The sequence below is a fragment of the Halomonas sp. KX33721 genome, from assembly GCF_001596805.1.
GTDB classification, from domain to species: Bacteria; Pseudomonadota; Gammaproteobacteria; order Pseudomonadales; family Halomonadaceae; genus Vreelandella; species Vreelandella aquamarina.
Map to the genome: position 1 here is coordinate 1 of NZ_LVIA01000001.1, position 45,580 is coordinate 45,580.

The 45,580-nt window shown below is 53.6% G+C and carries 36 protein-coding genes and 4 pseudogenes; 18 read left to right on the forward strand and 22 right to left on the reverse strand.

The features are described from left to right. The 9 genes and pseudogenes from A3220_RS00005 to A3220_RS00035 form a co-directional block, all read right to left on the reverse strand. A pseudogene (locus tag A3220_RS00005) lies at positions 1-245 on the reverse strand (IS1380 family transposase); the annotation flags it as partial. Positions 246-324: 79 nt separating this feature from the next. Continuing rightward, positions 325-765, reverse strand: coding sequence for a hypothetical protein (locus A3220_RS00010; RefSeq protein WP_062372155.1), 441 nt, complete (start codon positions 763-765; stop codon positions 325-327). Positions 766-1,017: 252 nt separating this feature from the next. Beyond that, positions 1,018-1,311 (reverse strand): annotated as a pseudogene (locus tag A3220_RS16605) (HPP family protein); the annotation flags it as partial. Continuing rightward, a pseudogene (locus tag A3220_RS18205) lies at positions 1,296-1,907 on the reverse strand (IS30 family transposase); the annotation flags it as partial. The pseudogenes A3220_RS18205 and A3220_RS16605, both read right to left, overlap by 16 nt. After that, positions 1,880-2,110, reverse strand: coding sequence for a helix-turn-helix domain-containing protein (locus tag A3220_RS18210; RefSeq protein WP_128082388.1), 231 nt, complete (start codon positions 2,108-2,110; stop codon positions 1,880-1,882). The pseudogene A3220_RS18205 and the gene A3220_RS18210, both read right to left, overlap by 28 nt. 115 nt (positions 2,111-2,225) lie before the next feature. Next, positions 2,226-3,596, reverse strand: coding sequence for an NAD(P)/FAD-dependent oxidoreductase (locus A3220_RS00020; RefSeq protein WP_062372159.1), 1,371 nt, complete (start codon positions 3,594-3,596; stop codon positions 2,226-2,228). A 141-nt stretch (positions 3,597-3,737) separates the two neighbouring features. Next, positions 3,738-4,541 (reverse strand): PAS domain-containing protein, encoded by an 804-nt coding sequence (locus A3220_RS00025; protein WP_062372162.1) that lies wholly within the window; start codon positions 4,539-4,541, stop codon positions 3,738-3,740. Continuing rightward, the gene (locus A3220_RS00030; protein ID WP_062372164.1) at positions 4,538-5,218 is read right to left on the reverse strand and encodes a response regulator; all 681 of its coding nucleotides are present in this window, start codon (positions 5,216-5,218) and stop codon (positions 4,538-4,540) included. Before A3220_RS00030 ends, A3220_RS00025 begins: the two co-directional genes overlap by 4 nt. After that, positions 5,215-6,363: an ATP-binding protein gene (locus A3220_RS00035; RefSeq protein ID WP_062372166.1), complete on the reverse strand. Its 1,149-nt coding sequence runs from the start codon at positions 6,361-6,363 to the stop codon at positions 5,215-5,217. Before A3220_RS00035 ends, A3220_RS00030 begins: the two co-directional genes overlap by 4 nt. Positions 6,364-6,658: 295 nt before the next feature. Here A3220_RS00035 and A3220_RS00040 point away from each other — a divergent pair, with 295 nt between their 5' ends. From A3220_RS00040 to A3220_RS17370, 3 genes are all read left to right on the forward strand, one after another. Further along, complete coding sequence (locus tag A3220_RS00040) at positions 6,659-8,974, forward strand: aminomethyltransferase family protein (RefSeq protein ID WP_062372169.1); 2,316 nt, start codon at positions 6,659-6,661, stop codon at positions 8,972-8,974. Between the two features lie 283 nt (positions 8,975-9,257). Continuing rightward, the gene (locus tag A3220_RS00045) at positions 9,258-10,610 is read left to right on the forward strand and encodes an ammonium transporter (RefSeq protein WP_062372172.1); all 1,353 of its coding nucleotides are present in this window, start codon (positions 9,258-9,260) and stop codon (positions 10,608-10,610) included. An 84-nt stretch (positions 10,611-10,694) separates the two neighbouring features. Further along, a complete protein-coding gene (locus A3220_RS17370; RefSeq protein ID WP_164834365.1) occupies positions 10,695-10,868 on the forward strand; it encodes a hypothetical protein in 174 nt (57 codons plus the stop codon). Positions 10,869-10,952: 84 nt separating this feature from the next. On the opposite strand, the gene A3220_RS00050 is transcribed toward A3220_RS17370, so the two are convergent. Then, positions 10,953-11,486, reverse strand: coding sequence for an XRE family transcriptional regulator (locus tag A3220_RS00050; RefSeq protein ID WP_354702712.1), 534 nt, complete (start codon positions 11,484-11,486; stop codon positions 10,953-10,955). A gap of 926 nt (positions 11,487-12,412) precedes the next feature. Here A3220_RS00050 and A3220_RS00055 point away from each other — a divergent pair. The 4 genes from A3220_RS00055 (at position 12,413) to A3220_RS00070 (ending at position 17,445) form a co-directional block, all read left to right on the forward strand. Beyond that, positions 12,413-13,354, forward strand: a complete 942-nt coding sequence (locus A3220_RS00055; protein WP_062372174.1) for an ABC transporter substrate-binding protein — start codon at positions 12,413-12,415, stop codon at positions 13,352-13,354. Between the two features lie 73 nt (positions 13,355-13,427). After that, complete coding sequence (locus A3220_RS00060; RefSeq protein WP_084812713.1) at positions 13,428-14,507, forward strand: ATP-binding cassette domain-containing protein; 1,080 nt, start codon at positions 13,428-13,430, stop codon at positions 14,505-14,507. Beyond that, entirely contained in the window at positions 14,504-16,465 is a 1,962-nt protein-coding gene (locus tag A3220_RS00065; RefSeq protein WP_084812714.1) for an ABC transporter permease subunit, read from the forward strand. The genes A3220_RS00060 and A3220_RS00065 overlap by 4 nt, the downstream gene beginning before the upstream one ends. 230 nt (positions 16,466-16,695) lie before the next feature. After that, on the forward strand, positions 16,696-17,445 hold the full coding sequence (locus A3220_RS00070; RefSeq protein ID WP_084812715.1) for an IS5 family transposase: 750 nt from the start codon (positions 16,696-16,698) through the stop codon (positions 17,443-17,445). 14 nt (positions 17,446-17,459) lie between these two features. Here the strand turns inward: A3220_RS00070 and A3220_RS00075 are convergent, their stop codons facing one another. The 8 genes from A3220_RS00075 to A3220_RS00110 all read right to left on the reverse strand — a co-directional run bounded on the left by A3220_RS00075 (position 17,460) and on the right by A3220_RS00110 (position 26,649). Continuing rightward, the gene (locus A3220_RS00075) at positions 17,460-18,251 is read right to left on the reverse strand and encodes an IclR family transcriptional regulator (protein ID WP_084812716.1); all 792 of its coding nucleotides are present in this window, start codon (positions 18,249-18,251) and stop codon (positions 17,460-17,462) included. A gap of 85 nt (positions 18,252-18,336) precedes the next feature. Next, positions 18,337-19,053, reverse strand: coding sequence for a hypothetical protein (locus tag A3220_RS00080; protein WP_084812717.1), 717 nt, complete (start codon positions 19,051-19,053; stop codon positions 18,337-18,339). A 3-nt stretch (positions 19,054-19,056) separates the two neighbouring features. Continuing rightward, complete coding sequence (locus tag A3220_RS18105) at positions 19,057-22,005, reverse strand: 2Fe-2S iron-sulfur cluster-binding protein (protein ID WP_217284263.1); 2,949 nt, start codon at positions 22,003-22,005, stop codon at positions 19,057-19,059. Next, positions 22,002-22,298, reverse strand: coding sequence for a sarcosine oxidase subunit delta (locus A3220_RS00090; protein ID WP_062372178.1), 297 nt, complete (start codon positions 22,296-22,298; stop codon positions 22,002-22,004). The genes A3220_RS18105 and A3220_RS00090 overlap by 4 nt, the downstream gene beginning before the upstream one ends. Positions 22,299-22,314: 16 nt before the next feature. Further along, positions 22,315-23,556: an FAD-dependent oxidoreductase gene (locus tag A3220_RS00095; RefSeq protein ID WP_062372180.1), complete on the reverse strand. Its 1,242-nt coding sequence runs from the start codon at positions 23,554-23,556 to the stop codon at positions 22,315-22,317. Positions 23,557-23,578: 22 nt separating this feature from the next. Next, a complete protein-coding gene (folD, locus tag A3220_RS00100) occupies positions 23,579-24,493 on the reverse strand; it encodes a bifunctional methylenetetrahydrofolate dehydrogenase/methenyltetrahydrofolate cyclohydrolase FolD (RefSeq protein WP_062372182.1) in 915 nt (304 codons plus the stop codon). Further along, the gene (purU, locus tag A3220_RS00105; RefSeq protein ID WP_062372185.1) at positions 24,490-25,356 is read right to left on the reverse strand and encodes a formyltetrahydrofolate deformylase; all 867 of its coding nucleotides are present in this window, start codon (positions 25,354-25,356) and stop codon (positions 24,490-24,492) included. Before purU ends, folD begins: the two co-directional genes overlap by 4 nt. Before the next feature lie 159 nt (positions 25,357-25,515). Then, positions 25,516-26,649, reverse strand: a complete 1,134-nt coding sequence (locus A3220_RS00110) for an aminomethyltransferase family protein (protein ID WP_062372188.1) — start codon at positions 26,647-26,649, stop codon at positions 25,516-25,518. 516 nt (positions 26,650-27,165) lie between these two features. Between A3220_RS00110 and glnT the strand changes: the two genes are divergently transcribed. The 11 genes from glnT to A3220_RS00165 all read left to right on the forward strand — a co-directional run bounded on the left by glnT (position 27,166) and on the right by A3220_RS00165 (position 42,486). Further along, positions 27,166-28,500 carry a type III glutamate--ammonia ligase gene (gene glnT / locus A3220_RS00115; protein ID WP_062372191.1) on the forward strand — a complete coding sequence of 445 codons (1,335 nt, stop codon included), beginning with the start codon at positions 27,166-27,168 and terminating at the stop codon, positions 28,498-28,500. 87 nt (positions 28,501-28,587) lie between these two features. Next, positions 28,588-29,505 (forward strand): glutamine amidotransferase family protein, encoded by a 918-nt coding sequence (locus A3220_RS00120; RefSeq protein WP_062372195.1) that lies wholly within the window; start codon positions 28,588-28,590, stop codon positions 29,503-29,505. 3 nt (positions 29,506-29,508) lie between these two features. Beyond that, positions 29,509-31,530 carry a glutamate synthase-related protein gene (locus tag A3220_RS00125; RefSeq protein ID WP_252860381.1) on the forward strand — a complete coding sequence of 674 codons (2,022 nt, stop codon included), beginning with the start codon at positions 29,509-29,511 and terminating at the stop codon, positions 31,528-31,530. A gap of 534 nt (positions 31,531-32,064) precedes the next feature. Next, complete coding sequence (locus A3220_RS00130; RefSeq protein ID WP_128082389.1) at positions 32,065-32,550, forward strand: dimethylamine monooxygenase subunit DmmA family protein; 486 nt, start codon at positions 32,065-32,067, stop codon at positions 32,548-32,550. Beyond that, positions 32,550-33,488 carry a PDR/VanB family oxidoreductase gene (locus tag A3220_RS00135; RefSeq protein ID WP_062372201.1) on the forward strand — a complete coding sequence of 313 codons (939 nt, stop codon included), beginning with the start codon at positions 32,550-32,552 and terminating at the stop codon, positions 33,486-33,488. The genes A3220_RS00130 and A3220_RS00135 overlap by 1 nt, the downstream gene beginning before the upstream one ends. 18 nt (positions 33,489-33,506) lie before the next feature. Next, a complete protein-coding gene (locus A3220_RS00140) occupies positions 33,507-34,451 on the forward strand; it encodes a DUF3445 domain-containing protein (protein ID WP_290123744.1) in 945 nt (314 codons plus the stop codon). A gap of 110 nt (positions 34,452-34,561) precedes the next feature. Next, complete coding sequence (locus tag A3220_RS00145) at positions 34,562-35,893, forward strand: ammonium transporter (RefSeq protein ID WP_062372204.1); 1,332 nt, start codon at positions 34,562-34,564, stop codon at positions 35,891-35,893. 86 nt (positions 35,894-35,979) lie between these two features. Beyond that, positions 35,980-36,318, forward strand: a complete 339-nt coding sequence (locus A3220_RS00150) for a P-II family nitrogen regulator (protein WP_062372207.1) — start codon at positions 35,980-35,982, stop codon at positions 36,316-36,318. 301 nt (positions 36,319-36,619) lie between these two features. Further along, positions 36,620-38,338: an NAD(P)H-dependent oxidoreductase subunit E gene (locus A3220_RS00155; protein WP_062372209.1), complete on the forward strand. Its 1,719-nt coding sequence runs from the start codon at positions 36,620-36,622 to the stop codon at positions 38,336-38,338. A gap of 11 nt (positions 38,339-38,349) precedes the next feature. Next, a complete protein-coding gene (gene fdhF, locus A3220_RS00160; protein ID WP_252860382.1) occupies positions 38,350-41,193 on the forward strand; it encodes a formate dehydrogenase subunit alpha in 2,844 nt (947 codons plus the stop codon). Between the two features lie 279 nt (positions 41,194-41,472). Then, a complete protein-coding gene (locus tag A3220_RS00165) occupies positions 41,473-42,486 on the forward strand; it encodes an IS4 family transposase (protein ID WP_252860386.1) in 1,014 nt (337 codons plus the stop codon). On the opposite strand, the pseudogene A3220_RS17655 reads toward A3220_RS00165, so the two are convergent. From A3220_RS17655 to A3220_RS00180, 4 genes and pseudogenes are all read right to left on the reverse strand, one after another. Continuing rightward, positions 42,407-42,772, reverse strand: a pseudogene (locus tag A3220_RS17655) (transposase); the annotation flags it as partial. The gene A3220_RS00165 and the pseudogene A3220_RS17655 sit on opposite strands and share 80 nt — an antisense overlap. A gap of 630 nt (positions 42,773-43,402) precedes the next feature. Beyond that, complete coding sequence (locus A3220_RS00170; protein ID WP_062372214.1) at positions 43,403-44,356, reverse strand: TraI domain-containing protein; 954 nt, start codon at positions 44,354-44,356, stop codon at positions 43,403-43,405. Further along, a complete protein-coding gene (locus A3220_RS00175) occupies positions 44,343-45,206 on the reverse strand; it encodes a site-specific integrase (RefSeq protein ID WP_252860383.1) in 864 nt (287 codons plus the stop codon). The genes A3220_RS00170 and A3220_RS00175 overlap by 14 nt, the downstream gene beginning before the upstream one ends. Positions 45,207-45,272: 66 nt before the next feature. Further along, positions 45,273-45,580: transposase (locus A3220_RS00180; protein WP_174524454.1), on the reverse strand; the 308-nt coding region annotated here is incomplete at its 5' end.

A 45,580-nucleotide genomic window follows, 5' to 3' on the forward strand; every position in this document is an offset into this window, starting at 1 on the left:
AGGGTCAGCAGTTGTTGGAAGGGCTTGTCGCGGCGGAAGTTCTCGACAGCGTCATAGTCGCTCATGCCCAGACACAGCAGGCCCAGGTAGCTCTTGATCACGTCACTGGTGCGCATGCCCAGCGTGGTGGGGAAGCGGCTGTCGATGCTGTCGACGCCAGCGATCTCGAAGCATTGCCCGATGATGGACAGCCCGGCGTGGCTGGTGAGGGTGCGGCAACTGGCGCGGAACTTTATGTTGGGCATGGCACTGTCTGGGTGAATGGCGATAATGGCTATATTGCCATGCAGGTCAGTGGGTTAGAAGTGCTTCCGGGGGCCGGTCTCACGGATTCAGGAGAAACATATTGCGGCGTTCATCAAGCATTTCAATATTTTCTTTACTTAACCAAGATATATCAAGCGTTTGGTTAAAAAGATCGTTATTAGGAAGAAGTTGTTGAATAATAAATAACGCCAGTGTGCGTGATTTTTCTATGATTTCTTGATTAGTTTTCGAATCTTTAAAAGCGTCTAAAAAGAAAACAGCACCATCTTTATCATAAGGGTTTTCTGTACTGAAAAATATGGTTTTATATTTTATTGCGACACTATATTCTTTTTCAGTAATGCAGTTAAGACTGGCGGCAAGATATTTGATGATTTTTTCAATAGCAGAGTTTTTAATTTTATTTACATCAAATTCACAATAGTTTTCATATACACTTTCGATGGCGCTAGCATTGGGAGCGAGGATAATCACCTGGTTTTCTTTTAATTTTGACACGGTAAATTCACCAAGTTTAACTATATGTATATACAGATAAAACTAGCAGCTGTGTCATGTTTTCAATGGGTTAAATAACCGTGTTTTTTGATGCTATTTCGCTAATTTAGCTTCATGGGTGTCATTTGTGACTGTTGCACTCTGCTCAAGAAGGAAGGGGGAGAGTCACTATAGATCTCGGTCTACTTGAAGGCTTCGTCACCACGCGGCGGTGAGAGAAGTTGCGAAAGCAAGAGAGCGTCACCAGCGTCGTCATGGCATTTGTGCTTGCCAACCCGTATCGCTCCGATTAGCTGTAGTCCTCAACCGTGTCCTCGTGATCGCCCCACTAGTGAGCCAGAGCGTTAATTGCATCACAAAGACAGACAATGACACCGCTAGAGCCATTGCCAAAGTTGATGTGCCAAGCCATTTAAAACAAGCCACCCCAACAGCAGCAGAGAGTACACTTCCAAATAATACGTGACTGGGCTGTGCGAAGGGGCTGTCAGGAGCTGAATAAATCAGCACTGAAGTGGCTCCGAAAGATCCTACAATGAGCAACTGGTGTTCTCGTTTGTCCCACGCTGGCCTGAACAGTAAGGATCACAGAAATACACGGAGGCGCTAACCGCTTTTGCGACCGTCTCGTGGTCTGCAAACTCCGAGCCATTGTCTAGCGTGATCGTCTTCACCGCGCCCCGACGAGGCTTAAGTAAACGGACCATGGCTCTCTGCGTTAGTTCTGCCGTTACCTTTGGCAGACGTGCCGCCAACAAGTAGCCACTTCGTCGCTCTACCAACGTCACTATCCCCGCTTGCTTGTGCCCATAAAGCACCGTGTCGCCTTCCCAGTGACCGATGGTGAGGCGTTTTTCGATAGCAGGTGGCCGATGCTCTATCCCCACACGCTTAGGAATCTTGCCTAGTCCTGCACTTTTGGCATGGGCACGATGTTTACAGCGACGCTTGGGCTGGCGGAGGTGTCGCCACAAATCGCCACCCTTGGCCTTATCGTCCCAGATCAGCGAATAAACCCATTGATGACTAACTCCTATCCCCGTCAACGGCGCCATAAAACCGCTAATCTGCTCTGGACTCCACTCTTCTCTAAGCCTGTCAGCTACGGCATTGATCAGGCTAGGGAGTTGCTTTGTCCACTTCCAGGCGGAGCGGCGTCTCTGATCGCTGTAACGCTGCGCTTGTGCGGGTTCATATCCCTGGCACCCGAATTACGTCTCAGCTCACGGCTCACGGTACTGCTGTGAATGCCAAGCTGTTGAGCAATCTGACGTTGGCTCAATCCTACATCCCTATGGGCAAAAATTTGATATCGTTGTGCCTGGGTCAGTTGTCGGTATCCCATACTCTGCTTCACTTTGGTCGGTAAGGCGGAGAGGGTACCGCTGCTGGCCCTCCTGCCTCTACCGTATGATCCAAAGTGCTGCAGTTATTCTATGAATTCAGGTTACATGGAGCCTTCAAGCTTCCAATGCATCAACCTTATCAGTTTCGGTGGCAAGGTAAGCTTCCAGAGAGTCATCCATGGCATACAACCAGGGGGTGTGATGAGTGGGAGCCATGGTGCCTGTCATCAACGAACGGTAGGAGTGGTCACGGAAAGCCATGATGTTTTCGTGTTTGTGATGCTCCCATTCCAGAAAAGTTTTGTTGACGCCGTCAATATCGAAACTGGGATAGTCGGTTTTGTCGATGAGTGCCTTAACGTAATCACCCTGAAAAACAATCATATCTTCATCGCTTTCGAGGGTTTTTTCTCGTGCTCGCCAAGAGGCACTGTCGTCGCGCATTTCATTCTGGCTCGGCAGAGGGATACGTCCCAAGATAACATCACGTACGAACCAAGCTTGGGCATCAAACATATTGAAAGTGTAAAACTGATCCTGCATGCCCAGATAGAAAAGCTTGGGATTGTGCTCCCAAACGACGCCTTTATAAAGAGTCAGCGGCCACAGGCGGTTGCTAGTCTTTAGGCGTAGTGGCTCGTCAAGGAAGGGAAAGTGATGGAGGTAGCCAGTACACAGGATGATGGCATCAATGTGCTTAGATGAGCCATCCGCAAAATAGGCCATATCGCGATCTACTCGCTTTAGCTGGGGCTTCTCTTGCCAGTTATCGGGCCAGTTGAAGCCCATCGGCCGAGTTCGATAGCTATTGGTGATGCTCCTTGCGCCGTACTTGTAGCACTGTGAGCCAATATCTTCCGCGGAATAGCTACTGCCGACCAACAGAATGTCCTTGTCTTTGAATTCCAGCGCGTCACGAAAGTCATGAGCATGTAGTATGCGTCCGTTAAAATGCTCAAAGCCTTCAAACTCAGGTACGTTGGGGGTGGAGAAATGTCCAGAGGCAACGATGACATGATCAAATTGCTCGTTGCTGATGGTGCCCGTGGTGTGGTCGTGGGCGATGACAGTAAATGTCTCGCTAGCTTCTTCGTAGCTGATTTGGCGTACCGGGCAATTGAAGCGGATGAATTTGCGTACTCCGGCTTTTTCGACGCGGCCTTTGATGTAATCCCAGAGCACAGCACGTGGCGGATAGGAGGCAATCGGACGACCAAAATGCTCTTCAAAGGAGTAATCGGCGAATTCCAGACACTCCTTCGGTCCGTTCGACCACAGATAGCGGTACATGCTGCCATGAACTGGTTCACCGTTTTCGTCGAGTCCGGTACGCCACGTATAATTCCACAGCCCGCCCCAATCGCCTTGCTTCTCGAAGCAGACCAGCTCTGGGGTTTCACTTCCCTTATCATGTGCCGACTGAAAGGCTCGAAGTTGTGCTAGGCCACTTGGGCCGGCGCCGATGATCGCAATACGCTTTTTCATAGCTAGTTTCCTGTAAGTGTCCTAAATGCAGAGAAGTAGTCGTAATGGGCGCGAAAAAATCTTCGCTCACACACTACCAACCTAGAGGATTGATACAGGCAAAAAAATTACTCTGAAAGGGTAGGCCAAAAGGGTTATTCCTTAACATGCCGCGTCGCTGATGTCGGTTTCAAAGGCGATGATGACCCCTTCGACGCCGAGAGCGGCAGCGTTTTGCGAGTACACGCCATGGCCTTTTTCGCTAACGCGACGTAGCCGGCCATCGGCGCATTGGATACGGTAAGCCAGTTCGAAGCTGCGATGCTCGCGCAGGGCATCTTGAACCTGTTCCCAGACCTGGTCGGCGTCCTGTGAGTGGATCATCTCCCCATAGCTGATCAGGGAGTGGTTGAGTAGCGCCTCGGCGGGGTAGCCGGTCAACTCGTGACAGCCGTCACTGACGTACTCCATTGTCCAGTGGCGATTGTTGCGGGCTCGGTAAACCATCACTGGTAGGCCATTGACCAGTTGCGACAGGCTGCGATGGTTGGCTGAGTGAATCTGGTCACGATGAACCTGGGGAGTAATATCGCAAAGGGAGAGACTGACAGGCCATACCGAGCCAATCTCTAGTGATTGAGCGCGCAATTCACACCAGCGTAGTCCATGATCGGCCCCCATCACTCTCAACCATAACGGTTCTGGTCTTTCCTGGCGATTAATCTGGCGGCACAATTGTAGCCAGACGGCTCGGTCGGCGGGGTGAACGTAATCGAGCAGGTGCGGCATTTTTGCACCTTCCTTTTCGCCGATCAGGTGCTGCCAGCTACGGTTGGCGTAGACTATTGCGCTGCTGTCATTCACCACCATTACAGCTTCGTTAAGGCTATCCAGCAGGCGGCAGTAGGGCAGCGTGGCAGCATGGCGTTTTGACCTAAGAGCGAACGGCATCAGTAGGTCGATCATGGTGAATCATCATCAGGTAGCGGGTGAGTATGTACCCAGGCGGCCAGTTCGAGACGTGAGTGCACGTTGAGCTTGCGCAGTAGGTTTTTGACATAGACTTTGACGGTACTGTCGCTGATGCCCAACTTGCGGGCAATGAGCTTATTGCTAAGTCCTCTGGCGATCCACATCAGGGTATGACGTTCACGTTCAGTCAAACCATCCACCCAAGTAGGCGGAACTGATGTAGCATCATCGAGAAGGTTCATTCGGTCTGCACGTAGCCGTTGGGCTAGCATCATGACGACCTCGTCATTCAGCGCGATCTTGCCGGTTAGCAGCGCATCCAGACACTCAAGGATGATGTCCGGATCGGTATCTTTGAGCAGGTAGCCGTCGGCGCCAAGCTGAATGGCTTTAAGTAGATCATTGCTGTCGTCGGAAGCGGTCAACATAACCACCCAGATATCTTCATGCTCGGCCTTGATGCGTTCCAGTAGCGATAGGCCATCGGCGCCTGGCATCTGCAAATCGAGCAGCAATAGTTCGGGCTTCAAGTACTCAAGGTGAAGCAGAAGCTCCTCGGCGCTGCCGAAGGCATCCAGCACATCAAATCGTTGGCTTTCGTTGAGCAATTCCGCTACACCACGCCGAAACAAGGGATGGTCATCGACCACAATAACACGCGTAGGATTCATATCATCTCTCTAGCTACGATCAGTTCGACCCGCGTGCCGCCTCCGGATAGTGGCCCCACATTCAGGTGCCCGTCGATCCTTAAGGCACGCTCGCGCATGATGTCCAGCCCGAAACTAGCCTTGCTGTCATCTCCCTGGACGATACCCCAGCCATTGTCATCGACGCGCACCAGTAAGCCACCTTGGTTCTTGGGCAAAAGCTGGATACGCACGTGGGTGGCGTGGGCATGGCGCACACTGTTGCTGAGGGCTTCACGCACAATCAGCAGCACTTGAATAGCGACCCGCTTGGATAAATATCCGGACTGAGCCCGGTTGTCCAACTCGAACACTAGGCCTGATCGCTGTTCGAACTCCTTCACACTGCGTATTAATTCCAGATTCAGTGAACCATCTTCTAAGGTGACGCGGGCGCTGCTGATCAACTCGCGTGTTTGCCGATAGGTTCGCTGCGTCTGTAAGTGAATGTCAGCCGCCAGCGCATTTAGCTCTGGAGTTGGCTGTCGACAAGCCTTTTCTAGACGCGACGTACGCAGCCTTAGATAACCCAGCTCCTGAGCAATAGTGTCATGTAGCTCGGCGGCGTATTCGCGACGCTCTTTCTCTATGGCCTCTTCGCGTTGCCGCTGGTGCGCTAGACAAATCCGCAACCCGTCCGACAGCGCTCTCCGCAGCGGCTCTAAAGTTAAGGCCAGAGGCTCGTTTCCCCATCGGCCAGGCAGTAATAGCCAAGCCCCGGGAATATCACCTTGTGGCAACAAACGCCTTGCATATATGGGCTGGGGCCAGAAAGGGAGTTGTAGCCATTGCTCAGTCTTGTCGTCCTCGGCGAATAATGGATATTCCACAGCAGATGCCTGCTCCTGTGTGAGGGTAACACCGGGGGGCGTTATTATGGTCAGTTGCGCCTGGGATACTCTTAACGCAAGACATAAGCTTGGTCTGTCGGCGGCAGAATTTCCCGACTTAAGTTGGCCCTGCATCCAACCAAGAATCACTGATAAATCGATCGAAAGATGCTCGCATGCGGCGATGCGTAATGTCAGCTCGTTGAGAGCCTGACTGCTCATAAGTGGCTCAGGCTTCGACGCCTTATCAGGCTGGGCAACCCAACGTTCAATCCAACCACTAAGGCTGATGCCCATCCGCCGCCTCCCGCAATCGATGGCCGCGCCTGGTGCGCGATAGACCTACTACAAGCAGTTTTCATGCCAGTACAGGGTGGCTACTCCTTCGTGATTACCCCTCATGGCCGATTGTGCGCCTCTCTACTGGGAGTAAAGTATTTTTATCAAAAAGAAATTTATTATCGTATGACGGCCGTCAGATGTAGCCATGCACCATATAAGAAGCTAATGGTTACTGCGACGCACCTTAATGAGGCCAGCGTTGGATGAAACCAGAGCTGGGCGCATCGACATTACAACATGAGGTAACCCCATGGAAAGTCGATACATTCCTACTGAGCAGGCGCTGGCATTGCCCTGTCGGCGCTATCGTATCGCTGGCCAGTATGCCCTGCGCCTACAACTATTACCGGGCGAACGCTTGAGCGTAATGACGCAAGACGGTGAGCAAGGCTGTGATTTGCTGGCTCTCGATCAATGCAACCAGGCCGTGACCTCGACGCTGGGTATTGAGATGCAACCGTCGGCAGCGCTGACGCGAAGCCAGCTTGATCAAAGCAATCGTGCCGCCGAGCGCTTGAGCACTCAATTCGATAGTTGGCAGATTGACACCGACTTATTGGAGCAGGGGGGGCATGTGCCTGGTAGCTGGCTTCCTCTGGAGCTTAGTCGGCCTATGGATAGCGAACCGCTTACGCTTGTGATGGTAGCGCCCGGCAAGGATATGACGGTATCCGAGCAGTCGCCAGCGTCCGAGCTGAACGTGACTCACTGGCACCTTCCCAACCATCCACTAGAGCTGCCGGAGCCGCTGGCCGAGCCTATCAATGAGATTCATATTCCCCACAGCAGCGCGCGCACTTACCAGGTTAAGGCGGGCGAGTGGATCCAGATTATCGACGTGGCTGGGAAGCAAAGTTCTGATTTCATCGCTTTCGATAAAGCCGCCCTGGATCAGGGGGAAGAGCTGACGATGGATGCTGCGGCAACACGCACGCTAGCCGGTAGCGTGATGCCACAGCCCGGTCTATTTTCACGTTTCGCTGATCAGAGACTCCAGCCAATGCTGGAGGTGGTTCAGGATACGGTCGGACGTCATGACAGCTTTATGCTGGCCTGCACACCCAAATTTTACGAAGACAGTGGCTATTTTGGCCACATCAGTTGTACCGAGAACTTTAACCGCGAACTGGCAGCCTATAACGTTGCGCCGCGAGCAGGATGGCCGGCCATTAATTTTTTCTTCAATACCTATGTTGAGCCCTGCGGCACCCTATCGGCAGATGAGCCGTGGTCGCGTCCTGGTGACTATGTACTGTTGCGCGCCAAACGCGACCTGGTCTGCGCCTCATCCGCTTGCCCGGATGACATTGATCCAGCCAACGGATGGACGCCCACCGATATACATGTACGGATCTACTCAGCCGAGCATGAATTTCCACGCGCTATTGCTAACCGGATCACCCCAGAGGAATTGCCACGCATGACATTTCAAACCGCTTTTCATCGCCGGACATCAGCACTGACTAAGCGCTTCGTTGAGTATCGCGGCTACTGGTTACCCAGCGAGTTTGAAGGTTGGGGCCGTCGTGCCGAATACTTGGCTTGCCGTGAGCGTGTCGCGGTTATGGATTTGACGCCACTACGTAAGTTTGAAGTCGTTGGGCCGGACGCTGAACGCTTGATGCAATACGCTCTGACCCGCAACGTGCGACGCCTATCGGTGGGTGAAATCGCTTATTCAGCAGCTTGCCATGAAACCGGCGGCATGCTCGACGATGGCACGCTGTTTCGGATGGGCGAGCAAGCCTTTCGCTGGATATGTGGGGATGCTTATAGCGGTACTTGGTTGCGCGAGTTGGCGACCCGCCAGGGGTACCAAGTAAGCGTTCGGGAATCCACCCAACAACTTCATAATCTGGCCATCCAAGGGCCGCACAGCCGTGAGTTGCTTAGCCAGCTGGTGTGGAATGCTGAGACCCAGCCCAGCGTGGCACAGCTCGGTTGGTTCCACTTCATGATCGGACGGCTGGGTGGGGCGGACGGCGTGCCGCTCATGGTATCCAGAACCGGCTACACCGGAGAGCTTGGTTTTGAAGTCTGGTGCCATCCTGACCATGGCGAACGCCTCTGGGATGCGGTCTGGAAAGCTGGGCAACCCTATGGGCTGGCACCTCTTGGCTTAGATGCGCTAGATATGTTGCGCATCGAAGCGGGTCTGGTCTTCGCAGACCATGAATTTTGCCCGGAAACCAATCCTTTCGAGGCAGGTATCGGCTTCACCGTTCCAATGAAAACCAAAGAAGAGGATTTTGTGGGTCGCGAGGCCATGGCGCGGCAGGCTCCCGAAAGCCGTCACAAGCTGATGGGGCTGGTAATCGATAGTACGGAGCTGGTAAGTCATGGCGATCAAATCTTTCATGGGCGCTTCCCGGTTGGGGGGGTGACAAGTGCGACGCAGTCGCCATTGCTAAAACAATCGATTGCTCTTTGCCGTCTGGCGCCAGATTTTGCCAAGCCCGGTACTCCGCTGGAAGTGGGCCGCCTTGATGGTCAGCAGAAACGTTTGCCCGCCGAAGTGGTTGCCTTACCGTTCTATGACAAGGAGCGTACCCGCGTCCGCAGTTGAGCGCTATTGAAGTGCATTGATTGTGTATAACGCATCAATATTAAACCGCGGAACAATGAGAATTTCTGTCATGTTTTTATATTTCAAAAGAGTATTTTAAAACATGGCACTTAACTTCAATAAAACATCACGTTAAAGCGTAACTTTCCTATTCTTTTCCAGGCGTAGATTTTTGGCATATATATTGCCTCTATTTTAAGGAAAGTATCTTTCTTATCAAAAACTAATCTGGTTAGCAAGGACCAGGCTACTTAACTTCACACTTGATTAAGAGGAAAGCAACATGACGACTGATGAACTACAAAGCATCTTCGAGATGCATCAGGCAATGAACATAGAAGTGTTTTACTGGTGGTGTATCGCCATAATGTTCATGATTCACGCAGGCTTCTTATCCTACGAAATAGGTGCCTCACGTACCAAGAATGCGCTGGCGTCGGGAATGAAAAACATCTTAACGCTGGCCTCGGTCATCCCTGCTTTCTATTTTGTCGGCTGGTGGGTCTATAACGCTTTTCCTAATGGTATTATTCCCATTAACGCGTCAGCCGCGCTGCCCTGGAGTGCGAGTATGCGTCCCGATGTCAACGATATGGGGACGGGTATTTTCTTTGCGGCTTTTGCACTTTTTGGGGCCACCACTGGCTCGATTCTCTCCGGGGCAGTCATTGAGCGCATCCGTCTGAGTGCTTTCCTTATTTTGGCAGTGATCCTAGGTGCAGGTGTATGGATCCTCGCGGGGGCTTGGGGTTGGCATCCGGACGGCTGGCTGTTGACCAAATTCGGCTACCACGATGTGGGCGCTGCGGGTGTGGTGCATGCGGTGGCGGGGTTCTTCGCCCTCGGTGTGGTGATGAATCTGGGCGCTAGAATTGGCAAGTATAAGAACGGCAAGCCCCAGGCGATCCCACCACACAACATGCCGATGTCGCTGCTTGGCCTGATGATGATCATCGTCGGCTTCTTCGGCTTTCTCGGCGGCTGTATCATATTCAACACTGGCGACATCGGCTGGACAACTATTTACGGTAACCAGACTAATCTTTCGGCCTTTGCCTTTAACACCGTCATGGGCTTCGCTGGTGGTGTAATCGGTGCTTATCTGGTGTCTCGCGACCCCTTCTGGACCATGTCTGGCGGGCTGGGCGGCATTATCACTGTGGCTGCCGGTTTGGATCTTTACTATCCCGGTTTGGCTTTCGCTCTGGCAGCCAGTGGCGGCGCTTTGATGGCTAAAGTGGGCAATTTTCTTGAAAAGCGTGGCCTGGATGATTCTGTGGGCGCGTTCGCGGTCCATGGCTTTTGCGGTTTCTACGGGGTGGTACTGGTGGGTATTTTTGCGGCAGGATTCGCGAACGTAGACGGTATACCGGATGTTTCCTTCACTGGCCAGTTGATGGGCGCGATTGTCATGGCCTTGACCGGTTTTATTCCTGGCTGGGGCATTTCTTATGCTTTAAAAAAGTTCGACATCCTTCGTGTACCGCCACATGTTGAAGCGCTTGGTTTGGATTTAGTGGAAATATCCGCCAGACCCTATCCTGAGAGTGAACCTGTCAAAAGCAATTCGCCCATCGGTACTCGTTCAGGGTTTAGCACGACTGCCCCCATGGCGAAAAGGCACGATATTAGTTGATACCTCTAACGCTAAATGCAAAAAAGCGTTATTGCGCCAATAAAATAATTAATGCCGAAATACCAAAGCGTTCAGGAGAAAAAAATGGAAACCAATGTCGATGTGCCAAGCGCAGTCAACTACCTGTTATTTTCCAGCCACCCAATTGCCATCGCGGTTAGCCTGGCAATCGGAATGGGGCTTTGTGTTGTATTAACCGCCAGTATTATTAAGCATGAAAATGCTGCGTTTAAAAAGCACGAATCCACGCAGGAATAATTAGAACCATAAAAAACCGGTGCATTTTGCACCGGTTTTTTATGGCCCAAAAGTCACAACAAATATCGATCGTTTAAGCAACGATTACTCTTGATCCTCATTGCCGTAATGAATAATCGAGAGCAGCTTGATGGGAACTTCTATTAGCTGTTCAGGACCATGCGGCACAGCGGCATCGAAAGCCAGACTATCGCCCTGGTTCATTTCGTAAAAACTTTTGCCATGGCGATAAATTAGCTTCCCTTCGAGCAAGTAGATGAACTCGTGTCCTGCGTGACAAAAGTTCGGGAAGACCTCGCTGGCATCGTCCATGGTAATCAGAAAAGGCTCGTAGCGTTTATTAGGGCCCTGACGGTAGCTGAGAAGCTGATAAGTGTGACCGACTTCGGTACCCGTACGCACTACTTCCATACCCTCGCCGGCTTTTACGTGCTGTGCGCCGCGTCCTCCGACGTCGAAATCGCTAAATAACTTGGATATCGGCAGGTCGATTGCGTTGCAGAGTCGGCTTAGTGTTTCGAGACTGGTCGAGACTTGGGCATTTTCGACCTTACTGATCATACCTTGGCTGAGGTCTGCGATGCGTGCAACATCTGATATTTTGTAGCCTTGCGAAATTCGTTTTTTTTTTCAATGCCCTGGCGATATGCTGTTCAAGGCTGAGGCGGGTGTTCTGTTTATCAGTAGTTATCTTTTCGTTCATAGCATGATGGCTCAAGTTCCGGCAAGCTAGGCGCCAAGTTTGATATGGAAGTAAAACAATACTGATATGAAACCATAAGCGGCAAAGCAAAGCATAGCCGTTTTGCTGCAACCCCGCTGCTTATACATATAGCTAGCCTAGCCGCCCCGCGGATCAACCGCTGTACTTTATCTCTATGGCTACCTTTACTGCACTCATTACAGCCGCGGACTGCACGTATGGCGCAGCGTAATGTTGAGTTCGTGTAGCTGACGGAGCCCCTCACACTAGGTATCAAAACGATTGCCAATTTTCGCAAGCACAATGTCAAAGCGATCTAGATCGTTGTCGCTTGCACCTCCTGTTTTGCAGATGCTTCTTTTCATCGACGAGCCCGCTTACCGATAGGAAAAAGAGCATGTGATTTTCATGAAAAATAAGCAAGTCCAGCGTCATATTACTTATAAAAGTAATAGTGGATTGAGCTATGCACCAGGATTAAAAGGAGGAACTTGGAGTGTTGGTTAATTAATGAAGCGAATTGATGCAATTAACCCTTAATTCAAATATCAATTTTATGATTTACCTACGGGAAAGTTATCTGTCATGCATGATCCATTTTAGATAAAAGCCTATTCAGGATGCACTAAAAAGGTAAATGTAGAATTCATGTTAAATTGGCAAAGGCTTGAAAAGTAATTTTATTCATCAACTTGGCATGATAAATGCTTGGAATGTATTCGTGGATGGTGAGCTTAGGTTTTAAATAAAATCTAACATTCACATATGAATTAAACTAATAAGATGTTTAAAAGCAACATCAAACTACTGAAAATTACTTCCACTTAATTAAAGGGCTAACATGAATAAAGTTAACAATTATCTTATCAGCGTATCTATTGCTACGCTTTCAACTTCAGCCTTCGCGGTCGAGAGCAGCGACCCAATCGTCATCCCCACCCATAACTGGTCCAGCCAAATCGTGATGAGCCATATCGTCGGCGGAATTTACGAAAATATGGGTTATACGGTTGACTACGTCTCGACAGATAGCCAAGCAGTGTATGAGGCCATTCGTCTCGGCGATGCAACCCTTGAGGTAGAAGTTTGGGAGGGTGCATATGGTGTTGCATTCGAAGAGGCCAAATCCAAGGGCGGTATTGTTGATGCAGGGGATCATCCCGCCGTTACTCGCGAAGATTGGTGGTATCCAGCGTATGTAGAAGAACTCTGTCCCGGCCTGCCGGACTGGGAGGCATTGAATGCTTGTGCTGAAGAATTCTCTATGCCGGAAACCGCGCCCAAAGGGCGCTTTCTTGGGGGGCCAGTGGACTGGCTTAAACATGACTCCGAAAGGATTGATGCATTAGGAATGGACTTTGTCGTAATTAATGCTGGATCCGCCGCTGCGCTCTGGGCTGAGTTGTCTGCCGCTGAGAAGCGTGGCCAGCCGATAGTGCTTTTCAACTGGACGCCGAATTTTATAGAGGCACTTTATCCTGGCAGCTTCGTTGAGTTCCCCGAGTACTTTGAGGGCTGTAAAGATGATGCCTCGCTTGGGCCGAACCCGAACGAGACCTATGACTGTGGCAATCCAGCAGATGGTTACCTCAAGAAAGCCGCATGGGATGGCATGGCTGATAAATGGCCTACAGCTTACGAAACTTTAACCAATATCGAATTCAGCAATATACAAATAGCTGAAATGGCCAAGATGGTTGACATCGATGGTATGGAGCCAGAAGAAGCTGCAGTGGCTTGGCTTGAGGATAACGAATCAGTATGGAAGCCGTGGGCCGAATAATCTTAGTGTTGGCTCCCTCTCCTTTCTATATCGGGGTGGAGGGAGCAAATTTTAGGTCTGTTAGGAGCAGCTGATGAATATAGTTGACGCTAAGATTAGACAAAATTCGGGGAAATCTCATGAACGAGGTAGTGACCAGGATACCGTAATTACCTGTCGTAACTTATGGAAAATTTACGGTTCCGATCCAGTTGGCATTATTCGTCATCATAATGGTCACCCTTCGTCCGAAGTATTGAAGGAAAGTGGCCATATTGCCGCTGTCCGTGACGTATCGCTTGACATCAATAGAGGTGAGATTTTAGCAGTTATGGGGCTTTCCGGCTCGGGCAAGTCCACGTTTGTTCGCTGCCTGTCACGCCTTGTCGAACCAACAGCTGGCAGTGTTCAAGTCGAAGGGAAAGAACTCCTTGGTCTGGATGAAAAAGCCTTGATTCGGCTGCGACGTGAGAAAATGGGGATGGTTTTCCAGAATTTTGCCCTGCTACCGCACCGTACAGTGCTTCAAAACGTAACATTCCCGCTAGAAATGCGTGGTACGCCCCAAAATGATCGGCGTAAGAGGGCGCTTGAAGTTATCGATTTGGTCGGGCTTAGCGGGCGGGAGGACTATTTTCCACATGAGCTTTCCGGGGGGCAACAACAGCGCGTAGGAATCGCCCGCAGCCTTGCTATCGAACCAGATATCTGGTTTTTGGATGAGCCTTTCTCGGCTCTAGATCCACTTATAAGGCGTGAGATGCAAGACGAACTTCTTCGTCTACAAGAGATGTTAAGCAAAACGATAGTCTTCATCACACATGATTTTGATGAGGCACTGCGCTTATCGGATCGTATTGCAATTATGTATGAGGGGGCTATCGAACAAGTAGATACGCCCGACAGGATCGTATTAAGTCCCGCGACCGGATACGTTGAGCGTTTTACACGAACGATCGCGAAATCACGCGTCATACGTGCTCGAACCCTGATCGAACCTGGAACAGCTGGAGAAGGCGAGCCAGTTTGCGGAGAGGCAACAATTGCGTCACTCGGCCGACGACTTTGGGAGTCCCCCGCTGCACGAGTTCCTGTTGCTGACATCAATGGTCAAATCATTGGGGCGATGAACCGTGGCCGTGCGTTAGAGTTACTATTTACGGAGGACGTATGACTATTGCCAACACGTCCCCTATCCCTCCTGTGCAAGTAGGGCAAACGAAAGCAGGGCTGGTATTCTTTGGATTAGCTTTCCTTATAGTAATCGCTTCGCCGCAGTTACCCACTAGCCTGTTGCTACCTCCCGATGGAATGGTTTTGCCAATGGCAGATTGGATCAATGCCGCCTTCGTTTTCACACAAGAGGATCTTGGTCTGACAGTGATTACCCGTGCCTTCGCCAGCTTTGTGGCTTGGTTGCTAGATATTTTCGGCAACCTACTTGCTGGTGGGCGTGGTGGCTTGGGTGTGCCAGCGTTGCCTTGGACAGTATTGATGATCACTGGGTTTACACTGGGTTATGGGTTGCGTGACTGGAAACTGGGCGCACTTGCAGGAGGAACTTGTGTCTGGTTAGCAGTGTTCGGCCAGTGGAAGTGGGCAATGGAGACGCTTAGCCTCATTTTCGTCGCAGCGCCTCTATCTGTATCCTTGGGATTCCTTCTAGGCTGGGCGGCTTGGCGTTACATATGGTTTGAGAAGATATTGCAGCCAATAATTAACGTAGCGCAATCCTTGCCACATTTCGCTTATCTCATCCCGGTGGTAGTCTTCTTCGGTGTCGGCGACCATGCCGGAGCCATTGCAACGATAATTTTCGCCACGCCGCCAATGGTCCGCATGACGCTTTTAGGTCTGCGCCGCGTACCTTCAGAAATTATCGAGTCTGGTCATATGAGTGGCGCAACCCGCTGGCAAGTGATGCGTTATGTACGCGTGCCGACGGCACGAGCTGAGATTCTGATTGGGGTTAACCAAGTCATTATGCTGTGCTTCGCCATGGTGGTGATTGCAAGCTTTATCGGCGCTCCAGGGCTCGGCTACAAACTGCTCCAATATCTGCAGGGTCTCAAAATTGGACAAGCGATAGAGCTAGGTATCTCGATCGTGCTAATCGCAGTGACGCTAGACCGGCTATCCCGCGCCTGGGCTGAGAAGCAGCCAGCATATTATCCGCGTAGTACGCCGTGGTGGAAACGCAAGCAACTGTTACTAATTTGGGCTGGGTTGGTCATTGCCGCTTTGTCGGCAGCGCAGCTACATGGCTGGTTGTATGAAATTCCACGGAACCAAGCACTTTCGGCTGCTTTCCTATGGGAGCCAATAGTCGACTGGTTTACCATCGAGGCGTATCCGGTTACATATGCGATCCGCAGTTGGCTGCTGCTCAACGTATTAATCCCCATGCGCGATGTATATCTCGCTGCCCCATGGTCTGCCGTGCTTTTGTTGCTAATGGGTATCGGATGGCGCATAGGTGGCTGGCGCTCTGCTGTAGTCTGCTCCTGTTTTGTCGGTTTTATTGCGCTATCCGGTTGGTGGGAGCGGGCCATGATCACCGCTTATATGGTCACCTTCGCAGTAGGGCTCGCTATCGCTATTAGTTTACCGTTAGGCATCTGGGCCGCGGCCAAGCCAACGCGGGCAAGAAGAATGCTGCTAGCCTGTGATACGTGCCAGACTTTCCCCAGCTTTATTTATCTGATACCAGTAATAATGCTATTTGGTGTCAATGATGTCTCGGCCATTGGTGCGGTCATTATCTACGCTGCGATACCTATGTTGCGGTATACCATTGAGGGCCTAATCAACGTACCCGAGAACTTGCGTGAGGCGGTTGATATGGCAGGAGCTACGCGTTGGCAGCGCTTGTGGTCTATGGAGCTGCCTATAGCTCTGCCGCACTTGTTGATTGGATTGAATCAGACCGTTATGTTCTCATTATTCATGGTGATTATTGCAGCCTTTATAGGTACCCAAGACTTGGGGCAGGAAATGATGCGCGCACTTTCTTCTAATGATGTTGGTAAAGGCTTAGTGTTGGGGCTTTGTGTCGCCTTCATGGGGTTAATGGTGGATCACCTCATTATGACCTGGTCGACTAAACGTAAGCGGATCTTGGGCTTGGGCTAAGATCAGTGTTAGGAAGTCGGCGATCGTCTGGTTGTCCAGAAAGGCTCCGGAAGCCATACCATGGTGGTGCTGGACAATGCCAATATCTATCTCTCGGTTCACTTTCAGTTCAAACTGAGGGGAGTAGCATATAAATTAGGGTCTGTTGACGTTTTGCCAAGGGAAGTTTGGCAGGATAGGGGCAAGCTCGCAGAATAGAGGTTCCGACACCCACAAACGGCGAGCCTGCCATGCCCCGACAAATGCTCACGGATAAACACTGGTCGAAGCTGAGACCTATCCTGCTTCAACTAGGTATCTATGACAAGATCGACCTGCGAACCACTGTGGAAGACATTCTTTACCGAATGCGCAACGGTTGCCAGTGGCGGGATCTGCCCGAGGCATTTGGCCCCTGGAATACGGTTTACAAGCGCTTCAACGCCTGGTCAGCCGCCGGAAAACTGATGGCGGCTTTCCGTGCGCTTGTGGATGACCCCGATGTTGAATGGCTATTCTCCTATGGTGCCTACGTCAAGGCACACCAGGACAGCACAGGGGCTGCCACAGAAGAGGCAGAAGCTGTTGGCAAAAGTCGTGCGGGCAACACCAGCAAAATTCATCTTGCCGTTGATGCTTATGGACTCTCCAATGCTTTCAGGATAACGGGGGGTGAAGTACACGACAGCACAGAGGCCCAGGCGTTGATAGACGACCTGCCGACCAGGGAGGCGCTGATAGCTGACAAGGGCTATGACAGTGAGCGTATCCGTGAGCAGGTCGAAGCAAAGGGCATGCGCCCCGTGATTCCAAGAAAACGCAATTCAAAGAAAGGAAATTACAGTTTAGACAGAGAGTTATATCGCTACCAGCATCTCGTCGAGAATGCGTTTGCCCGATTGAAGCCGTATCGCGCGATAGCGATGTGGTATGACAAACTCAAACGAAACTACAAAAGCATGGTGGCCTTGGCCTGCGGTTTTTTATGGCTACCCATGTGAAAGGTCAACAGGCCCTAGTTTTTAGCCCCCTTGCTAGCATTGCCCAACTCGAAAGAGATTCGCTGCGCAGTGGCCATTAATTGCACCTTGATATCTTTAATATGAGCGTCGCTGTTCATAAGAGCGTCGGGGCCTGAGACATTGATGGCCGCTACAATGCGTCCTTGATAGTCCTTTAGCCCGGTGGCGATGGCGGTTGCATAATCAGAGCGGTGTATGGCCCAGCCTGTAATGCGATCGTTGTTAATCGTCTGTTTCAGTTCGGGGAGCGTGCGGGACGCCGGGGCAGGATAGCCATCCAGGCGGACATGCTGATAAAGGGCATCGAGTTCAGGCTCGCCAAGATCCGTCAGTAGGATTCTGCCCATGGCGCAACTGTGGCAAGCTATGCGCGTACCCACGGGAACATTGACGGAAAGTCGCTGCGACGCAAAGGAGCGGTAGATATACACCGCATCCTGGCCTTCGCGCACACTAAGGTGGCAAGACATCGACACTAAATTGCGCAGAGCACTCAGGTGCGGCATGACGATATCAACGATGTCTCGGCTAGCAAGATAGCTAAAGCCGTGGGAAATGACCTGGGGGCCAAGTTGATAGGTGTTCTTGGCTACTTTGTCTAAGTAGTTCAGCTCGGTCAGGGTTGTCACGATGCGGTAAATGGATGACGTCGTGACCTCCAGCGCATCGGCAAAATCCTGGGTGGTGAGTATCCGATGCTGACTGTCGAAGAGCTCGAGGATTTTAAGGCCTCGATAAAGCGCAGGAACCGTATAGTCGATCTCTTTGCTGGATTGTGTTGCCATAACCGTAATAAGGCCCCTGGCTGAATGGATTTGATTTTTGAGCGACCTAGTAGCTTCTTGCCGCCGCCAGGCCGTTCAGCATGCATTACTCTTGGCGATATCGACGCAGCGCCATGATACTAAGCACTTTCCCCTCGAATTCCTGCATCGCATCAAGAAGAATAGGCCAGAAATAACATGCCGAGGCGCTATCCACCAAGAGATAGAGGCAGGAAAGATCCGCTTGGCTGGCGTTGATAATGATGGCATTGGCCCGCGCGACAGAGGTTTGAGCGACGTGGCCCGGGGCAAACGCTTTAGGTGACAAATCAACGCCGCACAGCTTCGCCATTACATCGCTGGCATGGCGACCGGTCAAGGCAAGCCAAGCGTGCGTATCCTGTCGGGGGAGAAGATAGGCATCAGGCAGACGATGGGCGCGCTCGGCCGCCTGCCACGCTAGCTCATCGCGGCTGATGCGCTCGCCGTCATCGGCAAAGCTGCCCAGCAGCAGATATTCGCTGGCGGATAGCTTGGCTACCAGGCTGCCATCTTCTTGGCGTAGCGCTTGATTGGGCGCAGCGGGTAGCTGGTAGTGGTTCTCGCTGAGTATCGTTGCTGCCTTCTTGCCGCGTAACCCGACCCGTGCTAGCGCGGACAGATCCGTTAACCCGCAAGCGGGCGCGTCCTGTGCTTCATCCTGCTCAGCCTTGATCGCATAGCCGCCCAGGTGTTGCCACCCGGTCGCGTCGGGCTGGTTGGCCTGTTGAAGATGGTAAAGCGGCGTTCGCTTGGCGGTGAGAGTGTCTTCCAGAGTCGCCATGGTTTACATCTCCTGTCGGCTGTTGTTGGCATCGTAGAAAGGCAGCTTGACGACCTCTGCGTTAACTTCATCGCCGCCTTCAACCCGAATGGTGATATGGCTGCCGGGCGTTGCTTTATCGGCGCCAGCGTAAGCCAGGCCGATGATTGCGTCCTGATTGGGCGAGTATTCGCAGGAGGTCACGTTGCCGGTGATATCGCTGCCTTCCAGCACAAGGTGGCCTTCCAGCGGCTTGGCGGAGGTTGCCGGTAACCGGAAGCCGACCAGGCGGCGCTTGGCGGGCTGCTCATCGAGAATATCCACGGCACGGCGGCCGACAAAGAACGGCTTTTTGCGATTGACCGCCCAGCTCATGCCGATCTCGGAAGGGTGGCTCATGCCGTCGGTATCCTGTCCAATGATGACATGGCCTTTTTCAAGGCGTAGCAGCCGCTGGGCTTCGACACCAAAGGGGCGGATACCGAACTCTTCGCCCGCTTTCATCAGCAAGTCCCAGAGGTACTCGCCATAGCGTGACGGAACATGAAGCTCATAGCCCAACTCACCGACGAAACCTACCCGCAACAGGCGCGCTGGCGCTTCACCGGCCTTACCTTCACGCAGCTCCAGGTAGGAGAACGCTTCAGGCGAAAGATCCACCTCGGTGCAGACTTTCTCCAGCACCTTGCGCGATAACGGCCCGGCGACATTCACCGCCGCGTAAGCTGACGTGACATTGGCAATATCCACATCCAGGCGCCACTGGGCATTCCACTGCAGCATGCTCTGATAAACGCGCGCCAAGCCGCTGGTGGTGGCGGTGACGTAAAAGTGATTCTCGCCAAGGCGGCAGGAAACACCGTCATCAACCACGACGCCCTGCTCATTGGCCATGGCCGCATAGCGCGTACGCCCTACCGGCTGTTTGAGAAAGCCGAAGGTGTAGATACGGTTGACGAACTCCACAGCGTCTGGCCCGCGCACCTCGATACCACCCAAGGTGGAAACATCAATCAGGCCGACTTTTTCCCTGACATGGAGCGCCTCTTCCTGCATGCAGCGATCACGATCCAGGTGGCCATTCGTTGCCGAGGGATAAAAGGCCGGGCGTTGCCAATCGCCCGCTGGCATCATCTTGGCGCCGAGTTGAAGATGGCGCTGGTGCAGAGGCGTGACCCGGAAGGGGTCGAAACTGCGCCCGGCCAGGTGGGAAAGGGTTTCAGCAGTGAACGGTGGGCGCGCGGTGGTAACCCCGGTTTCGCTGACGGTGCGGCCCGTGGCGTCGGCGACCAAGCGCGCGGTGGGCAGCGCCGAATGGCGGCCTTGCGAAGGGCCCATGCCGACGGTTGAGAAACGCTTGACTAGCTGCACGTCTCGATAGCCGTGGCGCGTTGCGTTGATGATATCGCGAATTTGCAGATCTTCATCAAAATCGACGAATTCCTTGCCCTTGGGGTGGGCAAAGATGGGCCAGGGAAAGTTTACCTGCTTCGGCGCTCCCGCCAGGGGAGCGGCTTCAGTAGCTGGCAGGTCGAGGCTGTGCAGCGCCTGAGTACCGGCGATGACGCCGTCTTGCAGTACCTGGTCAAGATCGTGCAAGCCGTTGACCGAGCCCGCCACGTACAGGTGCTTGGGCAGGTTTGAGAGGGAAAATTCTGCTACATCATCGTTATAGGTCAGCTTGCCACCCGCCTGACACAACAGCTGATACATCGGCATATAGCCGGCGGTCATGCACAGCAAGTCGCATTCCAGCGTTAGGCTCTCGTCAGCCACCTCGCCGCGGCGGGTGATGCGCCGCACATCAACACCAGTCACGTGGTGCAGGGTATTGTCATGTAGCGCCTCGAATACGGTGTGCTCAACATGCAGCGGAATGCCATGCTGGTTGATCGCTTGGGTAAGGCGGGTGTCGACCGGCTCAGCGCGCATATCCACCAGCGCCGCGACCTCAATGCCCTGTTCGTGCAAGTCGAGAGCTGCTAGGTAGCCATCGTCATTGCCAGTGAGCACGACGGCGCGTTTACCAGGGCGTACCGCGTAATGGCGAATCAGCCGCTGGGCGGCGCTGGTTAGCATGACGCCGGGCAAATCGTTGTTGCGAAAAATCGCCGGTTGATCAAACGCGCCAGCGGCAACGATGCACTCCTGGGCGCGAACCTTGTACATCCGAGTGCCCTGGATCACGGGCAGGAAGTTGTCGGTAAACCAGCCATTGCAGGTGGCTTTGCACAGCACATGAATATTGGCATGCGCTTCAACCGCCGGGATCAGCGCTTCACGTACTTGATCGGCACGCACGCCTGCATCATCAAAGCGGGCGTAGGTTAGCGCGCCACCCAGCTGAGATTGCTGTTCAACTAGCAGCACCTTTGCGCCCCCTTCAGCGGCGGTCAAGGCCGCCTTGAGGCCCGCCGGCCCACTGCCGACCACTACCACATCGGCAAACAGGTAGGCCTTGTCGTGATAGCCACCAGTGACATTAAGGTCGTATCTGCCCAGCCCGGCCTTCTTGCGAATCAGCGACTCCCAGAACTTCCAGACACCTTTAGGCTTATAGAAGGAGCGGTAATAGAAGCCCACTGGCATGAACTTGGAGAACTTGCCCAGCTTCATGTCACTGTCGTGATCCAGGCTGCCGCTGTAGTTCTGGCCAGTGACGGCCAAGCCTTGGCTGAGCGGGTGCGTGTCGGCCAGCACGTTGGGCTCGTCGGGTAGCTGAACCAGCGTATTGGCGTCCTGGCCTGCCATGGTCAGCGGGCCACGGGGCCGGTGATACTTGAAGGAACGCGATAGCAGGTGGCGGCCATTGGCGATCAGCGCGCTGGCTAGCGTGTCACCTTCCACCCCATGGTAATTCGTGCCTTCGAACTGAAAGGTGATCGGCTGCTGGCGATTGATGAGACTGCCCATCGGGGCCGGGAGGCGTGTTGGCATGGTCTGAATAGCGTCAGGTGAGACATGGCGGTTCATGAGCGTTGCTCCTCGACGGCAAACCCTACGCGCTCCTGGAAAATTTCCTGAGGATCAAAGGTGCGCAGAATTTCATCGGTGACGGTGTGCCGCTCGGCAAGAAACCAGTAGCTGGAGGCAACATGCATCCACCACTCAGTGATAACGCCCGCGGTGTTGTCGCTGTAAAAAACGTAGTCTGCCCACTCGCGGTCGCTACAGGTGGTGGGGTTGGGCATGGATTTGAGCTCCCCGCCGTAGATGAATTCGCTGATGTTGCGTGGCCCGTTGAGCGGGCAATGCATGATTTTCATTGTGTTTGCCCTCTCGTTAATGGCTGGCCGCCGTGGCGCCCATTTCATTGACTTGCTGGAAGTTAGCAAAGCGCTCCAGGCGGAACGGTTGAATCAGTTCGGGCACTTTGCCGCCGCTGGCGACCATTTCCGCCATGGTCTTGCCGCAGATGGGCGTTGCTTTGAAACCCCAGGTGCCCCAACCGGCGTCCAGGTAATAGTTCTCGATCGGGCTCTCGCCCATGATCGGGCTGTAGTCGGGGGTCATATCGGTAATCCCGCCCCATTGGCGCATTAGCTTGGCCTTGGCCAAAAACGGAAACATTTCGATACCACTGGCAATCAGGCTTTCCTTCATTTCCAGCGTGGAGCGCGTGTTGTAGAGGGGGTAGGGATCTGACCCACCGCCGAAGACCACTTCGCCGCGGCTGGTCTGCTGAACGTAGCAGTGCAGGGCGGAAGAGCTGACCAGCGGATCCAGAAAAGGCTTCACGGGTTGGGTGACCATTGCCTGCAGTGGATAGCTGATGATGGGTAGCCGGAAACCGGCTTGCTTTGCCAGCACGGAGCTATGGCCAGCAACAGCCTGAACGGCGCAGCCACACTGAACGGTGCCCCGGTTGGTCTCGACAGCGGTGATACGCCCGCCTTCGATGACCAGATTGCGGACTTCCGTCAGCTGATGAATTTCAACGCCGCGCTTGGCGGCTTCCTTGGCATAACCCCAGGCCACGGCGTCGTGGCGAGCCGTGGCACCGTCGCGGTGCCAAAGCCCTGCGAGCACGGGCAAGTGGCCCGGGTCGAGGTTTAGCGAGGGAACCAACTCACGAATCTGCTGGCGGTCAATCATGTCGGTACGCCCACCGAAATGCTTGTTGACCTCGGCCCGCTGGCGGAACGAGCGAACCGTGGCGTCGGTGTGGGCAAGTGTCAGCTGGCCGCGCTCCGAGTACATGACGTTGAAATCGAATTCGTTGGATAGATTCTGGAAAAGTTTGACCGATTCGCTGTAGAACTTGACCCCTTCCGAGGTCAGGTAGTTGGAGCGGATCACGGCGGTGTTACGCGCCGTGTTGCCACCGCCAAGATAGGCTTTCTCAAGCACGGCAACGTTGGTGATGTTGTGATACTTGGCCAGGTAATAAGCGATTGCCAGGCCGTGGCCGCCGCCACCGATGATCACCACATCGTAGGAGGGCTTGAGCTCCTTGGGAGGCGGCAGATCCACATCAACGGGGTAGTCCGATGACAGACCATATTTAAGCAGTCCAAAAGGCACGGTGACGTTCTCCTGTGGGGTATCAGTTAACTACCGGCTGGGCGACTTTATGTTGCTGAAGGCGGGTTGCAGCCACGGTGTTTTGCATTAGATAGGCAATCGTCATCGGGCCGACACCGCCGGGAACCGGAGTAATCGCTTTTGCTACCTGACTGGCGCTAGCGAAGTCGACGTCGCCGACGAGACGTGTCTTACGCTCGCCATCTACCTCCTGTTCAACGCGGTTGATACCCACATCAATCACCACTGCCCCGGGCTTGAGCCAACGGGCGTCAATCATGTTCGGTCGGCCCACCGCAGCGACGACAATATCTGCCTGGCGTGCGATGGCGTCGGCATTCACGCTACGCGAGTGGAGTAGTGTCACCGAGCAATGGGCGTGCAACAGAAGCGATGCCATGGGCTTGCCAACGATATTGGAGCGTCCTACCACCACGGCATGTTTGCCGCTTAGGTCGCCACAGGTTTCCTGCAGCAATCGCAGACAGCCGCTGGGGGTGCAGGGCGTTAGCACATCGCGCCCCTGTACCAGGCCACCCACATTGGCGTGATGAAAGCCGTCGACATCTTTTAGTGGGTCGATGGCCTGAATGATGGCCTCTTCATCGATCGTCGTCGGCAGTGGTAGCTGCACCAGAATGCCGTTGACCTCGGGGTCTTTGTTTAGCGTGTCGATCAATGTGAGCAGCTCGGCCTGGCTTAAGGTGGAGTCAAAACGGTGCTCGAATGAGCGAATGCCCACCGCTTGTGCCTTGCGCATCTTGTTTCTGACGTACACCTGGCTGGCGGGATCCTCGCCAATGAGAACCACGGCTAAGCCAGGGGTAGTGCCTTCAGCAATCAGTTGCCTAACGCTGACGGCGACCTCGGCCAGAACCTGTTCGGCACAGGCCTTGCCATCAATAAGGGCCGCTGTGGATTGGGTCGCTGTGCTCATTGGAAAATCACCGTCTTGTTCTGGTCGAGGAAGACGCGGTGCTCAAGGTGGTACTTAACCGCACGGGAAAGGGCGATGGTTTCGGTGTTGCGGCCAACGGCGACCAGATCCTCGGGCCGGTAGGTATGATCGACGCGCTGAACCTCCTGGTCGATGATGGGCCCTTCATCGAGATCGGGGGTGACGTAGTGGGCCGTGGCGCCGATCAGCTTTACGCCGCGCTCATGGGCCTGATGATACGGCTTGGCACCCTTGAAGCCTGGCAGGAAAGAGTGGTGAATATTAATCGCGCGCCCGGCTAACTTTTGGCATAAATCATCCGACAGAATCTGCATATAACGTGCTAGCACGACCAATTCAGTTTGGGTCTCTTCGATAATGTCCATAATGGCCGCTTCCTGCTGCACCTTGGTCTCCTTGGTAACGGGCAGATAGACGAAGCGAATCCCCTCACGTTCGGCCATAGGACGAAGATCCAGGTGGTTTGAGACGATGGCGGTGATCTCCATGTCTAACTCACCTTTGCCGTGGCGGTACATCAAATCGCTTAGGCAATGATCAAATTTACTCACCATCAACAAGACCCGCATGGGTTGAGAGGTGCTGTGGATCTGCCAGTTCATGTCGAAGGTTTGCGCAATGCCGACAAAGTCGTTGTGCAGCGTAGCGATATTTGGCTTAACGCCTTTATTAAACCGAAACTTTGCGCGCAGGAATAAACGTCCCAGTTCTTCATCATCGTATTGGGCAAGCTCGCTGATATAACAGTTGTTTTCGCTAAGAAACGATGTCACGGCAGAGATGATGCCGGAGGTGGCCGGGCAGGAGACACGGATAATATAACTGCCATCATGATCTTTCATTTTTCTTCCTATATAAAGTGGTTTATTTATATATGGCTTTAAATTACTTTTTTATCCCCAAAAAAACCGAAATTAATGCTTATTTCATATAATAGCTTTATATTTCGGTTTCAGTGAGTGCTTGAGTGAGCGTTCATCAATGTACGTTGATTGCCATGTTCAGTCTTTGGCAACACGCTTGCGCTTTTCAGGATCGTCGAAAGGTAAACTGTGGCTGCTAGCCTTCGCTTGTAAGCTGCCGCGTACCTCTAATGGCGTGCCATGTTCTGCAAAGGGCACGTCAAGGCGTGCTAGTGCCATGGAACGCCCGCTAAGCCGGGAATACATGCCTTCGGTAACGATGCCCACCTGCTTATCATTCGCCCAAATGGTGTCACCAGCCTGAGCCGCTTGCGTAGAATCAATCAGTACACCAAAGATTTTGAAACGCTCCTTGCCCGCTAGCCTGAAGTGCTCGCCTGCGCCGCGAAATTGGGTCTTGTCCTTGGACACAGTGAAGTCCAAGCCCAATTCCCATAGGGTGTCGCCGGCAGGTTGGTCGGGGAAGGGGTATGTCTCGGAGTTATCGGCAGGATAAAACAGTAGGTTACTTTCTACTCGCAGCCAGTCGAGGGTTTCGAAACCACAGGGCACTATGCCCATGGAAGCCCCCTGTTCGAGTATTTCGTCCCAGACAGCGGGCGCGTCCTTAGCCTTGCAGAAAATTTCATAGCCGCGTTCGCCGGTATAGCCGGTGCGTGAAATCATCACGTCAAAGCCGAATAGGCGAGTCTGCAGGTGGTGGAAGTAGCGCAGTTCGCGGATACCCTCTACATGCTTTTCGAGAAAGTCGACGGCCAATGGGCCTTGGAGTGACAGGTCATGAATATCATCGTCAAAGATCAGGCTGACGTTCCGGCCCAGAGCTCCCTGGGTGAGCATTTCGTGGCCCAGCCCAGTACCGTGCACCACCAGGTAAGAATTCGGAGCTAAACAGTAAACAATACAGTCGTCAACGAACTTGCCCGCATCGTTGAGCATGGTGGCATATACGGACTTGCCGGGATAAAGCTTGGATATATCCCGCGTAGTGGCATGGTCTAAAAGCACCTTGGCATGGGGGCCAACGCAATGAATCTTTTTGAGCCCGGATACATCCATTAGTCCAGCTTTGGTGCGAATAGCTTCGTGATGGTCTGCGGTATCCAGCCCGGCGTAGCGAAACGCAGTGCCCATGCCGTTCCAGTCTTCCAGCGTCGCGCCGAGGGCATGGTGTCGCTCGGTGAGCGCTGAAGTGCGCCATAACGTCGTCATATCGGTACTCCTTACAAGTTCAAGTCATTGAGGGCCGTTTTCCCAGCAAGCGGTAGTGCTAATGCAGAAAGCAATTACGCTCACCTTGCTTTCTTTTAGGGAAATATTAATTCCTTTCAGTTAAGCAAAATGCTTGCCACAACCCGATGCCACGACGCAGAGGTGAATTCGCTAATTTTTTTTCATATAAAAAACAAATGCTTAAATTTTGAATTTTTTAAGCAAAAAATAACCGATATGGCGTTAATAATTTCATATGCGATTAAATTGTTTCTATTGGTGCGCTTTTAGGACGGCTTGCACCGTTGGGAAGCAGGAGAACATGGGGAAGCAGACAGACAGAGGCACGTAGAGCGCGCAGCGATAACCGCCAGATAAATATTTATATTCATATAAACAATAGCTTAGTCGTTATTAAGCCACTTTTTGAACAGTGGCGGAAAGATATTGGCATGTTAAGTGCTTTTCTTTTTGGGAAATATAGTTTCTTGAAAGGAATGATTGCGAGGGTAAAACATGTCTCCAGAAGCTGCTGTTGAATTCATCAAGGACAATAATGTCCGCTATCTACTGGCACAGTTCGTTGATATACACGGCGCTGCCAAGACCAAATCGGTGCCAGCTAACTGCTTGATGGATGTTGTCGAGAAGGGGGCGGGATTTGCTGGTTTCGCGGTCTCCGGTCTAGGTATGGAACCACACGGCCCCGATTTTATGGCCCGCGGCGATCTGGCTTCTCTGTCACTTGTGCCTTGGCAGCCGCACTACGCGCGCATGGCTTGCTGTGGCTACGTCAACGATGAGCCGCATCTCCTCGACAGCCGGGTCGTGCTGCTGCGTCAGTTACAGCGTTTAGGCGATAAAGGCTGGACGCTGAATACCGGTTTGGAGCCTGAGTTTTCACTGTTCAAGCGCGGATCCGCTGGCGAACTGTTGCCAGTGGATGTGAGCGATACCCTAGCCAAGCCGTGTTACGACTATAAAGGTCTGTCGCGCTCACGGGAGTTTCTTGAACGGCTAGTAGAAGCACTTCAGTCGGTGGATTTCGATGTGTACCAAATCGACCATGAAGACGCCAATGGCCAGTTCGAGATCAACTACACCTTTAGTGATGCGCTGACCTCCGCTGACCGTTTCACCTTTGTGCGTATGGCCGCCGGTGAGATTGCCAATGAGCTGGGAATGGTGTGCTCTTTTATGCCCAAGCCCCGTGCTGATCGGCCAGGCAACGGTATGCATTTCCATCTCTCGATTGCAGATCAATACGGCAATAATGTCTTTGGTGATGACAGCGACCCGCAGAATCTTGGCCTTTCCTCTACGGCTTATCACTTTCTTGGTGGGCTTCTGCACCATGCACCAGCGTTGTGCGCCTTTGCAGCACCCACCGTTAACTCTTATAAGCGCCTGGTCGCTGGTGGCTCCAACAGCGGTGCGACCTGGGCGCCTGTTTTCATTACCTATGGTGATAACAATCGCTCGGCGATGGTGCGTGTTCCCTATGGTCGGCTGGAGTTTCGGCTACCTGATGCTGGCTGTAATCCTTACTTGGTTCATGCCGCTCTGATTGCTGCCGGCCTGGATGGGATTGACCGTCAACTGGATCCCGGCAAGGCACAAAATATCAACTTATATGAACTGACACCCGACCAGTGCCGCGAACAAAACATCGGTATGTTACCCCAGTCACTCACTGAGGCGATTGACGCCTTGGAAGCAGACTCCGTGCTCCGCGAAGGGCTTGGGGAAGAAATTACCGATGAATTCATCAAAGTTAAGCGTGAAGAGTGGGCTGATTACAGCAGTCAGGTCAGCGATTGGGAAATTCAGCGCTACGCGGAATTCTTTTAATTCTCTATGTGGTTGTATGCACTGATGCACAGGTCTGATTTATACGTACTGATGAAAAGGCATTGATGCATAAGGCGAGGTAATACTATGTGTGGAATAGTCGGGCTTTATTTGAAAAACCCAGTGTTAGAGAGTCGGCTGGGTGAGTTGTTCGAGCCGATGCTCATCGCCATGACGGACCGTGGGCCGGACAGTGCAGGTTTCGCTGTGTATGGCGATGAATATGACGCCGGAGTGAAACTGACGCTGCAAAGCGACGATGCTCATTATGATTGGCAGACACTTGCCGATAAATTGAATGACGCCTTTGGCAGCCTGGACAGCTGGTTTCAGAACGCCAACGTGGCAGTGCTTAAACTAGCCAGCGAAGAGAATAAAGTACTGAGCTGGCTGGTTGAAAATGCGCCGGATGTCAGGGTGATGAGCGCCGGACAAAGTATCGAGATTTTAAAGGGGGTAGGGCTTCCTACCGAGGTGGCTGAGCGTTACAAGCTAAAAAATATGCGGGGCAGCCATGCGATTGGCCACACGCGTATGGCCACCGAAAGCGCTGTCACGCTGCAAGGCAGTCACCCTTTCTCGACCGGAATGGATCTGTGTCTGGTGCATAACGGCTCGCTTTCCAATCACAACCGTCTGCGCGACAAGCTCAAGCGCCAGGGTATTAGCTTTCAGACTGACAACGACTCCGAAGTGGCGGCTGGCTACCTCACATGGCGGATGGCCAAGGGTGAATCCCTGAATCAAGCCCTTAAAAGCGCCCTTAAAGATTTGGATGGCTTCTTTACCTTCACCATTGGTACGCGCGATGGATTTGCCGTCGTACGCGACCCTATCTCCTGCAAACCTGCCGTGATCGCGGAAACCGATGACTACGTGGCGATGGCCTCCGAGTATCGCGCTTTGGCTGATCTGCCAGGCATCAAGGAAGCCAAGGTGTGGGAGCCGGAGCCAGCGAAAGTTTATGTGTGGGAGCGTGACGGTGCAAAGGTGGAGGCCGCCTAGATAATGAAAACTTACGATCTTTCCAATAACAGCCTGCGTGAACTCAACCAAGCGCTGCATGATTCGGTGTTATTGGCCAGCGAGCCAGAGTGGCGGATCACCAACCCGAACGGGGCGCATAATATTGCCTGTGGATTAAATGACGATGTTAGCGTCGATATTGACGGACATGCTGGCTATTACTGCGCGGGAATGAATCAGAAGGCCAGTATCACCGTGCATGGCAACGTTGGCGTCGGCGTTGCCGAGAATATGATGTCCGGCCTGGTGCATGTTAAAGGCGATGCATCCCAATCTGCTGGCGCCACAGCGCAAGGCGGTTTGCTGATTGTGGAGGGTAATGCGTCGGCTCGCTGCGGTATCTCCATGAAGGGTGTCGATATAGTGGTTAAGGGTAATATCGGGCCAATGAGCGCCTTTATGGGGCAATCTGGGTGTCTTGTGGTGTGCGGCGATGCTGGTGAAGCCCTCGGCGACTCGCTTTATGAAGCGCATATCTATGTGAAAGGTGAGGTGACTTCTTTGGGGGCCGATTGCGTCGAAAAAGAGATGCGCCAGGAGCACTTGGACGAATTAAGCGACCTGCTTAAGCGCGCCGATATTGACACTGACCTTCCGCCTTTAAGCGCTACGGGTCTGCACGCCAGTTATATAACTTCAAAGTCGATAACGCCTCGGCCTATTAATCAGGAGCCCGACATGACAGATAAACCTACTAATCCGGCGCTGAGAGAGTCCGCTACTTTTGGTCGAGACGTGATCGCCGAAATCCAGCGCGCCGCCGAAACCGGTATTTATGACATTCGCGGCTGGGGGGCTAAGCGCAAGGTGCCGCATTTTGACGACCTGCTGTTTCTTGGAGCCAGCATGTCGCGCTACCCGCTTGAAGGCTATCGTGAGAAGTGCGGAACCGATGTCACCCTGGGGACTCGCTATGCTAAAAAGCCCATCGTCATCGATACCCCGGTCACCATTGCCGGTATGAGCTTTGGTGCCTTATCGGCACAGGCTAAAGAAGCCCTGGGGCGCGGTGCATCAGAAGTAGGTACTTCAACAACCACTGGCGATGGCGGTATGACCGCAGAAGAGCGTGGCCAGTCATCCAAGTTGGTCTACCAGTACCTGCCTTCTCGTTATGGCATGAATCCCGATGATCTGCGTAAAGCCGATGCGATTGAGGTGGTGCTGGGGCAGGGTGCCAAGCCCGGTGGTGGCGGTATGCTGTTGGGACAGAAAATCTCAGATCGCGTAGCACAGATGCGCAACCTGCCCATGGGGATCGACCAGCGTAGTGCTTGCCGTCATCCCGATTGGACTGGGCCGGACGACCTCGCGATCAAGATTGCGGAGCTGCGTGAGATCACCGATTGGCAGGTGCCTATCTATATTAAAGTGGGTGCCACGCGTACCTATTATGATGTCAAGCTCGCCGTTAAAGCGGGCGCCGATGTGGTGGTGCTCGACGGCATGCAGGGGGGGACGGCAGCCACCCAGGATGTCTTCATCGAACACGTAGGCATCCCCATCATGGCCGCTATTCCTCAAGCTGCTCAGGCACTACAGGAAATGGGCGTGCACCGCGAAGTGCAACTCATTGTATCCGGAGGCATCCGCAATGGCGCTGATGTTGCCAAAGCCATTGCGCTGGGTGCCGATGCCGTGGCAATCGGTACCGCGGCGTTGATCGCCCTGGGCGATAACCACCCACGTTTCGAAGCAGAATACCAAAAGCTGGGTTCAGCGGCTGGCTATTACGATGATTTCCAGGAAGGCAAATGCCCTGCGGGTATTTCCACCCAGGATCCCGAACTAAGTATGCGTCTTGACCCTGTGGCTGCTGGAAAGCGACTAGCCAACTATCTGCGGGTAATAACGCTAGAGGCGCAAACACTAGCAAGAGCCTGCGGAAAATCCCACCTGCATAACTTAGAGCCGGAAGATTTGGTTGCCTTGAATATCGAGGCGGCGGCAATGGCCCGAGTGCCGTTGGCAGGAACCAATTGGGTGCCTGGACAGCAGTTTTAGGTATATAGGGGTTACATATTTCACGACCTCCACCATAACGGTGGAGGGTTCTGGGGCTTAATTAAAAACAGTTCGATGAGTGGGTCAAATCAACGCTCTATTTTGCCTTTTTTTTATTCGCATATAAATAATAAGATTTATAATTTAAAAGCTATTTTATTTCTATTCGGTGGCGCACTAAAAAGCTTCTTACTAACATTAAGCTGCACTTTAAAAGTGCCCTTATAAATTCCATATAAATGCTAAGCTATTTGAAATAAATATAATTTTTATTATTGGCATGAAAAATGCATTGTTTTTAGTAATTAAAATTACCCTTAGACGTCATGTTGATACTTAATTAACGCCATCAGTAAATTCATAGCTTCATATTTAAAATAATCTGTGTCTATTAAGAGGATGGATGCAATGCAATATAACGTTTTTCCTGCTGATAACACGATAAAAAGTAGGCCAGTATATGTGGCGCCAGAATGCCCGGCAACGGCGAATCGCTACATATGTCTGGCACAACCCAGTGCCGTGGGCCTAATCATGGCGCATTTGGCGCCAGTCAATAAGCACCTCACCCCCGTTCACTTGATTGTTTGCACCGACAAGACAAGCGCTGATCAGGGCGCGATAACGCCAGAGCTGGATGACGTGCCGTACCAAACCTGTGGTCGAGATGCCTTGCCAGCTATGTTGGCAGCTCAGTTGAATGAATTGACCTTGGGGTGTCACGTCATTGCGGCTGGCAGCGAAGCGTTTATGTGGGATGTGCATGCCTTGGCAATGGCACAAGGATTACTGGACGCAGAAATAACGCTGCTACCTTCAGAGGACAAACACCGTCGCGTTTTTTGTGCGCATTGTCGTTTCTTGAGCGAGCCCGTCAGGGTGTCGCCTATGCAGTGTCAGGGGTGCGGGCTCACGCTGGAAGTTCGCGATCATTTCTCGCGCCGTCTGGGCGCCTATCTGGGAGTGTGTATCGATGCCGAGGTGCCTGGCGAGGTTCCCAGTGAGGAGGTGTTGGACTAATGAATGACTTGATTCCGGTTCGTGTCGTTGAGGTGGAGCAGATCAGCGCTATTATCAAGCAGTTTGCTTTCGTTAGTGATGAGCAGCCACTACCGCCATTCTCCGCAGGCAGCCACGTAGTTGTGCATATGGAAGGTGAGCAAAAGCGCTTCCGCAACGCCTATTCCCTGATCAGCAATCCGGCTGAAAGTGAGCAATATCGGATCGCCGTGCGATGGCAGGAGTGTTCCCGTGGGGGCTCTCAGTTTATGCACAGCAAGGTTCGCGAAGGTGATCGGTTGTTCATTTCGCCACCCGCCAATATGTTTCTGCCCCATTGGCAAGCACGGCATAACGTATTGATTGCCGGCGGGATTGGCATAACGCCGTTTCTATCTTATGCGTACGAATTTGAGCAACGTCAAACGTCCTTTGAGGTGCATTACGTTTATCGAAACGCCGATACGGGCGCTTATCGTGGGGCATTGAAGGAGCGTCTTGGCGACAGGCTTCACTGTTATTCAGGCTCTCGTCCTGATTTGCATAGCCTGCTCAAACGGCAGCCACTGGGCACCCATGTCTATGTTTGTGGCCCCGAATCAATGATTCAGGCCGTGAAAGAGACAGCGGATGCCCTGGGTTGGTCGCCTCAACGGGTTCATTTTGAAGCCTTCGCTGCGCCACAGCCGGGCAAACCCTTTGTGGCCAAGTTGTCGCGTTCAGGGCAAGAAATCGCTGTGGATGAAAATACCCCACTGCTTGATGCCTTGGAAATGCAGGGTCTGGCAATTCCCAACTCGTGCCGAGGCGGTGTCTGCGGCCAATGCAAAACGGCGGTTCTGGACGGCGATATTGAGCATCGGGATGCGTTTCTCGATGCTCAGGAAAAAGCCAGCCAACGCTGCATCATGCCTTGTGTCTCGCGTTCTGCGAGTGACTACCTGGTACTGGATTTATAAATCAAAGGGGGAAACGCCATGCAACTTGCACCGAGAGATACACAAGCCTTTCGAGGTCAATTTACCTACCGCAATAGTCCGGAGGCCATCCGTCGCTTTCCCTTTCCGTTTCCGGAAGACGACTATATTTACTCGGTCAATACCGAGCCACATACGCTGCCCGGACCTAAGGGCTCCGTCTACGAGCACATGCTCGATATCGATGAACATTATCTTTCCGAGACGGCGGAGAGGGCGATGGTTCTGGAAGAGGATCCTGAACGGTGTCTGGCAATGCCACATATGGATCAGGCCTGCTGGGATCTGCTCGAATTCGTCATGATTCACTACGCCAAGGACTATCCAACGCATTTCGCTTTCACCCAAGTGGGTGATCAATGCGAGTGGGTGAATCGCCCCATGGATATTCATCAGACTTTCGTGATGGGTGACGCAACCACATTACCCATGCCACCCATGGAGTTCATCGGACGGCAGATGCAGGGTGATTTTGCGCTTTTGGATCAGCGCGACGCTGACCTATTTATGGACGCGGGTGTGATCACTTCTCCGGCAGACTGGTCGCTGGCTTTCGATGCTGGGATGAGCTTCAAACAATGGCATGGCCCCGTCCCCTTGGCCCATGAAATGGGTATTTTCGACCGAGTACTCAAGTACCTATGTGCCATCCAGGTAGGCAAACCAATACGACGTTTGAACTGGACGATGACCATCCATCCGCGAATGGACAGTTCACCGGAAACCTATCATCGCTGGGGGGTGGATCGTAATTCCATTACCTCCGAAAACGTTGGTAACGATGTATTTCTGCGCGTCGAATTACAAACCCTTATCCGCATGCCCAGAAGCCATGCTCTGTTCTTTGGCATCCGGACGTATCTGATCAGCATGAATGACCTGAAGACTAACCAGGCCTGGCCAGACGATTGCATCGTGTGCTGGCAAATTTGCCTGAGCAGCTAGTCGATTACAAAGGAATGACACGGTATCGCGACACTGTTGTGGACTGGTTAAGCGAATACGACCGTGAACTACAACCGCAAGCTTAAAAACGACTATTTGGGAGGAAAAATATGAATGAAGTAACGATAGAGCTTAGTTACGCTCTCGACACTTTCTATTTTCTGGTTTGTACCGCCTTTGTGATGTTCATGGCTTGTGGGTTTGCCATGTTGGAATCAGGTCTGGTCAGGTCGAAAAATACCGTCGAGATACTGACCAAAAATGCGATGCTATATTCCGTTGCTTGTCTTGTTTATTTGGTGATTGGCTATAACGTCATGTATCCAGCCAACCCTATAAGTAGTGTGATTCCCGGTCTGGAGTTTATGTTGGGCAGTGATAATACTTTGTCTGATATCTCTGCGGGAGAGGGCGCCCCCTATTACTCTTCCATGGCCGACTTTATTTTTCAGGCGGTATTTGCAGCAGCGACTATGTCGATTGTTTCCGGTGCAATTGCCGAGCGCATGAAGCTATGGCCGTTCCTAGTGTTTGCGGTGTTCATGGTGGGCGTAATTTACCCCGTTAATGGGTTCTGGAAATGGGGTGGTGGTTTCCTTGATGAAATGGGCTTCCAGGATTTTGCCGGTTCCGTAGTTGTGCACATGGCCGGGGGAGCCGCGGCGCTTGCGGCTGTATTGTTGGTCGGTCCACGTAAAGGCCGGTTTGGGCCGAATGGTGAGGTCAGGGCTATTCCGGGTGCCAATCTGCCGATTGCCATGCTAGGCATGTTTATTCTCTGGATGGGCTGGTTCGGGTTCAACGGCGGGTCAATGTTAAAAATTGCCAGCCTGGACGATGCGAATGCTGTGTCACGTATCTTTGTGAATACCAACACTGCGGCAGCGTCGGGCATGGTGGCGGCAGCTCTGCTTTACCGGATTATGTTCGGCAAGACAGATATGACGATGGTAATGAATGGTGCCCTGGCAGGTTTGGTTGCCATAACTGCTGAGCCTCTTCTACCCGAGCCGGGTATGGCAATGCTGATTGGTGCGATTGGCGGGGTTGTCGTTGTGTTCTCGGTGCTGGGGTTTGATCGGCTCAGGATTGATGATCCCGTTGGTGCCATCTCCGTGCACGGCAGTGCGGGAATTTGGGGGATTGTTGCCGTTGTGTTCACTAATCCTGCTGCGACCATGGGAACCCAGCTACTAGGCGCTGCTGTTGTTTTCGCCTGGATGTTCGGGGCAAGTCTCGTCGTGTTATTCATCATCCGTGTTGTGATGGGACTGCGTGTCAGTGAACAGGATGAATTCGAAGGCATGGATGCTCATGAATGTGGCATGCATGCTTATCCCGAATTCGTCTCGAACAATGCGCAAGAATCTGACTCAACAAGGAAACGGGCCAATATAGTTACGGAAGGTTTGCTGGCAGGTCAGAAACCCGTTCAGCGTTGAGAGATTGACCTCGGCCAGGGGCCCAGCCAGCTAACATGGGAACCTGGTTTCTATCGAATTTGGTACTTGAAACTATAGGTGAAATCATGCAAATGATCGCTGCTATCATACAACCCTATATGCTTGAAAATGTCAGAGATGCACTGTCGAAAGTTGGTGTTCAGGGGCTTACTGTAACGGAAGTTAAAGGATTTGGTAGGCAAAAAGGGCATACCGAGCTTTATAGGGGGGCCGAGTATACAGTGGACTTTGTAAATAAAATTAAAATTGAAGTCGGAGTCCGCGATACACAAGTAGACGACGTGATTGATGCTATTCAGAACTCAGCTCATTCTGGACGTGTTGGCGACGGGAAAATATTTGTTTATCCGCTCATCAAAGTAATACGTATACGAAGTGGTGAAACTGATGAGGCGGCACTATAAACCTGTTTAAAAAAGTGTGTTTTTTGCCTTTGCATTACAGAAGATTAACGTAAAAACGGCGTCGGTAGCAGGACAGACGGTATCAACTTCCCGGTATCAACCTCCATTGAAAAATCACCTACCCGGTGCGATGTTGCCATTTTTCTTACTATCGACGTCACACATTTGGATGGGAACAATACGGTTAGAAAAGATAGCGTTTCACCTTGACTATGCAGCTTTGTACTTCGTGATTTATTGATTAACTTAGTGGGATTCAACCCTCAATACCGACGGATGGTAAAACGAAGTGACTGACAGTATGGCTTTGCAGCAACCAACAATATCAAAGCGCTTCCGCGGTAAGCCCCGTGGCCGTGAACTTGATCCCCGTCTGCTTGAGGGGTTACGTGAGCTGCTGGGCGACGAGAGGCAGAACGCCACGCTACGCCGTCGCGACCTGCTGATTGAACACCTGCATGCTATCCAGGACACCCGAGGCCATCTGCTGCTGGCGGAGCTGCGCGCCCTGGCGGCTTACATGAACCTGCCCATGGCAGCCGTTTACGAGACCGCCACTTTCTACGCCCACTTCGATGTTATCCACGACGACCAGCTGCCGCCGCCCGCGGTGACTATCCGCGTTTGTGACTCCCTCACCTGCCAATTGGCCGGTGCCGAGGCGCTTAAGGCACAGCTGGACGCGAACGTGGATATCGAGCAGGTGCGGGTGCTGCGGGCCCCTTGCATGGGCCGCTGCGACACCGCGCCGGTGGCCGAAGTGGGGCACCATCATGTGCTGTTTGCTACTCAAGAGCGCATCGAATCGGTCGTCGAAACAGGCCATTTTCACCCCGCTCCCGTCGATTGGCAGCAACTAGATGGCTATCGCCACGAGGGCGGTTTCGCGCTGCTCCAGGCCTGCCACAGCGGCGAGGTCACAGTGGAAGCGCTGATGGAGGCGATGCAGCAGGCCAATCTGCGCGGCTTGGGCGGTGCGGGCTTTCCCACTTTCAAGAAATGGACGTTCGTGCGCCAGGAAGCAGGGCCCCGCTACTGTGCTATCAACGCCGACGAGGGCGAGCCCGGTACCTTCAAAGACCGCTACTACCTGGAGCGCTCGCCCCACCAGTTTCTGGAGGGGGCCCTGGTCAGCGCCTGGGCGGTAGAGGCCGAGGCGCTGTATATCTATCTGCGCGATGAGTACCCGGCCTTGCATGGCGTGGTGCGCCAGGCGATTGGCGAGCTGGAGGCCGCGGGCCTGGTGGCGCCGGGCTACATTGTGCTGCGCCGTGGCGCTGGCGCCTATATTTGCGGCGAAGAGTCGGCGATGATCGAGTCCCTGGAAGGCAAGCCGGGCAAACCCAGGCACCGCCCGCCGTTTGTGGCCCAAAAGGGGCTCTTTGATCGGCCGACGCTGGTCAATAATGTCGAGACCGTCTATTGGATTCCGATGATCTGGCAGCGCGGCGCGGAGGCTTTTTCAAGCCAAGGCCGCCATGGCCGCGTCGGGCTGCGCAGTTTCTCGGTGTCGGGCCGGGTCAAACAGCCCGGTGTTTATTTGGCGCCTGCGGGCATCACCCTCAACGAACTGATTGACGAGTATGGCGGTGGCATGGCCGATGGTCACCGCTTGGCAGCCTACCTGCCCGGCGGCGCCTCAGGCGGTATTTTGCCCGCAGCCAAGGCCGATATCCCCCTTGACTTCGATACGCTTCAGGCACATGGCTGTTTTATCGGTTCGGCCGCGGTGATCGTGCTTTCTGATCAGGACAATTTGCGCGGGGTCGCGACCAATCTGCTGGCGTTCTTTGCCGATGAATCCTGTGGCCAGTGCACCCCGTGCCGGGTGGGCACGGAAAAAATGCTCACCCTGCTCGAGCGCAATGAATGGGATGCTGGGCTGATGACGCAGCTCTCCCAGGTGATGATCGATGCCTCCATCTGTGGGCTGGGCCAGGCGGCGCCTAACCCGGTGCTGGGGCTGCTCAAGGATTTTCGCGGCGAACTTGCCGCCCAGAACGTTATCGTCAAGGGGTAGGGGAGATGAACATGAGCATGAGCGAACAGACCCTAGGCTCCAGCTTCACGCTAACGCTGGACGGCGTGGAGGTCAGCGCCCACCCCGGTGAAAGTCTCTGGCAGGTGGCCAAGCGCGTCGGCGAGACCATTCCTCACCTGTGTTTTAAGGACACCAGCGGCTATCGCGCCGACGGCAACTGCCGCGCCTGCATGGTGGAAATCGAAGGCGAGCGCACCCTGGCCGCCAGCTGTCTGCGCGAAGCAGCCCCCGGCATGGTGGTTAATAGTGCAAGCTCCGAACGCGCGCACACGGCCCGCAAGATGGTCATGGAGATGCTGCTGGTCGACCAACCGGAGCGGGAGGATAGCCCCGACCGTGCCAGCCATTTCTGGGCCATGGCCGACCAACTGGCTATTGATGCCACGGCGGTGCGCCGCAAGCTACCTCGGCGTGACGAGCGCGAGACGCCCACCGTGCACCATGTGGCTTCCCGGTCGGACAGCCTGGCGCAGGACAGCAGCCACTCTGCCATGCGCGTCAATCTTGACGCCTGCATCGAGTGCAACCTGTGTGTGCGCGCCTGTCGCGAAGTACAGGTTAACGACGTGATCGGTCTGGCGCACCGAGGGGCGGCGTCCAAGATTGTGTTTGATTTCGACGACCCTATGGGGGATAGCACCTGTGTGGCCTGTGGCGAGTGCGTTCAGGCCTGCCCCACCGGTGCGCTGATGCCCGCTACTGTGGTGGATGGCGAAGGGCGAGGTGATTCGTCTGTGGCTGACCGCAAGGTCGACTCGGTGTGCCCCTACTGCGGAGTGGGCTGCCAGCTTACCTACCACATCAAGGATGACGAGATCCTTTATGTGGAAGGCCGCGACGGCCCCTCTAACGAGAACCGCCTGTGCGTAAAAGGCCGCTTTGGCTACGACTATCCGCGTCATCCATCGCGGCTTACCGTGCCGCTGATTCGTCGCGAGGGCGTGGCGAAAGGGCTCGACCCTGACTTCGATCCTGCCCAACCGCTAACGCATTTCCGCGAGGCGAGCTGGGATGAAGCCCTGGAGGTTGCCGCCAGCGGGCTTGTCGACCTTAAAGCGAGCCATGGCCCTGACTCCCTGGCCGGGTTCGGCAGCGCCAAGTGCTCCAATGAAGAGGCGTGGCTGTTCCAGAAGCTGGTGCGTACCGGTTTTGGCTCCAACCACGTGGATCACTGCACGCGTTTGTGCCACGCCAGTTCAGTAGCGGCACTCATGGAGTGCATTGGCTCAGGCTCGGTGACCGCCTCCTTTATGCAGGCCAGCCAAGCTGATGTGGTGATTCTTACCGGCTGCAACCCGGCAGTGAACCACCCGGTGGCGGCCACCTTCTTTAAACAGGCCGCCAAACGTGGCACCAAGATCGTGATTATCGACCCCCGTGGCCAAGCGTTGGATGCCTATGCCCACCTGAGCGTGCGCTTTTCACCGGGCGCTGATGTGGCACTGTTTAACGCCATTCTCAATGTGATCATCACTGAAGAGCTTTATGACACGGCCTATATCACCGAGCATACCGAGGGCTTCGAGGCCCTGAAAACGCACACGGTGGACATGACTCCCGAAGCGATGAGCGGCCTGTGCGGCGTCGAGCCCGAGACCATCCGCGAGGTGGCAAGGCTCTATGCAACCGCCGAACGGGCGATGATTTTCTGGGGCATGGGCATTTCCCAACACACCCACGGCACTGACAACGCCCGCAGCCTTATCTCGCTGGCCTTGGCCTGCGGCCAGACCGGACGCCCCGGCACCGGCCTGCACCCTTTGCGCGGTCAGAACAACGTTCAGGGCGCGTCCGATGCGGGCCTGATTCCCATGGTCATGCCGGACTACCAACCGGTCAGCGATGACCAGGTACGCGCGGCGTTCGAAGAACTGTGGAATGCAAAGTTGGATCCCACGCCGGGTCTCACCGTGGTGGAAATCATGGATGCCATTACCGCAGGCACTATTCGTGGCATGTACATCCAAGGCGAAAACCCGGCGATGTCCGACCCGGATCTGGCCCATGCTCGGGCCGCCCTGGCCAAGCTTGAACATCTGGTGGTACAGGATCTGTTTGTCACCGAGACCGCCCAGTTCGCCGATGTCATCCTGCCTGCCTCTGCCTGGCCGGAGAAGAACGGCACCGTCACCAACACCAACCGTCAGGTACAGATGGGGCGTGCGGCGTTGCCGCTACCGGGTCAAGCCAAGCCGGACTGGTGGATTATTCAGGAGATAGCCAACCGCTTTGGACTGGGTTGGGATTACCAGCACCCGCGGGATGTCTTCGCCGAGATGAAACAAGGCATGGCCTCTCTCGACCATATCTCCTGGGAGCGGCTGGAGCGCGAGCAGTCGGTCACCTATCCCTGCCCGGCGGAGGACGCGCCGGGGCACGACGTGGTCTTCAGCGATGCGTTTCCCACCGCCAGCGGCCGGGCGAAATTCGCGCCCACCCGGCCGCTACCACCGGATGAGCCGGTCGATAACGACTACCCAACGGTGCTGACTACCGGGCGTCAGTTAGAGCATTGGCATACCGGTTCCATGACCCGCCGCGCCAAAGTGCTCGATGAGTTGGAGCCGGAAGCAGTGGCAAGCCTATCGCCCGCTGAGCTTATCCGGCTTGGAATGGCGCCAGGCGATGACCTGACGATCGCCACACGGCGGGGTTCCATCACCCTGAAAGCGAGAGTCGATCCAGGGATGCCTGAGGGGATGGTGTTTGTGCCTTTCTGCTACGGAGAAGCGGCGGCGAATCTACTGACCAACCCGGCGCTGGATCCGTTTGGGAAGATACCGGAGTTCAAGTACGCGGCATGTCTGTTAACGCCTGCTCGGAAGGCCACGTAAAAGCGAGTTATTCATTAAGCTCCTACTGAAAGTCGTAGGGAGAAGAAAGTAGCCCTTGGTCGCTCAATAAAGGGCGTCTTACCTCTGACGGATCCCCACGAAATAAGTAATTAAATCATAGCGATATAATTGAAAAGGCCTGCATGGATCGGCATGGTGTTAATCGCCAAACCAACACTCTGCCAAAGGAGACCCATGCAGGCCCCTCAATTCTTGCATAATCTGCTGACCTCATCACTCCCCGCGATCCATACCAAACGCCTTCAGACACTGCTCGACATGGTGGGTGCGCTGCTGGGGGAGCGCCGCCTGGGCTTGACTGCCTTGGGTCGCGCCTTGCCAGGGCCTGCGGCGACCAAGCACACCATCAAACGGGCCGACCGGCTACTGGGTAACCCTCACCTGCATCAGGAACGACCTCTGTTCTATTGGCTTGTGGCCAGCCTGCTGATGGGCCACAACACACGTCCGCTGATTCTGGTGGGCTGGTCGCCGATCGATGACCGCGGCCGACAGTTTTTACTGCGTGCCGCGATCCCCTTTGCCGGTCGATCGCTGCCCATCTTCGAGAAGGTTCATTACAAGAACGGCGGTTCTTGCTGCGAAGCGTATCTGTTAGCGGCGCTTACCGAGATTTTGCCTCACGACGCCACACCGATTCTGGTCACCGATGCCGGCTTTCGCACTCCCTGGTTCTACGTCAGCCGGGTGCGTAGTCCGGTTCGCTGCCAGTTGCCAGGGCATGAGTGGCAGCCTGTGGCCGATCTGTTTCCACAAGCGACATCGGTACCGCGTGCCGTGGGCGCCGTCCAGATTGCTGAAAGCAACCCGTTCCCCACTCGGATGGTGCTCTACCATCGGCCGCCGCAGGCGCGCAAATATTGCAACAAGCGTGGAAAGGTCTCCCAGGATGGCGCGAGCCGGACGATTGCCCGGCGCCAAAAGGAACCTTGGGTGCTCGTCAGCAATTTGCCGGAACGCTCAACGTTCGCGAAGAAGCTAGTCGCCATCTACCGACAGCGCATGCAGATAGAGGAAGGTTTTCGCGACGTTAAGAGCCCCTTGTTTGGATTGGGCTTCGGGATGCACCAGTCTCGCCAGGGCAAGCGCATTGAAATCCTGCTGCTGATCGCGATGCTGGCCAATGTCGCCCTGATGGCTGCTGGCCTGTCTGTCCGTGACAGCGGTCAACAGCAGCGTTATCGGCAGGCACAATGTCATGGACATTGGCGGCCGTGGTCTCGATGCTGTGAATTAGCCCAAGCTTATCTTTACTGTTTTTCGTGGAACTAGGCGCAGAGATGATCGTGGCATCGACGATGCTTCCTTCGCGCAGCATCAGGCCATTTTTTGCCAGGTACTTGTTCACCTCCTGGAATAACACCTTGCCAAGGCCGTGGCGTTCCAGAAAATGGCGAAATTTGAGAATCGTGGTTTCGTCCGGCAATCGGTCCAGTTGCAAACCGGCGAAGTGGCGCATGGACTCGATCTCGTAGAGGGCGTCTTCCATGGCCGGATCGCTCAGGTTGTAAAACAACTGCATGCAATGGACACGGAGCATGGCAGACAACGGATACGGAGGCCACTAGCAAGCTGTTACGGTAGCTTTTGCATAACGGCAGTCGAAGGTATAGATGGACAACCTAACAGTTCAGCGAGCAGTTTGACGCCATTAGCGAGTTCTAGTCGTAACGCGAAAAAAGCCCCATGAGTTTTCTTTTGCTGCTTGTGGCTTAATACAGATTATCATAAGCGAAGCCGTCAGCATTCATGCTATCGAGATTGCTGGTAAAAACGCAGGTGCGGGATAACTAGATCAATCGGCAAAGTATCAAAAAGTGCTGATGGAATAATGGCTGTTGGCAATTTGGGTGCTGAACCATGTGTTTATATCAGTAACTCACTGGCCGTTGTAAGTCACCGATGTATACTGTGCTGACTCGGGCAAACAGCTACGGTTAACTTTTGAGCAAGGTATGAGTTACTAGTAATTTCAACTGTAGGCGCATAGGTTTAAAGCGCTTGGGTTTCAGTCAGGCTGCTTGATGCCTGAGTGGGTAAATGCTGTGTAGTTGAAAGGGATGCTGCCTTCAAAGAATGATGATCGGTGCAACTGATGTCGCTCTATATGAGCCTACTTCTTTTGCTGATAAATAAAAGCCGCCACGCGTTAGCGTCGGCGGCAGGCTAATGCTTCTACTCTCTAGCGCTATTGTGCCTGCAACATAGGTGTCTCTGGCCGCCAGAAAACGTTTTGCCCAATCCGGCTAAAGCCCCACTGGCTTTTGCTACGAAACGCACGTTGTTGGTTATCTGTCATGGCGCTTTGCCCATCTGCATCACGAATGTAGCGAGCCAGTGTCATGGCTGCTGGCTGGCCGTAACGCGCACCCGGTGAAGCACATGTCCAAATATGGCGTAAGGTCATCGCGATATCGGGTTCATGTTGATCTAAGTAGGCAAGGCCATAGGCACATGCTTCTAGCGTAAATGCATCGTGGCTACAGAGCTTCCAGGCCGCGTTAGGCTTGCCTTTCGAGTCGTAAGTATAGGTCTTGCCAATATCGTGTAACAATCCCGCCACAAAGCACGTTTCCTGCATCAGGCGGGACATAGAGGGCTCGTTAAGACGTAGCATCGCCACGGCATTGTTAGCGACGTTCAACGAATGCTCTAGCAAGCCGCCCGGGTAGGCATGGTGATAATTGACGCTGGCCGGCGCATTCAAAAAAGCTTCAAGACGATCCTTGCGTTCCAGTACCCGCGTCAAAAACACTCGAAGGCATTCTGATTGAAGCGACTGCACGGTCGCGACTAACTTATCGAATACTTCTGGCACCGGGGAGTACACTCGCGGCAACGACTGCAGTGTATTCAACTTGATCACTTCCTCTCGGGTCGCCTTGCGAAACTCATCAAGTAAGAATTGGCCTGACAAACACTTCACTCCGGAAGCGGTAACAAAGTCTAGATGGCCGATGCGCTCCGGTACCGTTGTTTTGCTCAAGTTGAGCATCGCGATGTGGTCCCCCACACAATCGCTTAGCCGCAGCTTTAAGAAGGGTATTTGCGCGTTATCAAACTCAACCACGCGTCCGGTAAGGCGGTAAGTGCCCGTGAAGGTGCGAGACAGATGAGTAGTGACATTATCAAGCCGTTTCATGGCGCTGCTCCTTCTGGGGCTTAGTGGGTGTGGTGTTGCCTAACAAACGCTCAAAGGCTGAGCCATCCATACGGGTGGCATTGGGGACGTAACGCGAATAGACCTTGAACAGCATCTCGGTTGAACTGTGGCCGAGCATTCGCGCCACCCATTCTGGGTTTTCGCCAGAAGCCAAAAAGAGTGTCGCGGCAGTATGGCGTGTTTGATAAGGACGGCGTTTGGTCAGCCCAAGAGACTTGAGCAAGGGATACCACACGCGCTTCGTCACATTATTGTGATCAAGCGGCTGCCCCAATTGATTGCAGAACACGTATTGGCTCATATGCCCAGTGGCGGCGTACTGCGTTTTGAGGGCGTCATACACCTGCCCGAACATGGGTATTTCTCGTTGTGACCCATCGGTCTTGGTATATTCCGTTTCGCCATTAATCAGTGTTTCGCGTACTAAGATCTCTCGCTTAGCAAAATCAACGTTTTTCCACTTCAACCCATCGACTTCACCGGTGCGCATGCCCGTAAAAAAGCGCACGGTGTAATAGTTGCAATAGTCTGGGCGGACCTTGTCAATGATGCGTTGCACCTCGTGTAGCGAAAACGGTTCGATGTGCGTCTTCTGTAGCTTTAACGGCTTGATGTTCTTGTACGGCGTCTCGAAATCGAACCGCTCGGCCGCCTCATCGAGCACCATACGCAAAATGGACATATGGCTGTTGATCGTTTTAGGCGATACCAGCCCTGTGGCACCGCGGCCCTTGCGCTTGGCTAGTTTGGTGCGGAACGCCAGGATGTCCGCCTTGGTGATCTCTCCGATGTGTTTTTTCCCAAATGCAGGCTTAAGTGAGCTATCCAAGATCGAACTCACATTGCGGACGTGAGAGGCGCGCCAGAGTTATTGTCAAATTCTGTGTATGGCCGGTCAGGCGGTAGTCCTGTCTGACTGATCGGTCAAGGGTTCGCCGTCCTTGAACTGGACGTTGTTCACGACCAGCTCCAGCTTGTTGAACCCCTTGATCCGCTTCCAGCGCTTCTGGGCGCTCTGAAGCAGCTTGAAGACCATCGCCAGGGTCGTCGCTCTGGAGCCGCAGTTCCGGCTGCGCTTGCTCCGCAGGCGGACCGTGGCGAAGGTCGACTCGATCGGGTTGGTGGTGCGGATATGCACCCAGTGTTCTGCCGGGTAGTCATAGAACGCTAGCAGCTCCTCCCGATCCTTGGCCAGGCACTCCA

Coding starts and splice junctions, on each gene's coding strand:
- A3220_RS00040 (WP_062372169.1), top strand. CDS start 6,659: ATGGAAAGTCGATACATTCCTACTGAGCAGGCGCTGGCATTGCCCTGT.
- A3220_RS00070 (WP_084812715.1), top strand. CDS start 16,696: ATGCCCCGACAAATGCTCACGGATAAACACTGGTCGAAGCTGAGACCT.
- A3220_RS00090 (WP_062372178.1), bottom strand. CDS start 22,298: ATGAAAATCATGCATTGCCCGCTCAACGGGCCACGCAACATCAGCGAA.
- A3220_RS00165 (WP_252860386.1), top strand. CDS start 41,473: ATGGTGGGTGCGCTGCTGGGGGAGCGCCGCCTGGGCTTGACTGCCTTG.
- A3220_RS00155 (WP_062372209.1), top strand. CDS start 36,620: ATGGCTTTGCAGCAACCAACAATATCAAAGCGCTTCCGCGGTAAGCCC.
- A3220_RS00125 (WP_252860381.1), top strand. CDS start 29,509: ATGAAAACTTACGATCTTTCCAATAACAGCCTGCGTGAACTCAACCAA.
- A3220_RS18105 (WP_217284263.1), bottom strand. CDS start 22,005: ATGAACCGCCATGTCTCACCTGACGCTATTCAGACCATGCCAACACGC.
- A3220_RS00140 (WP_290123744.1), top strand. CDS start 33,507: ATGCAACTTGCACCGAGAGATACACAAGCCTTTCGAGGTCAATTTACC.
- A3220_RS17370 (WP_164834365.1), top strand. CDS start 10,695: ATGGAAACCAATGTCGATGTGCCAAGCGCAGTCAACTACCTGTTATTT.
- A3220_RS00045 (WP_062372172.1), top strand. CDS start 9,258: ATGACGACTGATGAACTACAAAGCATCTTCGAGATGCATCAGGCAATG.
- A3220_RS00065 (WP_084812714.1), top strand. CDS start 14,504: ATGACTATTGCCAACACGTCCCCTATCCCTCCTGTGCAAGTAGGGCAA.
- A3220_RS00030 (WP_062372164.1), bottom strand. CDS start 5,218: ATGAATCCTACGCGTGTTATTGTGGTCGATGACCATCCCTTGTTTCGG.
- fdhF (WP_252860382.1), top strand. CDS start 38,350: ATGAGCATGAGCGAACAGACCCTAGGCTCCAGCTTCACGCTAACGCTG.
- glnT (WP_062372191.1), top strand. CDS start 27,166: ATGTCTCCAGAAGCTGCTGTTGAATTCATCAAGGACAATAATGTCCGC.
- A3220_RS00110 (WP_062372188.1), bottom strand. CDS start 26,649: ATGACGACGTTATGGCGCACTTCAGCGCTCACCGAGCGACACCATGCC.
- A3220_RS00020 (WP_062372159.1), bottom strand. CDS start 3,596: ATGAAAAAGCGTATTGCGATCATCGGCGCCGGCCCAAGTGGCCTAGCA.
- folD (WP_062372182.1), bottom strand. CDS start 24,493: ATGAGCACAGCGACCCAATCCACAGCGGCCCTTATTGATGGCAAGGCC.
- A3220_RS00170 (WP_062372214.1), bottom strand. CDS start 44,356: ATGAAACGGCTTGATAATGTCACTACTCATCTGTCTCGCACCTTCACG.
- A3220_RS00145 (WP_062372204.1), top strand. CDS start 34,562: ATGAATGAAGTAACGATAGAGCTTAGTTACGCTCTCGACACTTTCTAT.
- purU (WP_062372185.1), bottom strand. CDS start 25,356: ATGAAAGATCATGATGGCAGTTATATTATCCGTGTCTCCTGCCCGGCC.
- A3220_RS00075 (WP_084812716.1), bottom strand. CDS start 18,251: ATGGCAACACAATCCAGCAAAGAGATCGACTATACGGTTCCTGCGCTT.
- A3220_RS00060 (WP_084812713.1), top strand. CDS start 13,428: ATGAATATAGTTGACGCTAAGATTAGACAAAATTCGGGGAAATCTCAT.
- A3220_RS00150 (WP_062372207.1), top strand. CDS start 35,980: ATGCAAATGATCGCTGCTATCATACAACCCTATATGCTTGAAAATGTC.
- A3220_RS00135 (WP_062372201.1), top strand. CDS start 32,550: ATGAATGACTTGATTCCGGTTCGTGTCGTTGAGGTGGAGCAGATCAGC.
- A3220_RS18210 (WP_128082388.1), bottom strand. CDS start 2,110: ATGGGATACCGACAACTGACCCAGGCACAACGATATCAAATTTTTGCC.
- A3220_RS00055 (WP_062372174.1), top strand. CDS start 12,413: ATGAATAAAGTTAACAATTATCTTATCAGCGTATCTATTGCTACGCTT.
- A3220_RS00080 (WP_084812717.1), bottom strand. CDS start 19,053: ATGGCGACTCTGGAAGACACTCTCACCGCCAAGCGAACGCCGCTTTAC.
- A3220_RS00120 (WP_062372195.1), top strand. CDS start 28,588: ATGTGTGGAATAGTCGGGCTTTATTTGAAAAACCCAGTGTTAGAGAGT.
- A3220_RS00130 (WP_128082389.1), top strand. CDS start 32,065: ATGGCGCATTTGGCGCCAGTCAATAAGCACCTCACCCCCGTTCACTTG.
- A3220_RS00035 (WP_062372166.1), bottom strand. CDS start 6,363: ATGGGCATCAGCCTTAGTGGTTGGATTGAACGTTGGGTTGCCCAGCCT.
- A3220_RS00025 (WP_062372162.1), bottom strand. CDS start 4,541: ATGATCGACCTACTGATGCCGTTCGCTCTTAGGTCAAAACGCCATGCT.